The organism is Nonomuraea sp. B19D2, from assembly GCF_040137845.1.
Taxonomy (GTDB): domain Bacteria; phylum Actinomycetota; class Actinomycetes; order Streptosporangiales; family Streptosporangiaceae; genus Nonomuraea.
On sequence record NZ_JBEFAK010000053.1, the window covers coordinates 1 to 54,166 of the forward strand.

The 54,166-nt window shown below is 70.3% G+C and carries 61 protein-coding genes and 3 pseudogenes (1 of these 64 cut by a window edge); 40 read left to right on the forward strand and 24 right to left on the reverse strand.

Annotated features, from left to right (window positions below; all coding sequences use genetic code 11):
• Positions 1-225: 225 nt before the first annotated feature.
• Together ABN273_RS50105 and ABN273_RS50110 are read left to right on the forward strand one after the other, a co-directional pair.
• Positions 226-546: pseudogene (locus ABN273_RS50105) on the forward strand (transposase); the annotation flags it as partial.
• Between the two features lie 91 nt (positions 547-637).
• Positions 638-1,126, forward strand: coding sequence for a hypothetical protein (locus tag ABN273_RS50110; RefSeq protein WP_349456753.1), 489 nt, complete (start codon positions 638-640; stop codon positions 1,124-1,126).
• Here ABN273_RS50110 and ABN273_RS50115 read toward each other — a convergent pair.
• Both ABN273_RS50115 and ABN273_RS50120 read right to left on the reverse strand, forming a co-directional pair.
• Entirely contained in the window at positions 1,086-1,451 is a 366-nt protein-coding gene (locus ABN273_RS50115; protein ID WP_349456818.1) for a recombinase family protein, read from the reverse strand. The genes ABN273_RS50110 and ABN273_RS50115 overlap by 41 nt on opposite strands.
• Positions 1,452-1,469: 18 nt before the next feature.
• Entirely contained in the window at positions 1,470-4,721 is a 3,252-nt protein-coding gene (locus tag ABN273_RS50120; protein WP_349456754.1) for an efflux RND transporter permease subunit, read from the reverse strand.
• A 105-nt stretch (positions 4,722-4,826) separates the two neighbouring features.
• Between ABN273_RS50120 and ABN273_RS50125 the strand changes: the two genes are divergently transcribed.
• Positions 4,827-5,273 carry a MarR family winged helix-turn-helix transcriptional regulator gene (locus tag ABN273_RS50125; RefSeq protein WP_349456755.1) on the forward strand — a complete coding sequence of 149 codons (447 nt, stop codon included), beginning with the start codon at positions 4,827-4,829 and terminating at the stop codon, positions 5,271-5,273.
• A gap of 30 nt (positions 5,274-5,303) precedes the next feature.
• Here ABN273_RS50125 and ABN273_RS50130 read toward each other — a convergent pair.
• Positions 5,304-7,588, reverse strand: a pseudogene (locus ABN273_RS50130) (HelD family protein).
• Positions 7,589-7,867: 279 nt separating this feature from the next.
• Here ABN273_RS50130 and ABN273_RS50135 point away from each other — a divergent pair.
• From ABN273_RS50135 to ABN273_RS50155, 5 genes are all read left to right on the forward strand, one after another.
• Positions 7,868-8,401 carry a PadR family transcriptional regulator gene (locus tag ABN273_RS50135; protein ID WP_349456756.1) on the forward strand — a complete coding sequence of 178 codons (534 nt, stop codon included), beginning with the start codon at positions 7,868-7,870 and terminating at the stop codon, positions 8,399-8,401.
• Positions 8,398-9,135 (forward strand): ABC transporter ATP-binding protein, encoded by a 738-nt coding sequence (locus ABN273_RS50140; RefSeq protein WP_349456757.1) that lies wholly within the window; start codon positions 8,398-8,400, stop codon positions 9,133-9,135. The genes ABN273_RS50135 and ABN273_RS50140 overlap by 4 nt, the downstream gene beginning before the upstream one ends.
• 5 nt (positions 9,136-9,140) lie before the next feature.
• On the forward strand, positions 9,141-9,275 hold the full coding sequence (locus tag ABN273_RS50145; RefSeq protein WP_349456759.1) for a hypothetical protein: 135 nt from the start codon (positions 9,141-9,143) through the stop codon (positions 9,273-9,275).
• The gene (locus ABN273_RS50150) at positions 9,272-10,930 is read left to right on the forward strand and encodes an FtsX-like permease family protein (RefSeq protein WP_349456760.1); all 1,659 of its coding nucleotides are present in this window, start codon (positions 9,272-9,274) and stop codon (positions 10,928-10,930) included. Before ABN273_RS50145 ends, ABN273_RS50150 begins: the two co-directional genes overlap by 4 nt.
• Positions 10,931-11,127: 197 nt before the next feature.
• Positions 11,128-11,889: an SDR family NAD(P)-dependent oxidoreductase gene (locus ABN273_RS50155; RefSeq protein WP_349456761.1), complete on the forward strand. Its 762-nt coding sequence runs from the start codon at positions 11,128-11,130 to the stop codon at positions 11,887-11,889.
• A 116-nt stretch (positions 11,890-12,005) separates the two neighbouring features.
• Here ABN273_RS50155 and ABN273_RS50160 read toward each other — a convergent pair whose 3' ends face one another.
• Positions 12,006-12,476, reverse strand: a complete 471-nt coding sequence (locus ABN273_RS50160; RefSeq protein WP_349456762.1) for a pyridoxamine 5'-phosphate oxidase family protein — start codon at positions 12,474-12,476, stop codon at positions 12,006-12,008.
• Positions 12,477-12,576: 100 nt separating this feature from the next.
• Here ABN273_RS50160 and ABN273_RS50165 point away from each other — a divergent pair, with 100 nt between their 5' ends.
• Positions 12,577-13,116, forward strand: coding sequence for a dihydrofolate reductase family protein (locus ABN273_RS50165; RefSeq protein ID WP_349456763.1), 540 nt, complete (start codon positions 12,577-12,579; stop codon positions 13,114-13,116).
• 57 nt (positions 13,117-13,173) lie between these two features.
• Here the strand turns inward: ABN273_RS50165 and ABN273_RS50170 are convergent, their stop codons facing one another.
• A complete protein-coding gene (locus ABN273_RS50170; protein WP_349456764.1) occupies positions 13,174-13,743 on the reverse strand; it encodes a CGNR zinc finger domain-containing protein in 570 nt (189 codons plus the stop codon).
• Between the two features lie 63 nt (positions 13,744-13,806).
• On the opposite strand from ABN273_RS50170, the gene ABN273_RS50175 reads away from it, so the two are divergent.
• Positions 13,807-14,655: an SCO6745 family protein gene (locus tag ABN273_RS50175; RefSeq protein WP_502911281.1), complete on the forward strand. Its 849-nt coding sequence runs from the start codon at positions 13,807-13,809 to the stop codon at positions 14,653-14,655.
• A 58-nt stretch (positions 14,656-14,713) separates the two neighbouring features.
• On the opposite strand, the gene ABN273_RS50180 is transcribed toward ABN273_RS50175, so the two are convergent.
• Positions 14,714-15,055: a VOC family protein gene (locus tag ABN273_RS50180; RefSeq protein ID WP_349456767.1), complete on the reverse strand. Its 342-nt coding sequence runs from the start codon at positions 15,053-15,055 to the stop codon at positions 14,714-14,716.
• A 98-nt stretch (positions 15,056-15,153) separates the two neighbouring features.
• Here ABN273_RS50180 and ABN273_RS50185 point away from each other — a divergent pair, with 98 nt between their 5' ends.
• Both ABN273_RS50185 and ABN273_RS50190 read left to right on the forward strand, forming a co-directional pair.
• Positions 15,154-15,456, forward strand: coding sequence for an ArsR/SmtB family transcription factor (locus tag ABN273_RS50185; RefSeq protein ID WP_349456820.1), 303 nt, complete (start codon positions 15,154-15,156; stop codon positions 15,454-15,456).
• Positions 15,453-15,875 carry an SRPBCC domain-containing protein gene (locus tag ABN273_RS50190; RefSeq protein WP_349456768.1) on the forward strand — a complete coding sequence of 141 codons (423 nt, stop codon included), beginning with the start codon at positions 15,453-15,455 and terminating at the stop codon, positions 15,873-15,875. Before ABN273_RS50185 ends, ABN273_RS50190 begins: the two co-directional genes overlap by 4 nt.
• On the opposite strand, the gene ABN273_RS50195 is transcribed toward ABN273_RS50190, so the two are convergent.
• The 4 genes from ABN273_RS50195 to ABN273_RS50210 all read right to left on the reverse strand — a co-directional run bounded on the left by ABN273_RS50195 (position 15,872) and on the right by ABN273_RS50210 (position 18,469).
• Complete coding sequence (locus ABN273_RS50195; RefSeq protein WP_345002864.1) at positions 15,872-16,084, reverse strand: hypothetical protein; 213 nt, start codon at positions 16,082-16,084, stop codon at positions 15,872-15,874. The genes ABN273_RS50190 and ABN273_RS50195 overlap by 4 nt on opposite strands.
• Positions 16,085-16,087: 3 nt before the next feature.
• Positions 16,088-16,822, reverse strand: coding sequence for an alpha/beta fold hydrolase (locus ABN273_RS50200; protein WP_349456769.1), 735 nt, complete (start codon positions 16,820-16,822; stop codon positions 16,088-16,090).
• The gene (locus ABN273_RS50205; protein WP_349456770.1) at positions 16,819-17,430 is read right to left on the reverse strand and encodes a LysE family translocator; all 612 of its coding nucleotides are present in this window, start codon (positions 17,428-17,430) and stop codon (positions 16,819-16,821) included. Before ABN273_RS50205 ends, ABN273_RS50200 begins: the two co-directional genes overlap by 4 nt.
• A gap of 67 nt (positions 17,431-17,497) precedes the next feature.
• Complete coding sequence (locus ABN273_RS50210; protein WP_349456771.1) at positions 17,498-18,469, reverse strand: helix-turn-helix transcriptional regulator; 972 nt, start codon at positions 18,467-18,469, stop codon at positions 17,498-17,500.
• Positions 18,470-18,492: 23 nt separating this feature from the next.
• On the opposite strand from ABN273_RS50210, the gene ABN273_RS50215 reads away from it, so the two are divergent.
• Positions 18,493-19,266 (forward strand): DeoR/GlpR family DNA-binding transcription regulator, encoded by a 774-nt coding sequence (locus tag ABN273_RS50215; RefSeq protein ID WP_349456772.1) that lies wholly within the window; start codon positions 18,493-18,495, stop codon positions 19,264-19,266.
• Positions 19,263-20,474, forward strand: coding sequence for an MFS transporter (locus ABN273_RS50220; RefSeq protein ID WP_349456773.1), 1,212 nt, complete (start codon positions 19,263-19,265; stop codon positions 20,472-20,474). The genes ABN273_RS50215 and ABN273_RS50220 overlap by 4 nt, the downstream gene beginning before the upstream one ends.
• Positions 20,475-20,478: 4 nt before the next feature.
• Here the strand turns inward: ABN273_RS50220 and ABN273_RS50225 are convergent, their stop codons facing one another.
• Positions 20,479-20,850 (reverse strand): winged helix-turn-helix transcriptional regulator, encoded by a 372-nt coding sequence (locus ABN273_RS50225; RefSeq protein WP_349456774.1) that lies wholly within the window; start codon positions 20,848-20,850, stop codon positions 20,479-20,481.
• 76 nt (positions 20,851-20,926) lie between these two features.
• Here ABN273_RS50225 and ABN273_RS50230 point away from each other — a divergent pair, with 76 nt between their 5' ends.
• Entirely contained in the window at positions 20,927-21,763 is an 837-nt protein-coding gene (locus tag ABN273_RS50230) for an SDR family oxidoreductase (RefSeq protein ID WP_349456775.1), read from the forward strand.
• Positions 21,764-21,813: 50 nt separating this feature from the next.
• Here ABN273_RS50230 and ABN273_RS50235 read toward each other — a convergent pair whose 3' ends face one another.
• The 3 genes from ABN273_RS50235 to ABN273_RS50245 all read right to left on the reverse strand — a co-directional run bounded on the left by ABN273_RS50235 (position 21,814) and on the right by ABN273_RS50245 (position 24,206).
• Positions 21,814-22,578, reverse strand: coding sequence for a TSUP family transporter (locus ABN273_RS50235; RefSeq protein WP_349456776.1), 765 nt, complete (start codon positions 22,576-22,578; stop codon positions 21,814-21,816).
• A 445-nt stretch (positions 22,579-23,023) separates the two neighbouring features.
• Positions 23,024-23,641: an ATP-dependent Clp protease proteolytic subunit gene (locus ABN273_RS50240; RefSeq protein ID WP_349456777.1), complete on the reverse strand. Its 618-nt coding sequence runs from the start codon at positions 23,639-23,641 to the stop codon at positions 23,024-23,026.
• 1 nt (position 23,642) lies between these two features.
• Entirely contained in the window at positions 23,643-24,206 is a 564-nt protein-coding gene (locus ABN273_RS50245) for a ClpP family protease (protein ID WP_349456778.1), read from the reverse strand.
• 146 nt (positions 24,207-24,352) lie between these two features.
• On the opposite strand from ABN273_RS50245, the gene ABN273_RS50250 reads away from it, so the two are divergent.
• Complete coding sequence (locus tag ABN273_RS50250) at positions 24,353-25,663, forward strand: sensor histidine kinase (protein ID WP_349456779.1); 1,311 nt, start codon at positions 24,353-24,355, stop codon at positions 25,661-25,663.
• Complete coding sequence (locus tag ABN273_RS50255; protein WP_349456780.1) at positions 25,660-26,304, forward strand: response regulator transcription factor; 645 nt, start codon at positions 25,660-25,662, stop codon at positions 26,302-26,304. Before ABN273_RS50250 ends, ABN273_RS50255 begins: the two co-directional genes overlap by 4 nt.
• A 68-nt stretch (positions 26,305-26,372) precedes the next feature.
• Here the strand turns inward: ABN273_RS50255 and ABN273_RS50260 are convergent, their stop codons facing one another.
• Complete coding sequence (locus ABN273_RS50260) at positions 26,373-27,149, reverse strand: hypothetical protein (RefSeq protein WP_349456781.1); 777 nt, start codon at positions 27,147-27,149, stop codon at positions 26,373-26,375.
• Between the two features lie 55 nt (positions 27,150-27,204).
• On the opposite strand from ABN273_RS50260, the gene ABN273_RS50265 reads away from it, so the two are divergent.
• From ABN273_RS50265 to ABN273_RS50290, 6 genes are all read left to right on the forward strand, one after another.
• On the forward strand, positions 27,205-28,206 hold the full coding sequence (locus tag ABN273_RS50265; RefSeq protein WP_349456783.1) for an AAA family ATPase: 1,002 nt from the start codon (positions 27,205-27,207) through the stop codon (positions 28,204-28,206).
• The gene (locus tag ABN273_RS50270; protein ID WP_349456784.1) at positions 28,203-29,138 is read left to right on the forward strand and encodes a DUF58 domain-containing protein; all 936 of its coding nucleotides are present in this window, start codon (positions 28,203-28,205) and stop codon (positions 29,136-29,138) included. Before ABN273_RS50265 ends, ABN273_RS50270 begins: the two co-directional genes overlap by 4 nt.
• A gap of 64 nt (positions 29,139-29,202) precedes the next feature.
• Entirely contained in the window at positions 29,203-30,150 is a 948-nt protein-coding gene (locus ABN273_RS50275) for a VWA domain-containing protein (RefSeq protein WP_349456785.1), read from the forward strand.
• Positions 30,151-30,198: 48 nt separating this feature from the next.
• Positions 30,199-30,423: a hypothetical protein gene (locus tag ABN273_RS50280; RefSeq protein ID WP_349456786.1), complete on the forward strand. Its 225-nt coding sequence runs from the start codon at positions 30,199-30,201 to the stop codon at positions 30,421-30,423.
• An 18-nt stretch (positions 30,424-30,441) separates the two neighbouring features.
• Positions 30,442-31,077 carry an IS607 family transposase gene (locus tag ABN273_RS50285; RefSeq protein ID WP_349456787.1) on the forward strand — a complete coding sequence of 212 codons (636 nt, stop codon included), beginning with the start codon at positions 30,442-30,444 and terminating at the stop codon, positions 31,075-31,077.
• Positions 31,074-33,077, forward strand: coding sequence for a zinc ribbon domain-containing protein (locus tag ABN273_RS50290; RefSeq protein ID WP_349456788.1), 2,004 nt, complete (start codon positions 31,074-31,076; stop codon positions 33,075-33,077). The genes ABN273_RS50285 and ABN273_RS50290 overlap by 4 nt, the downstream gene beginning before the upstream one ends.
• Here ABN273_RS50290 and ABN273_RS60000 read toward each other — a convergent pair.
• Positions 33,070-33,204: an enolase C-terminal domain-like protein gene (locus ABN273_RS60000; protein WP_502911279.1), complete on the reverse strand. Its 135-nt coding sequence runs from the start codon at positions 33,202-33,204 to the stop codon at positions 33,070-33,072. The two genes, ABN273_RS50290 and ABN273_RS60000, sit on opposite strands and share 8 nt — an antisense overlap.
• Between ABN273_RS60000 and ABN273_RS50300 the strand changes: the two genes are divergently transcribed.
• The 6 genes and pseudogenes from ABN273_RS50300 to ABN273_RS50325 all read left to right on the forward strand — a co-directional run bounded on the left by ABN273_RS50300 (position 33,149) and on the right by ABN273_RS50325 (position 38,407).
• Positions 33,149-33,460 (forward strand): Beta-galactosidase C-terminal domain, encoded by a 312-nt coding sequence (locus ABN273_RS50300; RefSeq protein ID WP_502911282.1) that lies wholly within the window; start codon positions 33,149-33,151, stop codon positions 33,458-33,460. The two genes, ABN273_RS60000 and ABN273_RS50300, sit on opposite strands and share 56 nt — an antisense overlap.
• Positions 33,461-33,554: 94 nt before the next feature.
• Positions 33,555-34,145, forward strand: coding sequence for a class I SAM-dependent methyltransferase (locus ABN273_RS50305; protein ID WP_349456789.1), 591 nt, complete (start codon positions 33,555-33,557; stop codon positions 34,143-34,145).
• The gene (locus tag ABN273_RS50310; protein WP_349456790.1) at positions 34,142-34,681 is read left to right on the forward strand and encodes a TrmH family RNA methyltransferase; all 540 of its coding nucleotides are present in this window, start codon (positions 34,142-34,144) and stop codon (positions 34,679-34,681) included. Before ABN273_RS50305 ends, ABN273_RS50310 begins: the two co-directional genes overlap by 4 nt.
• A 38-nt stretch (positions 34,682-34,719) precedes the next feature.
• The gene (locus tag ABN273_RS50315; RefSeq protein WP_349456822.1) at positions 34,720-35,517 is read left to right on the forward strand and encodes a glycerophosphodiester phosphodiesterase family protein; all 798 of its coding nucleotides are present in this window, start codon (positions 34,720-34,722) and stop codon (positions 35,515-35,517) included.
• Between the two features lie 134 nt (positions 35,518-35,651).
• Entirely contained in the window at positions 35,652-37,085 is a 1,434-nt protein-coding gene (locus tag ABN273_RS50320) for an MFS transporter (RefSeq protein WP_349456791.1), read from the forward strand.
• A gap of 101 nt (positions 37,086-37,186) precedes the next feature.
• Positions 37,187-38,407 (forward strand): annotated as a pseudogene (locus tag ABN273_RS50325) (transposase).
• 488 nt (positions 38,408-38,895) lie between these two features.
• Here the strand turns inward: ABN273_RS50325 and ABN273_RS50330 are convergent.
• Entirely contained in the window at positions 38,896-39,375 is a 480-nt protein-coding gene (locus tag ABN273_RS50330; protein ID WP_349456792.1) for a winged helix-turn-helix transcriptional regulator, read from the reverse strand.
• Positions 39,376-39,408: 33 nt separating this feature from the next.
• On the opposite strand from ABN273_RS50330, the gene ABN273_RS50335 reads away from it, so the two are divergent.
• Positions 39,409-39,918 (forward strand): nuclear transport factor 2 family protein, encoded by a 510-nt coding sequence (locus ABN273_RS50335; protein WP_349456794.1) that lies wholly within the window; start codon positions 39,409-39,411, stop codon positions 39,916-39,918.
• A 322-nt stretch (positions 39,919-40,240) separates the two neighbouring features.
• On the opposite strand, the gene ABN273_RS50340 is transcribed toward ABN273_RS50335, so the two are convergent.
• From ABN273_RS50340 to ABN273_RS50350, 3 genes are all read right to left on the reverse strand, one after another.
• Complete coding sequence (locus ABN273_RS50340) at positions 40,241-40,588, reverse strand: DoxX family protein (protein ID WP_349456795.1); 348 nt, start codon at positions 40,586-40,588, stop codon at positions 40,241-40,243.
• A gap of 95 nt (positions 40,589-40,683) precedes the next feature.
• Entirely contained in the window at positions 40,684-41,568 is an 885-nt protein-coding gene (locus ABN273_RS50345) for an RNA polymerase sigma-70 factor (protein ID WP_349456823.1), read from the reverse strand.
• Between the two features lie 71 nt (positions 41,569-41,639).
• Positions 41,640-41,885: a hypothetical protein gene (locus ABN273_RS50350; RefSeq protein ID WP_349456796.1), complete on the reverse strand. Its 246-nt coding sequence runs from the start codon at positions 41,883-41,885 to the stop codon at positions 41,640-41,642.
• 395 nt (positions 41,886-42,280) lie between these two features.
• Between ABN273_RS50350 and ABN273_RS50355 the strand changes: the two genes are divergently transcribed.
• Positions 42,281-42,550: a hypothetical protein gene (locus tag ABN273_RS50355; RefSeq protein ID WP_349456797.1), complete on the forward strand. Its 270-nt coding sequence runs from the start codon at positions 42,281-42,283 to the stop codon at positions 42,548-42,550.
• A gap of 575 nt (positions 42,551-43,125) precedes the next feature.
• Here ABN273_RS50355 and ABN273_RS50360 read toward each other — a convergent pair.
• Together ABN273_RS50360 and ABN273_RS50365 are read right to left on the reverse strand one after the other, a co-directional pair.
• Entirely contained in the window at positions 43,126-44,565 is a 1,440-nt protein-coding gene (locus ABN273_RS50360; protein WP_349456798.1) for a dihydrolipoyl dehydrogenase family protein, read from the reverse strand.
• A gap of 1 nt (position 44,566) precedes the next feature.
• Positions 44,567-45,127 (reverse strand): hypothetical protein, encoded by a 561-nt coding sequence (locus ABN273_RS50365; RefSeq protein WP_349456799.1) that lies wholly within the window; start codon positions 45,125-45,127, stop codon positions 44,567-44,569.
• A 225-nt stretch (positions 45,128-45,352) separates the two neighbouring features.
• On the opposite strand from ABN273_RS50365, the gene ABN273_RS50370 reads away from it, so the two are divergent.
• Positions 45,353-45,961 (forward strand): TetR/AcrR family transcriptional regulator, encoded by a 609-nt coding sequence (locus tag ABN273_RS50370; RefSeq protein WP_349456800.1) that lies wholly within the window; start codon positions 45,353-45,355, stop codon positions 45,959-45,961.
• A 124-nt stretch (positions 45,962-46,085) separates the two neighbouring features.
• Here the strand turns inward: ABN273_RS50370 and ABN273_RS50375 are convergent, their stop codons facing one another.
• Positions 46,086-46,973, reverse strand: a complete 888-nt coding sequence (locus ABN273_RS50375) for a glycosyltransferase (protein ID WP_349456801.1) — start codon at positions 46,971-46,973, stop codon at positions 46,086-46,088.
• 98 nt (positions 46,974-47,071) lie between these two features.
• On the opposite strand from ABN273_RS50375, the gene ABN273_RS50380 reads away from it, so the two are divergent.
• The 3 genes from ABN273_RS50380 to ABN273_RS50390 all read left to right on the forward strand — a co-directional run bounded on the left by ABN273_RS50380 (position 47,072) and on the right by ABN273_RS50390 (position 49,564).
• On the forward strand, positions 47,072-47,533 hold the full coding sequence (locus ABN273_RS50380; RefSeq protein ID WP_349456802.1) for a GbsR/MarR family transcriptional regulator: 462 nt from the start codon (positions 47,072-47,074) through the stop codon (positions 47,531-47,533).
• A gap of 257 nt (positions 47,534-47,790) precedes the next feature.
• Positions 47,791-48,792 (forward strand): ABC transporter ATP-binding protein, encoded by a 1,002-nt coding sequence (locus ABN273_RS50385; RefSeq protein ID WP_349456803.1) that lies wholly within the window; start codon positions 47,791-47,793, stop codon positions 48,790-48,792.
• Positions 48,785-49,564: an ABC transporter permease gene (locus tag ABN273_RS50390; RefSeq protein WP_349456804.1), complete on the forward strand. Its 780-nt coding sequence runs from the start codon at positions 48,785-48,787 to the stop codon at positions 49,562-49,564. The genes ABN273_RS50385 and ABN273_RS50390 overlap by 8 nt, the downstream gene beginning before the upstream one ends.
• 642 nt (positions 49,565-50,206) lie before the next feature.
• Here the strand turns inward: ABN273_RS50390 and ABN273_RS50395 are convergent.
• The gene (locus tag ABN273_RS50395) at positions 50,207-50,401 is read right to left on the reverse strand and encodes a hypothetical protein (protein WP_349456805.1); all 195 of its coding nucleotides are present in this window, start codon (positions 50,399-50,401) and stop codon (positions 50,207-50,209) included.
• On the opposite strand from ABN273_RS50395, the gene ABN273_RS50400 reads away from it, so the two are divergent.
• The 5 genes from ABN273_RS50400 to ABN273_RS50420 all read left to right on the forward strand — a co-directional run.
• Positions 50,400-51,221: a Tn3 family transposase gene (locus tag ABN273_RS50400; protein WP_349456806.1), complete on the forward strand. Its 822-nt coding sequence runs from the start codon at positions 50,400-50,402 to the stop codon at positions 51,219-51,221. The genes ABN273_RS50395 and ABN273_RS50400 overlap by 2 nt on opposite strands.
• An 87-nt stretch (positions 51,222-51,308) precedes the next feature.
• Positions 51,309-51,626 (forward strand): hypothetical protein, encoded by a 318-nt coding sequence (locus tag ABN273_RS50405; RefSeq protein WP_349456807.1) that lies wholly within the window; start codon positions 51,309-51,311, stop codon positions 51,624-51,626.
• 57 nt (positions 51,627-51,683) lie between these two features.
• A complete protein-coding gene (locus ABN273_RS50410) occupies positions 51,684-52,745 on the forward strand; it encodes a tartrate dehydrogenase (protein WP_502911280.1) in 1,062 nt (353 codons plus the stop codon).
• Between the two features lie 184 nt (positions 52,746-52,929).
• A complete protein-coding gene (gene solA, locus ABN273_RS50415; protein WP_349456808.1) occupies positions 52,930-54,069 on the forward strand; it encodes an N-methyl-L-tryptophan oxidase in 1,140 nt (379 codons plus the stop codon).
• 2 nt (positions 54,070-54,071) lie between these two features.
• Positions 54,072-54,166: the 5' portion of a succinylglutamate desuccinylase/aspartoacylase family protein gene (locus ABN273_RS50420; RefSeq protein WP_349456809.1), read on the forward strand. 964 nt of this gene lie beyond the right edge of the window; 95 of the gene's 1,059 nt are visible here — the first part of the coding sequence; the start codon lies at positions 54,072-54,074; its stop codon lies beyond the right edge, outside the window.

Genomic DNA, 54,166 nt, shown 5'->3' on the forward strand with positions numbered 1-54,166 from the left:
GCGAGCGCGTCAAGAAGCCAGCCAAGAACACCTTCCCGACCAAGAAGCGTGACACTGCGCAGCCGGCCACCAAGGCCAGCTACAAGATCAAAATCTTGAGAAAGGCGCCTTCACCAGCGCAAATGCCTTAACTCACCGGCATTGCCTTGAGCTGGGATGATCGGACTTGTCTAAGGCCCCGTTCACGCCAGATCAGAAGGCACTTTCCGAGTGAACTCTACCGCTCTGCACCGCAAGATCACCGCGTCCGCCGACGGCCGCGGGCTGGTATCTCACGCCGGTGCTCTGCTGCTGTTGCAGACGCTGCGCATCACCGGGCTCAACAAAGCTCTGTCGCAGCGGCTGGAGCGGTGGCGGCCCACCCGCGCGATCCACGATCCCGCAAAGATCATCACCGACCTGGCCATCACCCTGGCACTCGGCGGAGATTGCCTGGCCGACATCGCGATCCTGCGCACCCAGCCCGACGCGTTCGGCCCCGTCGCCTCCGACCCCACGGTCTCGCGCCTGATCGACCGTCTCGCCACCGACCCTGACGTCAGGCTTGGCCGCCAGGTGCTCCCACATCCAATTGCCAGCAAAGCAGCGCTCTACTAAAACCCTGCGCAGAGCCCCATGATCGTGATATCGACCGAACATGCCCAAGGAATATGCCGCTCTGCTTGCCCAAGTGATTCCGGTGCTCGCCCTGGCTGTCGGGCTTGAGCTGCGATCCCTCACTGCTCGCTACGTACTGACTGGCCATGAACTGCTCTCAACGCTAGAAGAGAGCGATCGCATCCCGAGGATCATGACTCAGCGAATGGCTGAAACCCAAGGGCAACTCATGCTCGGCATTACGATCCTGTTCCTGTCGCTGACCCAGGTGGTGTTCGCTGTAGCGGAACTCAAGAGCCTGGAAACCGTGGCAGGTGCCGCTACCCCGCTACGCAACGGAGTTGGAATCGCGCTCATTGTTGGCATCTGCGCAGCCTTCACACTCCCAGCCCTCGAATCGCTCACCCGAGTGATCTTTACGACGAAGCCGAACTGGAAAACCCCAGGTAGGCGCGTCGCGTGCATCACCACAACAATGGCCGTTCTCTTCACAGGGATTGCCGTACTGCACCTGCTTTGGGATGTCTGAGCAACCTTCTCCAAGCGAGCCGGGAGCCGCGGGTGAACTTGCCGACCGCAGTGGTGGCGTCCACCTCTTCCGTGGCCGACACCAGCTCGCCGCCCGCGGTCTGCAATCGGGCGAGGTTGAGCTGATTGCCCATCCGGTTTCGGCCGGACCGGGAGTACTTCCACACGAGGAGCGCCTTGGCCCCGTCCGTCTCCACCGCAGCGATGGCCGCCACGATCGTCCGTTGGAGGTCCCTCCCGGACACATCGAGATCTTCGATCCAGCCGCTTGCCCGGCGGGAGATAGTAACCCCGCCGGGCTGTACGGGCGCTCGGCTGCGCCGGATCTCCCGGCGACCCGGTCGTCAGGAAGCCGGGGTGAGAACCTTCGCCTCGTGCTTCGGCTCGGCCGGCTTGCGCCGCATCCGCTCCTTGGCCCGCTCCACCATCGTGTAGAGCGTCGGCACGAGCACCAGGGTGAGCAGAGTCGAGGTGATCAGACCGCCGATCACCACGATGGCCAGCGGCTGCGAAATGAACCCACCCGAACCGGTCACCCCCAGCGCCATCGGCGTCAGCGCGCAGATCGTGGCCACCGCCGTCATCAGGATCGGCCGCAACCTGCGCCGGCCGCCCTCGATGACCGCCTCCACCACGCCCATGCCCTGCTCGCGATACTGGTTGATCAGGTCGATCAGCACGATCGCGTTCGTCACCACGATGCCGATCAGCATCAGCATGCCGATCAGCGCCGGCACGCCCATCGCCGTGTCGGTCGCCACCAGCAGCCCGATCGCGCCCGTCGCCGCGAACGGGATCGACACCAGCAGGATCAGCGGCTGCACGAAGCTGCGGAACGTCGCCACCATGATCAGGAAGACGATCGCGATCGCCGCCAGCATCGCCATCCCCAGATCGGAGAACGCATCCGCCTGGTCCGCCGACGCGCCGCCGATCTCGTAGGTGGCGCCCGAGGCCAGCGCCAGCCCGTCCAGCTTCGTCGTCAGCGCCTGCGTCACACTGCCCAGGTTCCCGGCGTCGGCCACCTTGCCCGACACCGTCGCCGAACGCTCACCGTCGATCCGCGTCACCTGCGTCGGCCCGGCCACCTCCCGCACGTCCGCCACCGACGACAGCTTCACCAGACCGGCCGCCGTCGCCAGCTTCAGATCCTTGATCGCCTTGATGTCGTCCGGCGCGTCCGCGCCACGCAGCACCAGGTCGCTGACGCGGCCGTCCAAGGTGATCTGGCCCAGCGGCGCGCCGCGGAACGCCTGCGCCACCGCCTGCCCCACCTGCGCCTCGCTCAGCCCGCGCTCGGCCGCCTCCTCCCGGTCCACCACGACCTCGACCCGCGGCGCGCTGGCCTCCAGGTTGGACGACACATCACGCAGCCCCGACACCTCGCCCATCGCGGTCTTGACCGTGTCGGCCGCCGCGCGCAGCGTCTCGGCGTCGGGCGCCTGCACGACCACGTCGATCGTGTCGGAGGAGAACCCGCCCCCGCCGGCGCCGCCCACCGTGACCTCGCCGACGCCCGACAGCTCGTCGATCCGCCGGCTCAGCTCCTGCTGCACCTTGTCCGCGTCGGCCCCCTCCTTGATCGTCACCGAGTACGACGCCCGGTCCGCGCCACCGCCGACCGCGCCGCCCTGCATGGCGTTGCCGCCACCCACGTTCACCTGGTACGTCTCCACGCCGTCGACGTCCTTCAGCACGCCCTCCACCTTCTGGGCGGCCTTGTCGGTCGTCGCCAGGTCCGCGCCGACCGGCATCTTCTGCGACAGGGAGATCGTGTTCTGGCCCGAGGAATCCAGGAAGTTCGTCTGCAAGCTGCCCGCCAGGCCCATCGTGGCGACGAACACCGCCACCCCGATCAGCACGGTCGTCAGCTTGAACCGAGTCGCGAACCGCAGCACCGGCAGGTAGGCCCGCTGCAACGGCGAGCGCAGCTCCTTGGCCTCGGCCTCCTCGCGCTGCTTGCGCGCCTGCTCCGGCGTCAGCTCCGGCGTCTTCAAGAACCAGTACGCCAGCACCGGCACCACCGTCAGCGACACCACCAGCGAGGCCAGCAGCGCCACCGCCACCGTCACCGAGAACGGGCCGAACAGCTCGCCCACCATGCCGCCCACGATCGCGATCGGCGCGAACACCGCCACCGTCGTCAACGTCGAGGCCGTCACCGCGCCCGACACCTCACGCACCGCCGCCAGGATCGCCTGCAGCCTGGCCTCGCCGTAGCCGAGATGCCGCTTGATGTTCTCCAGCACCACGATCGAGTCGTCCACCACCCGGCCCACCGCGATCGTCAGCGCGCCCAGCGTCAGCATGTTCAGCGAATAGTCGCCCGCCCACAGCGCGATCAGCGCGATCACCACCGACAGCGGGATCGACACCGCCGTTACCAGCGTCGAACGCACCGACAGCAGGAACACCAAGATGACCAGCACCGCGAACGCCAGCCCCAGCAGGCCTTCGGTCGTCAGGCTCCGGATCGACTCCTCCACGTACGGCGCCTGGTCGAACACCACCGACACCGCCGTGTCCGAGCCGTCGCCCAGCGCCTTGGTCAGGTCCGGCAGCTTCGCGCGGATGTCATGCGAGATCGACACCGCGTTGCCGTCCGGCACCATCGTCACCGACACACCCAGGCTCGACCGGCCGTCCGTACGGGTGATCGTCGTCGCGTCCGCCAGCCCCTGCTTGATCTCCGCGACGTCGCCCAGCTTGACCGGCTTGAGCGGCTTCGGCTTGACCTGCTGCTGTGCGAGCGCCGGCTGCCCCTGGCCCTGTGCCTGGGCGGGCCGCGCCGTCTGCCCGGTCTGCCCGGTCGGGGGCCGCGTCTGCGACTGGCCCGGCTGCTGGGTGGCGGCCGCCGGCTGCGCCGGAGTCAGATACAGGTCCTTCAGCTTGGCCACCGAGTCGACCCGCGCGCCCACCTGCACCGTCAAAGACTTGCTGTCAGAGGTCAGGGTGCCCGCCGGGATCGGCGTGCCGTTCGCCTTCAGCACGTCGGGGATCTGCGCGGCCGACACTCCGGCCGCCGCCATCTTCTTGGCGTCCGGCTCGATCGTCACGACCTCGTCGCGGGTGCCCGTGACCTGCGCCTCCCGTACGCCCTCCACGCCCTGCAGCTCCGGCACCACGATCCGGCGCAGCTTGTCGGCCATCGCCCGCTCGTCGCCGCCGTCGCCCACCGCCAGCACCACCACCGGGATGTCGTCGGTGTTGCCCGCCACCACCTGCGGATCCACCCCGTCCGGGAGGGTGACCCGGCTGATGGCCTGCTGCATCTTGTTCAGCGACGACTCGACGTCGGTGCCGTACTCGAAGGCCACCTGGATCTGCGCCAGGCCCTCCTTCGACGTCGAGGTCATCTGCTCCATCCCGGCCAGCCCCTGGAAGGAGTCCTCGATCGGCTTGGTGACCTGGTCCTCGACGATCTCCGGCGAGGCGCCGGGGAACGACGCGACCACGAAGGCGCCGGGAAAGCTCAAAGACGGCAGCAACTGCTGTTTCAACTGCGGAATCGTGAACGCGCCGAACGCGCTGAGCACGACCGCGACCAAAATCACAAGGCTGCGGTTGACCAGGCTCAACCGGGCGAATGCGGTCATAGGCGTCCCCTCCAAGAGTTCGCCCCAGACTAACACTTCGCCTTGTACGAATATTTAGACAGATTGAGCTTTCCTGATAACCTTCTCAGGAAGCGAGAGGTGAGTGTGAGCGACGAACGCGAAGACCTGATCCGCCGGATCACCGAAACACAGCGTGGCCTGGGACGACTGTTCGCCCAGCACCAGTCCCCCCTGTTCTCCTCCAACCTCACCATGCGACAACTCCACGTCGTCATGCTCCTGTCCCTCAACGGCTCCGCCTCAGGACAGGAGCTCGCCCACCACCTCGGCGTCGGCCTCGGCACCGTCACCGGCCTCGTCGACCGCCTCATCGCGCACGGCCTGGCCACGCGTCACGAGGACCCCCACGACCGCCGCGTCCGCCGCATCGAGCTCTCTCCGGCCGGCACCGCCCTGGTCGAGGAGCTGCAGAGCGCCGGCTTTGAGCACTTCCGCCGCATCCTCGACCACCTCGACACCGAGACCCTGCGCTCCCTCGACCACATCAGCCGCACCATGCGCGCCGTGGCCGACAAGCTCTACAACGACTGAGAGGCCCGGCGCTGGACGACGCCGGCGCCTTTACGTTGTAGATTCCTTAGCCAGCCGGGACAGCACCTCCGGCAAGTCCCCCTCGTGCACCACCGTCAGCCGCCGGGTCGCCCGCGTCACCGCCACGTACAGGTCCTGGCCGCCCATCGGCGACTGCGCCAGGATGCCCGCCGGATCCACCACCACGACCGCGTCGAACTCCAGCCCCTTGGCCTGCCCCACCGTCAGCGCCACCACCGGCGCGTCCAGATCCCCGCCAGGCAGCAGCGCGGACACCTCCGCGTGGCGGGCGTCGGAGGACACCACGCCCACCCGGCCCTCACCGATCGCGGCCAGCTCCGCCGCCACCAGGTCAGCAAGCCCGGACAACGGCAGGCGCACCGCGCGCGGCCGGGCGCCGCCCTCGCGCACCGACTCCGGCGGCTCCTGGTCCGGCGCGAAGGTCCGCAACACGTCCGCGGCCACCGCCATGATCTCCACCGGCGTGCGGTAGTTGACCAGCAGCCGCTCCTCGCGCCAGCGCCCCGCCAGATGCGGGTCCAGCACCTCGCCCCACGAGCGCGCGCCCGCCGCCGACCCCGTCTGCGCCAGGTCGCCCACCACGGTCAGCGACTTCGCCGGCACCCGCCGCATGATCATCTGCCAGGCCATCGGCGACAGCTCCTGCGCCTCGTCCACGATCACATGCCCGTACGCCCACGTCCGGTCCGCCGCCGCCCGGTCGGCCGTCGTCAGGCCCGGCCCGTCGTCGGCGTGCCGCTCGGCCAGCACGTCGGCTCGGTCGAAGATGCCTGCCTCCAGCACGCCGGTCGACTGCAGCACCTCCTGCGCGTACAGCTCCTGCGAAGCCTGCTCCTGCGCGGCGTTTCGCGCCGCCACCCGGCGGGCGGAGTCGTCCTCGCCCAGCAGCTCGGCCGCCTCGTCCAGCAGCGGCACGTCCCCGACCGTCCACCCGGCCTGCGCCGGGCGCAGCAGCTCCTGCCACTCCAGACCCGACGGCGCCACCGCCCACAGCGTGTCGAACGACGACAGCAGCTCGGAGATCAGCCGCTGCGGCGTCAGCTCCGGCCACAGCTCCTCCAGGGCCCGCCGCACCGCCGGCTCGCCCCACAGCCGCTGCGAGGCCAGCTCCACATCCAGCTCGTCCAGGTCGCCCTCCAGGTCGAGCGGCTGCGACAGCTCCGGCTCGCCCTCGATGACCAGCTCCTCGATGTGCAGCGACTCCTCCAGCGCCCGCGCCTCGGCCCTGGCCAGCTCCTTGAGCATCTCGGTGACGTACAGCTTGCGGGCCATGTTGTGCGGCAGCCGCACCGCCCGCGCCCGGTCGCGCAGCCGCATGCACGTCTCCCTCGGAACCCGCAGGTTCAGCCCGTCCAGCTCGACCACCAGGTCGCCCTGCGGCACCCCCTGGCGCAGCGCCAGCGCGCGGGCGACCACCTCGGCCATCCGGACGTCGCCCTTGACCACCGCCGCCGCCGGAGTGTCGGCCGCGCTCACCCGCACCCGGGGAACATCTCCCCGACCGTGGTCATGACGACCTGCGTCTCCCCCAGCGCCGGCAGCACCTGGCTGATGTAGCGCAGGAACATCGGGTTGGGGCCCACCACCAGCACGCCGCGCCGCTCGAGCGTGTCGCGGTGGGTGTAGAGCAGGTACGCCGCCCGGTGCAGCGCCGCCACCGTCTTGCCGGTGCCCGGCCCGCCCTGCACCACCAGCGCCCCCTGCAGCGAGGAGCGGATGACCCGGTCCTGCTCGGTCTGGATGGTGGCCACCACGTCACCCATCCGGCCCGTCCTGCCCCGCCGCAGCGCCGCCAGCAGCGCCGCCTCGCCCACGAGCGTGCGCCGGTCGCCGTCGCTCATCCGCTCCAGGTCGAACACCTCGTCGTCGATGCCGACCACCGTGCGGTCCTTCAGATGCAGGTGCCTGCGGCGCACCAGCCCGCCCGGATCGGTGGCCGTGGCCACGTAGAACGGCCGCGCGGCAGGGGCCCGCCAGTCGATCAGGACCGACTCGTGATGCTCGTCGCGCAGCCCGATCCTGCCGACGTACGTGCCGGCGCCCGAGGCGTCGTCGATGCGGCCGAAGCACAGGCCGCGCTCGACCGCGTTCAGCTGGGCCAGCCTCCTGGCCTGCTCCGCGGCCATCGCCTCGCGCTCGACCATCGCCTGACGGGTGCCGCCCGCCCTGGCGTACGCCTCGCGCATCGCCGCCTGCGCCCGTTCCCTGGCGATGTCGAGCCTGCCGTAAAGCCACGACACAGTGCTCTGTTCGCTGTCAAGGGCTTCCGCGAGACCATCTTGACGATTAGCCATTGGCTGGTATACTCCTAACCGGAAGGGGTGTGGAGCTCTCGTTTCTAAAATGGAGCATTCGAGCTTAACCCCGCGCAAGACCGCGCGCAAACGATCCGGCTCATCGGCGTGTTCGCACGCTGCCCCGAGATCAAGCCCATCTCTTCATGCACCCACGCCCGCGCCTTCGGCCAGCGGCGTCACGGGCCCACCTTCACCCCGCTCTCGATCGCCAGGCGTCCTACGTTTGACACCTTTTATGGCTAACCGCTATCTATTAGCTAACCGTTAGGGGGTGGAGTGCAAGACGCAGTGCTGGCGATGCTCGCCAAAGAACCCTCACACGGGTACGACCTACGCACCCGCCTGCGGGAGAGCCTCGGCCCACTCGGCGAGTCGATGAACCCCGGACAGATCTATGTGACATTGGCCCGGCTGGAAAAGGCCGGCCTCGTGGTCTGCGAGCCGGCGGCCGGCCTGCCCGAGCGGCCGGAGCGCAAGGTCTACGCGCTGACGCCGGCCGGGCAGCAACGGGTGACCGCCTGGCTGGCCGAGGTGGGCTGGCCGAAACCCGACCTGGCGGAGTTTCATCTCAAGCTCGTCGCGGCGGACGCGACCCGGCTGGCCGACCCGGTCGAACTCGTGGCGGCCCAGCGCCGTGAGCTGCTGCGCCGCTTGCGTGAGGTGCAGCAGGCGGCGCTGGCCGAGCCGGCGGGGTCGGGCGCCGGCCTGCTGCTGGAAGGGGTCGTGCTGCGGTTGCAGGCGGACCTGCGCTGGCTGGATGCCTGTGAACGGGCCTGGTCCAAGGTCGATCACGAAGTTGAGGGTGGATGAACGTGTCAAGTGCCGCGGTCCGGGCCTGCGACCTGATGAAGACGCATGGCCAGCACAGCCGGGTCCGCGCGGTGGACGAGGTCGACCTGGAGGTTCCCCAGGGACAGACGCTGGCGGTGATGGGGCCCAGCGGCTGCGGGAAATCCACTCTGCTGCACCTACTGGGTGGCCTGGAGCGGCCTACCGGCGGACAGGTGTGGGTGGCCGGGCGGCGCATCGACACGCTGAGCGAGCGAGCTCTGGCGCGCATGCGGCGCCGGTCGGTGGGATTCATCTTCCAGGCCTTCCATCTGGTGGAGGAGTTGTCGGCGGCCGAGAACGTCGAGCTGCCCGCGCTGCTGGCCGGGCGCTCGCGCCGCCAGGCCAGGCGGCACGCCGGCCTGCTGCTGGAACGGGTCGGGCTCGCCGGGCGCGCCCGGCACCTGCCGTCGCAACTGTCGGGAGGACAGCGTCAGCGGGTCGCCGTCGCTCGCGCGCTGGTCAACGACCCGCTGGTCGTCATGGCCGACGAGCCGACCGGCAACCTCGACACCGCGGCGACCCTCGATGTGCTGAGGATCTTCGAAGAGCTGCGTACGGCGGGACAGACGCTTGTGATCGTCACCCACGACGAGCGGGTCGCGGCCACCGCGGACCGGCTGATCTCGATGCGCGACGGGATGTTCGTCGACGACACCCGGCTGGCCGGCTCCCACACGCGCGGGCTCGGCGGGCTGATCGGGCTGGAGGGCTGAACGTCATGGGCGCCATCGTGCTCGTCGTGCGCCTGGTGCTGGCTGACGTGCGCCGGCACCAGGTCCAAGCCGTGCTGCTCCTGCTCGCGGTCACCGTGGCCACCGCCAGATGGCACTGGGCCTGTCCCTGCGCGGCGTGAGCGACGCGCTGTACGAGCAGACCCGCGCGGCCACCGCCGGGCCGGACGTGGTGGCGCTCTCCGGCGACACGGGCCCCGCCGTGACCTCGGCCCTGGCCTCGCTGGCGGACGCCCCAGAAGTGATCGCCCACCATGGCCCCTATCGCATCGTCTACGCCGACCTCACCACGCGCGATTCCACCTCGTCCCCAGTGGTGGTGCACGGCTTCGCCGAGAAGCCCGGCACGGTCAACCGGCCGCTGGTGACCTCGGGCCATTGGGTACGCTCCGGCGGCACGGTCCTCGAACGCGGCTTCGCCACCGCGCTGGGCGCCGGCGTCGGCGACCGCGTCACCATCGCCGGCCGGTCGTACCCCGTCGTCGGGATCGCCGTCACCGCGGCCACCTCCGTCTACCCCGGGGCGGCCCAGATCGGCCCCGGCGGCGGCCCCAGCGACTACACCGGACTGGCCTGGATGACCCGATCAGATGCCCGGACACTGGCGTCGTCCCAAGACCTCCCGGTGACCTTGGCCCTGGACCTGAAGCTGCGCGACCCCGCCGCGGCCGACGCATTCATCGACGCCCGCGACCTGTCCACCGTAAGGATCGCCTTCCACTCCTGGCAGTTCGGAGCCCAGCGGGACATGGCCATCCTCAGGGTCAGCCAGCCGATCCTGGTCGTCGGCAGCTGGCTGCTCAGCTTCCTGGCCATCACCGGAGTGGCGGCGCTGGCCGCCGGACGCGCCGTCGAGCAGACGCGCCGGGCCGGGCTGCTCAAGGCCGTCGGCGCCGCCCCGGGTCTGATCGCCGCCGTCCTGCTCACCGAGTATCTGGCGCTGGCGCTGGCCGGCGACGCGCTGGGGCTGCTGATCGCCCGCCTGACCGTGCCCGCCGTCGCCAGCCCCACCGCCAGCCGGATCGGCGACGCGGCCGGGCCGACCGGCGCCACCATCGCCGCGACGACCGTCCTCGCCGTGGCGGTGGCGGTGCTGTCCTCGCTGCGTCCCACGCTGCGGGCCATGCGTACGGCGACCGTCACGGCGCTGACCGCCACCGCGCACCAGCCCCGTCACCGGCCCTGGCTCACCGCGCTGTCCGCGCTGCTGCCCACGCCGCTCCTGCTCGGGCTGCGGCTGACCGCCCGCCGGCCGGGCCGCGCCGCGCTGCAGGCGTGCTCCACCGCCACCACAGTGATCGCGATCGTCGCCCTGCTGACCCTCTACGTCCAGCCGGAGAGGGGCTACGGCCTGGGTGGCTCCTCCGCCCTGCCCAACCTGCGGGGCGAGCACGACCGCCGGCTGATGCTCGCCGTCACCGTCCTGCTGATCGCACTCGCCGTCGTGAACACCATCACGTTCACCTGGACCACTGCCGTGGAGGCCCGGGCGAACATGGCCATCGCACGCACGCTCGGCGCCACCCCAGGGCAGATCTCCGCGGGGCTGTCCACCGCACAGCTCCTGCCCAGCCTGCCCGGTGCCGTCATCGGCGTCCCGCTGGGCATCGGCCTGCTCTCGCTCTTCGCCGCCAGGAATGCGGTGGATCCCCCCTCCTCCTGGCTGCTCGGCGCCGTACTCGCGACCCTCCTGGCAACAGCGGCACTCACCGCCCTACCGGCACGCCTGGCAGCCCGACGGCCCGTGGCACAGACCCTCAGCGCCGAAACGGCCTGACAGACTCAGGCAGCACGATCGAGCACCACCTCTGCGGTCATGACGGCATGCCGGTCGGATTGTCGGCAGGCACACCGGCAACGGGCGGGGCGAGCTCGAGGGTCTCGACCCGGAGAGTGGTGGCTGACGGTCTTGGGGCTGTTGAGGAAACGGCCAGCCGGCGGGCCGCAGAGCCGGGAATGCTAGCTTGTTCGACCATGTCTGACTATCTGCGGGAGCTGTTCTCCCTCGACGGCCGGCGCGCCCTGGTGACCGGTGGAAGCTCCGGCATCGGGTACGCCATCGCCGAGGCGATCGGCCGGGCCGGGGCCGAGGTCGTGGTGGTGGCCCGCAGGGAGAGCGAGCTCGACAAGGCCGTCACCCGGCTGCGCGAGCACGGCGTCACCGCCTCCTGGATCAGCGCCGACCTCGCCGACCGCGACGACATCCAGCGCGTGTGCGCCACGGCCGGCGACATCGACATCCTCGTCAACGACGCCGGCAACAACATCCGAAAGCCCATGGCCGAGCTCACCGTCGACGACTACGAGCTCACCATCGCCGTCCACCTCACCGCCCCCTATCTCCTCGGCCAGCACTTCGGCCCGAAGATGGCCGCCCGCGGCTGGGGCCGCATCATCAATCTCGGCTCCCAGCAGTCCATCAGCGCCTTCGGCGACAGCGGCGCGTACGGCACCGCCAAGGCCGCCGTCCTCGGCCTGACCCGCTCTCAGGCGGAGGCCTGGTCGACCGGCGGCGTGTGCGTCAACACGATCATCCCCGGCTTCGTGCTGACCCCGCTCACCGAGCCCGCCCAGGCCATCCCCGGCCGCGTCGAAGCGCTCGCCGCCCGCCACATGGCCGGCCGCAACGGCGTGCCCGAGGACTTCGCGGGCGCGGCGGTGTTCCTGGCCAGTGACGCCTCCGCCTTTGTCACCGGCCAGATCCTCTTCGTGGACGGCGGCTTCTCCGTCCACTAGCGCCCACCACACGGGCCGCGACGGCGGGCCGGCGCCACGCTGTCCGTCTAGGCGCCTTCAGCCGGAGTTTGCAGGGGCGCGGGACGTGACTCAGCCGAGCGCCTTTACTTTGTAGATCACTCACGCCGGATCTCCCGCACCCCCACCCCCTCGCGCCAGGCGGTCATGACGATCTCGTCGCCGTCGATCCGGGTCCACACGACCTCCGTCAGCTCGATCCGGAACAGGTGCGACTCCGTGCCGGGCAGCCCGAACGACGCCAGCACCGCCGCATCGGTGACCTCCACGGCCCGCCCGGCCAGCTTCACGTCGCCCGCCCACGTCGACGGATCGGCCGCGTCGGGCTCCGGGGAGGCGACGTGGATCGCCAGGCGCGGATCCCGCCGCAGGTCCTGGGCCTTGACCGCCCGGGGCATGGACCCCGTCCACAGCTCGCCGTCCCTGAACATGGTCTCGATGCCGCTGACCCGGGGCGAGCCGTCCTTACGCAGGCTCGCCAGCACCCGGTGCCTGCACGTGTCCATCACCCGCCGCGCCACCCCGGCCAGCTCCGGCGCCTGCCCCTCGAACTCCTGCCATGAAGCCATGGCACACATCCTGACCGACGTCCCCGACAAAAACCCGCCAAGCCGTGCCTGCGCTCGCTATGTTTATAAACGAACGAACATTTATAAATGAGAGGCACACATGACCTGTCCGTTCAGCTGTTCGGTGTTCATCGGCACGAGCCTCGACGGGTTCATCGCGCGCGCGGACGGCGACCTGCACTGGCTCACCAGCCGGGGCGAGGCCGCCGGCGGCGACCTGGGCTACCAGGAGTTCATCGACGGCATCGACACGGTGGTGATGGGCCGCGGCACCTACGAGCCCGGACTCTCCTACGCCCCCTGGCCGCACGAGGACCGGTACGTGGCCGTGCTCAGCACCACGCTCGAGCAGGGCGCGGACCCGCGCGTCACCGTCTACCGCGACCTCGACCGGCTGCTGCACGCCCTGGCAGAGCGCGGCACCAAGAGCGTGTACGTCGACGGCGGCCAGGCCATCCGCGCCTTCCTGCGCGCCGGCCTGATCGACCGGATCACCATCACCACGGTCCCCGTGCTGCTGGGAACGGGGGTCCCCCTGTTCGGGCCGCTCGGCGGCGACGTGCCACTCGGCCACGTCTCGACCAAGGTGTTCGACGCGGGCGTCGTCCAGTCCACTTACAGGGTGATCCAGGCAGGGTGATCCAGGCAGGGTGATCCAGGCAGGGTGATCCAGGCAGGGTGATCCAGGCAGGGTGACTCAGGTGCGGCGGCGGGCGCGGTAGGCGCTGGCCTTTGCGCGGTTCTGGCAGGACAGGCCGCAGAACCTGCGCGAGGCGTTCCTGGTGACGTCCATGAAGACCAGCTCGCACCCGTCCGCCTCGCAGCTGCGCAGCCGCCGGCCCTGGCCGACGCCGATCACCATGGCCAGGGCCGTGGCGGCGTCGGCGGCCCAGGCGTCCACCAGGTCCGCCCCCGGCGCGTGGAAGGCCAGAACGGGCGGGTCGCCGTGCAGGTTGGGCACGGCCCCGTGACGCACCAGGGCCTCGTTCAGCGTGGCGACGTCGCCGGCGAACACCGAGTGCAGCTCGGCGGCCACGCCGGCGAGCCGGTCGGCGTCCGCGCCGGTCAGCGCGCGGCTGGGGGTCCAGCCCTGGCGGATGAACGCCTCCTCCAGCGCCACCCGCCGGTCGGCGGGCGGGTCCGCGGGACGGCCGTGAGCCCGGGCCACGTACAGCTCGTTGACCAGCAGGACGGCGAGCTCCACCCATCTGCCGACATAACTGTCTATTTGCGATTGACCAGTGATGCGCCAAGCCTCTATCGTCACTGGCATAGTTTATCTAGACAGTGAGGGATTGACGTGAGCGCATCGTCCAGGCTCGCCCGCCGCATGTGGCACCAGCTCGAGCCGATCCACGCGGTGCTGTACTTCTCGCCGCAGGCGTTCGAGGAGGCGGCCGCGCTCGGCTACGACGTGGAGTCCCGCTGGCCGAGCTATTTCGCCTACCGCACTGCGCCGCTCGGGCGGGCGGGCAGCCGGCTGGCCACGGCCGCGTACTACAGCTTCAGCCCGCGAATGATCGGCGAGCACGTGCCGGCCGTCTGGGAGGTCGCTTCCCCGAGCAAGGTGCTCGACGCGCGGCTCACCGCGGTCGACAGGACCTACCGCCACCTGCTGGGCGGCAAAGTGGCCGGGCCCGACGTGGCGGAGGCGGCGGAGCTGGCCAGGCGGGCCGCGGAGAGCGTGACGGTGGCCGGGCGGCCGTTCGCCGCGGCCAACCTGGACCTGCCCTGGCCCCACGAGCCGCACCTGGTGCTGTGGCAGGCCGCCACCGTGCTGCGCGAGCACCGCGGCGACGGCCACCTGGCGGCCCTGCTGTCCGCCGGACTGGACGGGTGCGAGGCGCTGGTGTCGTTCGCCGCGATCGGCGCCGCCCCGGCGGCCAACTTCGCCGGGCGCGGCTGGAGCGAACAGGAGTGGGACGCCGCCCGGGAACGGCTGGCCGCGCGTGGCCTGCTCGGCCCGGACGGGCAGGCCACCGAGCAGGGACGGGCGCTGCGCGACCAGGTGGAGCGGATGACCGACGAGCTGGCCGCCGAGCCGTGGCGGCTGCTCGGCGAGGAGCGCGCCGGGCGCCTGGCCCAGCTCGCCTCGCCGTTCCTCGGCGCGGTCTTCGAGGCCGGGCTGCTGCCGATGACCAGCACCCTCGGAATCGCCACCGTCAAGGCCCCCGACTAGCCCCTCCCCCAGCCCGCGGTCCTTGACGCCTCCGCCGGGGTCCCTCCAGCCGGCGAGATCAGCCGAAGCCCGGCGCGGGCTGCCAGATGCTGATCTGCGTTCCCTGGTCGTCGGTGCAGGTGCAGCCGCGCCCCGACTTGCTGTCGAACACCGCGCCGGTGCTGCCGCCCAGCTCCCGCACCCGCTCGACGGCCGCGTCGATGTCGGTGACGTGGTAGTAGAGGTTCGGTTGCGAGCAGGGCCCGTCGGAGACGAAGCCCATCGGCACGGCCGTGTTCGTGACGTGCAGGTAGGTCTCGTGCTCGCGCTTGAACTCCCAGCCGAACAGCGCCCCATAGAAGGCCGCCGCCCGCTCCAGGTCCGCCACGGACAGCGTGTAGTAACCCAGCTCGACACTCATGTACGCACCTCCGCAATAATTGCCGCTGTCGTTAAGGATTAACACCATAACGGAAGCAGGCAATAATTAACAGCAACGTTAACAATCTCGACGCCACGCTGGCCGCGCTCGCCGATCCCACCCGGCGCAAGGTCATCGACCTGCTGCGCGAAGGACCCCGACCGGCCGGCGAGCTGGCCCAGGCCGTGCAGATGAGCGCGCCCGCCCTCAGCAGGCACCTGCGCGTGCTGCGGGCGGGCGGTCTCGTACGCGCAGAAGCGGGCGGCGCCGACGCCCGGCTGCGCCTCTACACGCTGCGCCAGGAGCCCTTCGTCGCCCTGCAGGCCTGGCTGGACCAGGTGCAGGCGTTCTGGGCCGAGCAGCTCGGCTCGTTCAAGGACCACGTGGAGCGCGGCCGGTGAACTCCGTCCAGGCCAGCGTCACCGTGCCCGTCGATCCGGCGACCGCGTTCCGGATCTTCACCGACGAGATCGACCACTGGTACGTACGCGGCCGCCACAGCTGGGTCGACCCCGCCCGCGCGATCGGCATCCGCTTCCAGGACGGCTACCTGCGCGAGCTGTGGTCCGACGGCGGCCACGTCGACACCGGCAAGATCATCGCCTGGGAGCCGCCACACCGCCTCGTCTGGGCCGACCTGATCAACGACAGCGGCCGGATGGAGATCGAAGTGGCCTTCAGCCCGGTCGACGGCGGCACCGAGGTGCTGCTGGAGCACCGCGGCCTGGACACGCTGCCCCCGGACGTGGCCGGGCGCATCCGGCGCGGCTACTCCTGGAACATCGCGCTGCGCTGGTTCGCCGGCCAGTGGGCGGGCTAGCGGCGGCCGTACTTCTTGTGCACGGCCTGCTTGCTCACCCCGATCGCGTCGGCGATCTGCGCCCACGCCAGGCCCGCCACCCTGGCCCGCCGCACCTGGACCGCCTCCAGGCGCTCGATCTCACGGCGCAGCGCGGTGGTGGCGTGCAGCGCCAGCAGCGGATCGTCGTCCTGCGCCTGCCTCACGAGGGTCGCCAGGTCGTTCGTCATGCACTAAAGGTAATCCAGGAGCAGCCGGTTGATCTCCTCGGGACGTTCCATGGCCGGCAGGTGCCCCGCCCACTCCAGCTCCACCAGCCGCGCCCCGGGCAGCTCGCCGGCCAGGTGCCGGGCGCCGGCCAGGAAGTACGGCAGATCGTGCGCGCCCGCCACCACCAGCGCGGGAACGTCGATCTTCGCCGGCTCGACCTCCCCCTCGACCCGCTCGGGCTCGGGATCGGCGGCCAGCTGCACCTCGAACGCGTGCCGCTGCATCTCCACCAGCCGGTCCCAGGCCGCATCAGACGCCTCGGGCCCGAGCAGCGTCCGTGCGTTCAGCTCGGCCGCCCCCTGAACGTCTCCCAGCTCCAGCAGCCGCCTCTCCTCCTGCCAATACGCCCGCACGTCCACCGTGGGCTCCAGGGAGGAGACCGGGTTGAGCAGCACCAGCCGGTCGGCGAGCCCGGCCGCGGCCAGCTCCAGCGCGGCCTGGCACGCGCCCGACGAGGCCACCAGCGCCGCGCGGGTCACCTCCAGCTCGGCCAGCACCCGGGTCACGTCGCCCGCGTCACTGTAGGGGCCGTCCGAGTGGAAGGCGCTGCGCCCGTACCAGCGGAAGTCCACCGTGATCACCCGGAATCGGCCGGACAGGGCCGCCACCTGCGCGTCCCACATGCCGGAGTCGGCCGCCGACGAATGCAGCAGCACCACGGGCTCGCCCGTGCCCCGCTCAGCGTGCCAGATCGTCATCGCGACTCCACCACCAGACGCACGCCCAGCCCGATCAGCACCACGCCGGAGATCTGCTCCAGCCGCCGGCGCACCGCGGGCCTGCCCAGCCACGCCTTGGCCTTGGCGACCATCCAGATGAGCAGCCCGTACCAGAGCAGGTCCACCAGCACCCACATTACGGCCAGCGTCACGAGCGTCATCGGCACGTTCTGCCCCGGCGGGACGAACTGCGGCAGGAACGACATCGCGAACACCGCCGCCTTCGGGTTGGCCAGGCACGTCCCGACGCCCGCCAGGTACGGGCCGCGCCAGCCTGGCCGGACCGCCCCCTCGGGCTCCGGCGCGCCCTTGCGGGCCTGCCACAGCGCCTGCGCGCCCATCACCACCAGGACCACGGCGCCCACGACCCGCATGACGTCGTAGGCCAGCTGCGAGGCCACCAGCAGCGCCGACAGGCCGAACGCGGCGGCCAGCCCCCACAGCAGGATCCCGGTCTCGTTGCCCAATGTGGCGGCCAGGCCGGAACCGCGGCCCGCGCGCAGCGTCTGGCGCAGGATGATGGCCGTGCTGACGCCCGGCACCATGGCGATCAGGACGCACGCGCCCACGAAAGCTAGAAGATACATGCGCGCATGTTCGCAGAACTGCCTGCGAATTTCGCGTCATTTATCCGCACATCGCGCGGGAACGGCGTCAGCCGTACATCTTGTGCAGTTCCGCGACCGCCTCGCACATCAGCGCCCGCAGCTCCGGCGGCCCGAGCACCTCGACGGCGGCCCCCATCCGCAGCAGCAGCCAGCGCGCGTGCGTGATCGACTCGATGGGCACCGTGAGCGTCAGCCAGCCCTCCTGGTCAGGCTCCCCCGCGGCGGCCAGCGCGGCGCCCACGACGTCGGCGCCCATCGTGTACGCCAGCAGGTCGCCCTGCCCGGGGGCCAGCTTGATGACGGCCTCGGCGGTGTACATCCGCTCGCGGAACTCCTTGGCGTAATCCTGCCAGAACCCGCCCAGGTCGAACCCCTCGGGCCGGGCGAACCGGCCGGGCAGCGTCTCCAGCGTCAGGATCCGCGCCACCCGGTACGTGCGGGGGCTGCCGCCCTGCGGCGCGGCCACCATGTACCAGGAACCGCCCTTGAGCACCAGCCCGTACGGGTGCACCACCCGGTCGATCTCCTGCTGCCCCCAGCGCCGGTACGTCATGTGCAGCGGCCGCTGGTCCCACACCGCCTCGGCCACCTCGCTCAGATGCGGCACGTCGTCGGCCGAGCGATACCAGCTCGGCACGTCCAGCAGGAACCGCTCGCGCATCCGCGAGGCGTGCGAGCGCGGCTCGGGCGGCAGCGCGGCCAGCAGCTTCAGCTCGGCGGTGGCCGCCACCTCGGCCAGCCCCAGCTCGGCCGCCGGCCCGGGCAGCCCGGCCAGGAACAGCGACGAGGCCTCCTCGGCGGTCAGCCCGTTCAGGCGGGTGCGGTAGCCGTCGAGCAGCTGGTAGCCGCCCGCCGGCCCGCGGTCGGCGTAGACGGGCACGCCGGCCGCCGACAGCGCCTCGACGTCGCGGTAGACCGTGCGGACCGACACCTCCAGCTCCGCGGCCAGCTCCGGCGCGGTCATGCGGCCGCGCGTCTGCAGGAGTAGGAGGAGCGAGAGCAGGCGGCTGGCACGCATGCACCCCATTGTATTGCGCACATATGTCATGTTTGTATGAACACGTGGAACGTTTGCGAGCCATCATGAACGCCTTGCGCACCAACGACAGCGTCTCGGTCGCCGAGCTGGCCGCCGAGCACGGCGTCTCGGAGATGACCATCAGGCGCGACCTGGACGAGCTGGCCCAGCAGGGAGTGGTGCGCCGGGTCAGGGGCGGGGCGCTGTCGCTGCTGCTGCGCGGCGAGGAGCCGCCGTTCGGCGTGCGCGAGCGGGAGGCGGTGGAGGCCAAGCAGCGCATCGGCGCGGAGGTGGCCGCCCTGATCGCCGACGGGGAGGCGGTGGTGCTGGACGGCGGCACGACCGCCCTGGAGGTGGCCCGCGCCCTGCACGACCGCCGCCTGACCGTGCTGCCGCTGGCCCTGCAGTCGGTGTCGCTGCTGTCCTCCGCGCCGCGCGTGCGGCTGGTGCTGCCCGGCGGCGAGGTACGCCAGGGCGAGCTGAACTTCATGGGCCCGCTGACCGAGAGCTCGTTGACGGCGCTGCGGTTCGACACGGCGGTGATCGGCTGCTGCGGGCTGTCGGCCGAGCACGGGCTGACCGCGCACGACCTGCCGGAGGTGGCGGTCAAGCAGGCGGCCATCGCCTCGGCGCGGCGGGTGATCGTGGCGTGTGACTCCGGCAAGTTCGCGCGTACGGCGTTCGGCGCGGTGTGCCCGATCTCGCGGCTGGACGTGGTGGTGACGGACTCCGGCATACCGGGCGAGGAGCGCGACGCCCTGGTGGCGGCCGGGGTGACGGTCAGGGAGGCGGCGTGAGACCCGCGCCCGGAGACCGGCGGGGCGGACGATTCGCGGGGCGCGCCCTCCTGCGGGAACGCACGGCGGTCTACCTGCTCTTCTTACTGGCCGGCACGGCCACGGGCACCTGGACGGCCCGCATCCCCGCCGTCAAGGAGCACCTCGGGCTGGGAGACGGCCAGTTCAGCCTCGCCCTGCTGGCCATCGCGGGCGGGGCGATGGCCGGGATGACCGCGGTGGGCCGGCTGGTCGACCGTCTGGGCAGCAGCCGCGTCATGATCCCGGCCGCCCTCCTGCAGGGCGTCGTGCTCGTGCCGCCCGCCTACGCTGCGCACCTGTGGGCGCTGGCGGGGGCCCTGCTGGTGTTCGGGATCGTGCACGGCATCCTCGACGTGGCCATGAACGCCAACGCCGTGGAGGTCGAGCGGGCCCACGGGCGGCCGATCATGTCGTCGTTCCACGCCGTCTACAGCATCGGCGGGTTCGCGGGCGCCACGGCGGGCGGCCTGTTCGCGCACCTCGACCTGTCGGCCGCGGCCACGTTCGTGTCGGTGGGCGTGGTGGTCGTGCTGCTGGCCATCTGGGCCGCCCGCTGGGCCCTGCGCTCGCTCCCGTCCCCCGCTGAGGACCCGGCCTCAGCCTCCGGCCCAGGCTCGGCTGAGCGGCCCAAGGGGATCGTGTTCCTCGGCGTGCTGGCGTTCTGCTGCCTGGTGGGCGAGGGCGCCTCGGCCGACTGGAGCTCGGTCTACCTGCGCGAGGACCTGGCCGCCTCGCCGGGGCTCGCGGCCGCGGGGTATGCCGCGTTCTCCATCATGATGACGGCGGGGCGGCTGGCGGGCGACCGGCTGGCGGCCAGGTTCGGCGCGGTGCCGCTGGTGCGCTGCTGCGGGCTGCTGGCCGCCGCGGGTCTGGGGCTGGCGCTGCTGGGCGGGCATCCGGCGGCGGGGGTGATCGGGTTCGGCTGCTTCGGGGCCGGGCTGTCGTGCATCGTGCCGCAGGTGTTCTCGGCCGCCGGCCACCGCGATCCCGCCTTCGCGGGCCGGGCGCTGGCGCGGGTGGCCTCCATCGGATACCTGGGCATGCTGTCCGGGCCGGTGTTCATCGGGGCCGTGGCCGAACTGACCGGCCTGCCCCTGGCGCTGGCCATCCCGGCCGTGCTGGCCGCCTTCGTCGCCCTGACCGCCACAGCGCTGCGCACCCGCGCGCCCGAGACGGCCTCCCGCTGAACGGTCAGCGCGAGGCGTACCCCTCCCGGGCGGACACGACCTCGGGCATGCGCTCCTCCACCCACTCCAGGAGGGGGATCAGGCGCTCGGCGGCCTCGCGGCCCAGCGCGGTGAGGCTGTATTCGACCCGGGGCGGGATCGAGGTCTCGGCCACGCGCAGCACCATGCCGTCGCGTTCGAGGGCGTGCAGCGTCTGGGACAACATCTTCTCGCTCACCCCGTCGACGCGGCGGCGCAGCGCGTTGAAGCGGTAGGGCCCTTCGTGCAGGGCCACCAGCGCCAGGATCGCCCAGCGGCCGGTGAGGGTCTCCAGCACCGTGCGCGAGGTGCACCTGCGCGAAAAGACGTCTGCCACCAGCTCATCGAACTCCTCCATGGAGACAGCTTACGCCTTTGGGTGTACTTTCTGATAGAAACCACTAACCAACAGAAAGTACTGAGGGAGAGTAACCATGATCGTGGTAACCGGAGCGAGCGGGCACCTGGGCCGGCTGGTGATCGAGGAGCTCAAGAAGCGGGTCCCCGCCGCAGAGATCGTCGCGGCCGCGCGTACTCCGGAGAAGGCCGCCGACCTCGGCGTCGAAGTCCGCGAGGCCGACTACGACCGGCACGAGACGCTCGAGGCCGCTGTGCGGGGCGCCGCCAAGGTGCTGCTCATCTCCGGCATAGAGCCCCAGCGGGTGCGGCAGCACGCGGCCGTCGTGGACGCGGCGAAGCAGGCCGGGGCCGCGCTCGTCTACACCAGCGCGCCCAAGGCCGACACCACCGAGGCCGCCCTGGCCGCCGACCACCGGGCGACCGAGGAGTACATCAAGGCGTCCGGGGTGACGTACACGATCCTGCGCAACAGCTGGTACAACGAGGTCTACGAGCAGTCGATCAGCACGGCGCCCCAGCTCGGCGCCGTGTACGGCGCCGCCGGCGACGGCCGGATCGCCTCCGCCTCCCGCGCCGACTACGCCGCCGCCGCGGCCACCGTGCTGACCGGCGAGGGCCACGACGGCCAGGTGTACGAGCTGTCCGGCGACACCACCTGGACCCTCGCCGACCTGGCCACCGAGATCTCCAAGGCCACCGGCAAGGAGGTCGCCTACCGGAACCTGCCGAAGGACGAGTACGCGGGCGTCCTGGCCGGCGCCGGCCTCCCGGCCCCGTTCGCCGAAGTCATGGCCGACGTGGACGTCAACATCTCCCGCGGCTGGCTCGCCCACACCCCCGGCACGCTGCGCGAGCTCATCGGCCGCCCCACCCAGCCGATCGGCGACTACGTCCGCGCCCTGCTCGCCTGAACCGATCGCTCAGGGGGCGCCCCACTTGCCGCGGAGGCGCCCCTTTTCCTTCAGCCGCCGAACTGCTGCCACCCCAGCCGGGCGACCAGGGCCACCACGACGCACAGCAGGACGATCCGCACGAAGGCGGCACCGCGCTTGAGCGCCATCCGCGCGCCGAGCTGGGCCCCGGCCACGTTGCACACGGCCATGCCGAGCCCGAGCGCCCAGTTCAGGTGCCCCTGGACCCCGAACACCACCAGCGCCCCGAGGTTCGTCCCGACATTGATGATCTTGGCGGAGGCGGAGGCCGAGACGAAGTCGAGCCCCAGGATGGTGGTGAAGGCGATGATCAGGAACGTTCCCGTACCGGGTCCCACGATGCCGTCGTAGAAGGCGATCCCGACCCCCGCCGTCGCCACGGCGGCGAACACCCTGGCGTCGGTACGCAGATGAGGCACCGGCACGGCCCCGAGCGCGGGCCGCAACGTCACGAACGCCCCCACGCCCAGGAGCACCACCATGACGACGGGCCGCAACACCTCGGCCGAGATCGCCGCCGCGGCCCACGCCCCCAACCCGGCGCTCACCACGGCCAGTCCCGCGCCCGGGAAGGCCACCTGCCGATCGACCTTGGTCGATCGGGCGTAGGCGACGGCGGCGGACGCGGTCCCGAAGACCGAGGACAGCTTGTTGGTGGCCATCGCCTCGACGGTCGGTATTCCGGTCATCATGATGGCGGGAAGCTGCAACAGCCCGCCGCCGCCCACGACGGCGTCGACCCACCCCGCCCCTGCCGCTGCGGCCAGCAACACCAGGACCTGCTCCAGCGGCACGCTACTCCCCCGTTTTCCCCCAAGAAACGCCAAGAGTGTACAAGGTGTGCTTTGACTGGTTCTTCGCCGCCTCCTTCCCACGGATCACCGAAACACGGGTGACGTGGGCACAGGCTGGTATCGCAACGACTTTTTTCTGTTTCTGCACAGCGGATGGAGCCGATGCTCGTCACGGACCGAGCCGCAGGCGCTGACCAGGCCGAACACGAAGCAAGAGGACGCGCCGCCTCGCCGTCACGGTCATCGGGTTCGTCGCCTACGTCATGATCGACGGCGGGCGCGCCCCGCTGGACGTGGCGTCGGCGATCGCGGTGTACACGGTGGCTGCAGGAGCACCGGCGGCTCGTGCTGACGTAAGGCAGGCGTGAGGAGCCCTCACCCGGGCGTGCGGGTCCGGGCGAGGGCTCCGGTGAGGGCCCGGGGAAACGGAGGGCCGGGCGGCGGGTCAGCGGGCGGCGGTCAGGGTGCGCTTTCTGGAGGCGTAGACGTCGTCCACCAGCCCATACGTGCGCGCCTGCTCCGCCGTGAAGATCCGGTCCCGTTCGATGTCCTTCCTGATCTCCAGGAGCCCCCGCCCCGTGTGCCGGGAGAGGATCTCCTCCTGCTGGTCGCGCATCCGCAGGATCTCCCTGGCGTGGATCTCCAGGTCGCTCCCCTGACCGCGCCCGCCCTCCGCGTGCGGCTCGTGCAGCAGGACGCGGGCGTGCGGCAGCGCGGCGCGCTTGCCGGGCGCGCCCGCCGCCAGCAGGACCGCCGCCGCCGAGGCGGCCTCGCCGATGCAGACCGTCTGAATCTCCGGCCGGACGAACTGCATCGTGTCGTAGATGGCCGCCATCGCCGTGAACGACCCGCCAGGGGAGTTGATGTAGATGTTGATGTCCCGGTCCGGATCGAGCGACTCGAGCGTGAGCAGCTGAGCCATCACGTCGTTGGCCACGACGTCGTCGATGGGTGCGCCGACGAAGATGATCCGGTCCTCGAAGAGCTTGGTGTACGGGGTCATCTCCTTGACCCCGTACGAGGTGCGCTCCGTGAACGAGGGCAGCACGTAACGGCCGCTCATATCAGTTCATCCCTTCTGCGATGTGGTCGACGAAGCCGTACTCCAGCGCCTCCTGGGCGGTGAACCAGCGGTCGCGGTCGGAGTCGGCCTGGATGCGCTCCAGCGGCTGGCCCGTGTGGTGGGCGATGATCTCGGCCATCCGGCGCTTGGTGTAGAGCATGTTGTCGGCCTGGATCTGGATGTCGCTGGCCGAGCCGCCGATGCCGCCGAGCGGCTGGTGCATGACGACACGGGCGTTGGGCAGGGCGTAACGCTTGCCCTTCGCGCCCGCCGTCAGCAGCACCTGCCCCATGGACGCGGCGAACCCCATCGCCACCGTCACCACGTCACACGGAATGAACTGCATCATGTCGTAGAGCGCCATCCCAGCGGTCACGGACCCGCCCGGCGAATTGATGTAAAGCGTTATGTCGCGCCCGGGGTCTTCGGCCGCCAGCAATAGGAGCTCCCCGCAGAGCCGGTTGCAAATGTCGTCGTCCACCTCCTGGCCGAGAACGACGATGCGCTCCTTCAGCAGGCGCTGGCTGAGCTGGTCAGGCCAGGTCGCGCGCTGGGTCTCCGTCATGACCGGTCCGCCTTTCTGTGCTGTGTATTTCTGGGAAAAACGCTAGACCCGGCGGCCGGGAATTCTGCGATTATTTCGCTGGGGGCGCATTTCTCTAAGGGCGCATTCCACCCAGAGCGAATAACCATCGACATACAATCGCGGATGTGAGAAGGAAACTGCCCCGCCGGTGGGCGTGCCTCATCCTGGGCGGCGCGCTGCTGATGCCGTACATGATGGTCGGGGTCCTGGTCTCGGCCCAGTGGCAGGGACAGAACGCCAACCTGCTGCTGCCCGTCCAGATCGGGGTGTTCGTGGCGGTGTTGCCGGTGGTGGCCGTGACCGGGCTGTTCCTGCCCGTTCGCGGGCTCGAGGTGAACGCGGCGCAGGGCCTGCTCGGGGCGCACGTCGAGACCCCGCCCAGGCAGGCGGGCCGCTCCTGGCAGGAGCGCCGCCGCACCGCCGCCTGGTTCACCCTGCACCTGGCGATCGGCGGCCTGGTCAGCGGCTGCACGCTGGCGATCGTGCCGTTCACGCTGGTCACGCTCGCGCTGCCGGTCGCCGGGCGGGCGACGCCCGTCCTCGGGGTCGCGGTCGAGCCGGGATGGCCGACCGTGCCGTGGGTGGCGGGCGGGCTGGCGCTGCTCGCGGCGCTGGTCGCGGTGGCGGCGGGCACGGGCGAGCTCCTGGCCAGGCTGGCTCCCGTCCTGCTCGGCCCCACCCCGGCCGAGCGCCTTGCCGCCGCCGAGGAGCACGCCCGTACGCTCGCCGAGCGCAACCGGCTGGCCCGCGAGTTGCACGACTCGGTCGGCCACGCGCTGAGCGTCGTCACCCTGCAGGCCGCGGCCGCGGGCCGGGTCCTCGACCGCGACCCCCGGACGGCGAGGACCGCCCTGGCCGCCATCGAACAGTCGGCCCGCGCCGCCCTGGAGGACCTCGACCACGTCCTGGGCCTGCTACGAGAGGAAGAGCCGGCCACCGAGTCCCAGGGCCGCTACGCCCCCGGGGGCGCCGTCCTGCGTTCCCTGCCGACAGGAGCCTCAGCCGAAGGGCGGGAGGGCTGCGATCCAGCCGAGCGGAGCGCGCCCGATCGGGGCGGCCAGATTGCGCCGCAGGCCACGCTGGCCGATCTGGACGAGCTGGTGGCCGCCTCGGGTGCGCAGGTGCGGCAGGAGGTGGGCGACCTGTCCGCCGTGCCCGCCGTGGTCTCCCGGGAGGCCTACCGCATCGTCCAGGAGGCGCTCACCAACGCCATCAAGCACGGCCGCGGCCCCGTACACCTGACCGCCGCCGTACAGGGCGACGACCTGCGGCTCGAGGTCACCAACCCCCGGGGCGGGAACGGCGCCCGCTCCGGAGGCAGGGGCGTGACCGGCATGCGTGAGCGCGTCCGGCTACTCCGCGGCGAGCTGGAGGCGGGGCCTACCGAGGCCGGATGGAGGGTCTCGGTACGCCTGCCGCTACGGTCGAGCCCATGACGCTCAAAGTCGTGATCGCCGACGACGAGGACCTCATCCGTGCCGGCCTGCGGATCATCATCGACGCCGAGCCGGACCTGACCGTGGTCGGCGAGGCCGCCGACGGCGCCGCCGTCGTGCCCGTGGTGCGCCGCGAACGGCCCGACGTCGTCCTCATGGACGTACGCATGCCCGCACTCGACGGCATCCAGGCCACCGAGCGCCTCCTGGCCCTCGACGACCCGCCCAAGGTGCTCGTGGTGACCACGTTCGAGAACGACGACCACGTCTACGACGCGCTGCGCGCCGGGGCCAGCGGTTTCCTGCTCAAGCGGGCCAGACCGGACGACCTCGTGCGGGCCGTCAGGCTGGTCGCCGCGGGCGAGTCGTTGCTGTTCCCCGCCGCGATCCGGGCGCTGGCCGGGCGCCGCCCCCAGAGCCCGGCGCGACTGCCCGGGATCGACCGGCTGACCGGCCGCGAGGGCGACGTCCTGCGCCTGATGACCAAGGGCCTGTCCAACAACGAGATCGCCGCCGAGCTGGTCGTCAGCCAGGAGACGGTCAAGACGCACGTCGGCAACGTGCTGGCCAAGCTGGGCGCCCGCGACCGTACCCAGGCCGTGATCGCCGCCTACGAGTCCGGTTTCGTCTCACCCGGCTGAAACCCCGGGCTGGGGGCCGCTTTGGGGAGTGGAAGGGCCGCGCGGAATCACGTCACGTGAGGCTCGGATCAATGAAAGAGCGGAGACCCCTCGCCCGCGTCGTCGCCGGGCGTCTGCCCGGGTGTGACCTGCCCGCTCTGCGACGGCGACGGGGACGGGGACTGCGAGGGCCGCGGCTCGGGGCTCGCCGGCGTGGGCGGCGGCGTCGGTATGAACACCGTCGGCGGCAGCTGCCTGGGCTGCGGCTCGCTGTCGCGCCTGCCCAGCAGGAGCAGCAGCAGGATCGCCGTCACCAGCAGCACCAGCAGCACCAGCGCGAGCGCGGCCATCAGCACCCGCTTGCGGGTCTCGGTCAGCGGCCTGCGCCGCCGCGCCGGCCCGGGCAGGGCGGGCGCGCGGTCGGTCAGCCAGTACGGCACGAAATCGGGCCCATGAGCATGCCCGATGAGCGTCCCGCCCACCATGACCGGCTCCAGGAAACGTTCCGCCCCCGGCCGGCCCGGCACGTACGGCACCGCCACCCACGGCGCGTGCCCGGCGTCGAAGCCGAGCACCTCGGGCGTGCCGTCCAGCACCGCGCCCCGCGACCGGCCGGAACGTACGAACCAGCCGCGCATCCCGGACCGCTCGCCGCCGGCCTCCTTGACCGCGGTCACGAACCTGTCGCGCGCCGCCGCGTCGAACGCGGCCCCTCTGGTCAGCACGGCCAGCGACACCGCGCGCCCGTCGGGTCCCTGCCCGAGGTACACGAAGCCGGCCGGAGCCGTGTGCAAGCGGGCCTGGACCACGTATGGACCCAGCCGGGGCGGATCGCCGTACTGCAGGGGACTTGCCACGTTTGCCATGAAAGCACAGACGTGGCGTCGTGCACGTTTGCGGCGCGTTTGGTGGAATGGCGTCATGAGCGTCGCCGAAGAGTTGCCAGGCGGAAACGACGTGGGGCTGCTGCGTCAAAGTCTCGACGAGATCCGGCGTGTCATCGTCGGCCAGGACCACATGGTCGAAAGGCTCATCGTGGCCCTGCTGGCCCGCGGGCACTGCCTGCTCGAAGGAGTCCCAGGCGTCGCCAAGACCCTCGCTGCCGCCACCCTGGCCACTGTCGTGGGCGGCACGTTCGCCCGGATCCAGTTCACCCCCGACCTCGTGCCGAGCGACATCATCGGCACCCGCGTCTACCACCCGTCCAACGAGAAGTTCGATGTCGAGCTCGGCCCCGTGTTCGTCAACTTCCTGCTGGCCGACGAGATCAACCGCGCCCCCGCCAAGGTCCAGTCCGCGCTGCTGGAGGTCATGGCCGAGCGGCAGGTCACCCTCGCCGGCGTCACCCACCCGCTGCCCAAGCCGTTCATCGTGCTCGCCACCCAGAACCCGATCGAGTCCGAGGGCGTCTACCCGCTGCCCGAGGTGCAGCGCGACCGCTTCCTGTTCCGGGTACGGGTGCCGCATCCCAGCGCGCACGAGGAGCTGGAGATCCTCCAGCGGATGAGCGTCACCCCGCCGGTCCCCGAGCGGGTGCTCGACCCGGACAGGCTGCTGAGCCTGCAGGAGGCGGCCGAGCAGGTCTCGGTGCACCAGCTCGTCGCCGACTACGTGGTACGGCTGGTCATGTCCACCCGCAATCCCGCCGAGTACGGCCTGGCCGACCTCGCCGAGACCATCGAGATCGGCGTCAGCCCGCGGGCCACCCTGGGCCTGGTCGCGGCCGGTCGGGCATTGGCCCTGCTGCGCGGCCGCGACTACCTGCTGCCCGACGACGTGCGCGACGTGGCCGTGGACGTCATGTCGCACCGGCTGATGCTCACCTTCGACGCCCTGGCCGACGGCGTCGATCCCGAACAGGTCGTCAGGCAGATCCTGCACGCCGTGCCCCCGCCCCTCGTCGTCTGGAACCAGAACCGTTGAGCACGACAGCGGAGCAGGCACTACGGCGGCTGGAGCTCACGGTCACCCGGCGGCTGGACGGGCTGCTGCACGGCGCCCACCAGGGGCTGCTGCCGGGACCGGGCAGCGAGGCCGGCGACAGCCGTGTCTACGTGCCCGGCGAGGACGACGTGCGCCGCATGGACTGGAACGTCACCGCCCGTACGACGGTCCCCCACGTACGCGACCTGATCGCCGACCGCGAGCTGGAGACGTGGGCGCTGGCCGACCTGTCGCCCAGCATGGACTTCGGCACCGCCGACACCGACAAGCGCGACCTGGTGGTGGCGGCCGTCGGCGCGATCGGGTTCCTGTCGAGCAGGATGGGCGACCGCTTCGGCGCGCTGGTGCTGCACGACGAGTACGTGCACCGCATGCCCGCCCGGACCGGCCGCCCCGCCCTCTACGGGCTGCTGCACTCGCTCATGGACGCCCCGCGTGGCCGGGTCGTGCCCGACCCTCCCGACCTGGCCGAGGGCATCGAGGTGCTGTCGGCCAGCCGCAGGCGGCGCGGCGTGCGGCTGATCGTCTCCGACTTCCTCGACGCCCACCCCGACCTGGACCCCGACGCCGAACGCCCCTGGGAGCGGCCCATCAGACGCCTGGCGGCCCGCCACCAGGTGCTGGCCGTTGAGGTGATCGACCCGCGCGAGCTTGAGCTGCCCGACGTGGGCCGGGTAGCGTTCACCGACCCCGAGACCGGGAACGTACGCGAAGTGCATCTTTCACCCAAAGTTCGGCAAGCATACGCGGAGGCGGCCGCCCTGCAGCGTGAGGGCACCCGCGTGGCGCTGCGCCGCGCCGGCATCGCACACCTGGTGCTGCGCACCGACCGGGACTGGGTGTTCGACGTGGCGCAGTTCGTCCTGCGCCAGCGCCGCATGAGCCACCTCGCACACAGGAGACCCACGTGACCGAGCGAAGCGAGGGAACAATCAGACACAGCACGTTGGTCGCAAGGCCGACGAAGGAGGCCTTGTGACATTCCTCGCCCCCGGCTGGCTCTGGTTGTTCCTGCTGGTGGGGCTTCTGGTGGCCGGGTACATCGCGTCGATGTTCGCCCGCCGCCGTTACACCGTGCGCTTCACGAACCTGGCCCTGCTCAACCTGGTCGCCCCGGCCGGGCCCGGCTGGCGCCGCCACGTCGCACCGGCGCTGTTCCTGGCCATGATGGCGCTCCTGGTCGTCGGCGCGGCCAAACCCGCCGACCAGGTACGCGTGCCGCGCGACCGCGCCACCATCATGATCGCGCTGGACGTGTCGCTGTCCATGGACGCCGACGACGTCCAGCCCAACCGCATCAGCGCCGCCAAGGCCGCCGCGCAGGCGTTCGTCAGGGAGCTGCCCGACCGCTTCAACGTCGGCGTGGTGTCCTTCGCCCGCTCCGCCAACGTCGTCATCTCGCCCACCACCGACCACCAGGCCGTGGTCACCGCCCTCGGCAATCTCACCACCCGCCCGGGCACCGCGATCGGCGAGGCGGTCTTCAACTCGCTCGACTCGCTGCGCTCGTTCGACCAGCAGGCCGCCACGGACCCGCCGCCGGCCGCGATCGTGCTGCTCTCCGACGGCGACAACACCTCGGGCAGGTCAGTGAACGAGGCCATCGACGCGGCCCAGCAGGCCCGCGTGCCGGTCTCCACGATCGCGTACGGCACCCAGGAGGGCACCGTCAACATCGACGGCCGGCCGGTGAACGTGCCGGTCAACAAGCAGACCCTGCAGTCGCTGTCCGACGGCACCAGCGGCCGGGCCTACGCCGCCGAGTCCGGCAGCGAGCTGCGCGAGGTCTACGAGCAGATCGGCACCTCCCTCGGCTACAAGCTGGTCAACCAGGAGATCACCCAGTGGTTCATCGTGGCCGCGATCGTGGCCGGGCTGCTGGTGGCGGGGGCGGCGGTGCTGTTCGGGTCCAGAATCCCCTGACCCGGCATCGGAGTGCGTGAGTCACCATTCGGCGAAGGAACCGTCGCTGTGCCGCAGGAGCGGTGGGCGCCAGGCGTGGCCCTGCTCTGCGGCGGATCGCACCGCGTCCTCGTCGACGTCGACGCCGAGACCGGGTCCGCTGGGGCGTTCGATGTGACCGTCCACGAACCTGAACACCTGCGGGTCCACGAGGTAGTCGAGCAGCTCGCTGCCGCCGCCGTACTCGATGCCCAGGGTGTGAACGACTTTCGTATTCGCTATGAAAGCCTATAGTTCTGCTATGATCTCTATATGGCGCTGTTGAGGTTGGCGGCGGCGGCCAAGCGTCTGGGCGTGCACCCGACGACGCTGCGTCTGTGGGCCGACCAGGGCCAGATTCGGTTCGTATGGGTGGGCAGGTCTCAGCCCGAGCGCCGATTCGAAGAAGCGGACCTGGACGCCTTCGCTGGTGTCGCGGCAGCTCCGGTCCGGGAGCGGGTCGAGGTCGCGTACGTACGCGTATCGGATACGGCAGGGCAGGAGAGCTCGCTGGCCGCGCAGGAAGACGAACTGCGGCGCACCAGTCAGACCGGCATCGTGAAGGTCTACAAAGACAGGGCCTCGGGATTGCGGGAGAACCGCCCTGGCCTGAACAAACTGCTGACCGATGCGACGGCGGGGAAGTTCACCGTGGTGCGCGTCACCCATCAAGACCGGCTGGCACGGTTCGGGGTGGCCTGGATCACCGCGCTGCTGGCCCGCGATGGGATTAGCGTGGAGGTGCTACACGGCAAGGGCAGCGCTGGCGGCAAGGAGGAACTGCTGGCCGACTTCATGTCCCTGATCGCGACGTTCGCCGGTCGCATGTACGGCATCCGCTCCCGCGAGGCACGCAAACGACTGTTGGCACACGCCGATACGCGCCTCGAAACCAGGGGCAGTGCATGAGTAAACTCACTGCGACCGCGACCTGCACCGCCCATGGTGCAATCGTGGACAACACCGGCCAGGTCGTCCCTCAGTCACTGCTGGCCCAGCGGGTCGCCTGGCTGGCGGGCCTGGCGCGGGACCTGACCGCCGATCTGGTCGTCGCCCGGTGGAATGCGGTGGATCTGGATGTGCTGGCCTGTGGGGTCGGGCCGGACGGGCGCGCGTTGCCGGCGAAGGGCTGGATGGCTGTGCGGCGGCTGGGCTGGGGCACGACCCCCGCCCCGGGCGTGCACGTCTGCGACCGGGTAATGCGGTGCGCCCATGAGCAGGCCGCCCGCAGCTTACGGCTGGCGCTGCACCGCCGCGCCCAGGTAGAGGCGATCGTGGCGACCTGGCCGCAGAATCCACGGGCCCGCACTGAAGCCGAATGGCAGGCGCTGCGCGCTGTGCTGCCGGACGGGGTGACGGCGGCACAGGTCCGCAACCGGACCAGGCAGATCGCCGCCTACCTCGATGAGCATGAGGCGTTCCCGGCCGATCTGACCGACGTGGAGCAGCCCCCGGACGTCGCGGCACAGATCGTGCTGGCCGCCGCCGACCGGCAACTGGTCGCCCTGCAGCGCACCGGCGACCACGGCACCCGGCTGCGGGTGCGGCTGCCCCTGGTGGAATCGCCCGCCTCCGCCAAGGAGTGGGCCTGGCACCTACTGCCGATCACCCTGCCACCGACCGTCCCGCCGGAGGCGGCGCTGTGTACCCCCACCCTGCGGGTGAGAAAGGGCCGGGTGCGCGTCGACCTGCCGTTCCAGATCCCGATCAGCTTCGCGCCCGCCACCGGCCATAGGGTCGGAGTGGGGTTCGACTGGGGCTGCAACAGCCTGCTCACCGGCGTGACCGCACGTCTGACCGGCAACGGCCGGGTGATCTCGGATGGCCGGCCACTCATCTACGACGCCACCGGCGTCTGCGCCAAGCTGCACCGGCTGCGGTCCGAGCGTGAGCAACTGGCCGCCAAGCACCGGCACCAGGAAAAGCTCCTAGCCGGCGTGACCGTCGCCGATCCCCGCTTCCCAGGGTTGATGCGGGCCTACGTGAGCATCGGTGTGGAACACGAGCGGTTGTGCGCCCGCATCCGGAATCTGAACCGTGCCCTGGCCTGGTCGGCGGCCCGCTGGGCGGTCGACCAGGCGATCGCGGCCGGGGCGACGGTCATCTACCTGGAAGACCTGACCACCCTGGAAGCGCGCGGACGCCGAGGACGGGCCAACGCGCGCCTGTCCGGGCAGGTGCGCGGGCAGATCGCCGAGGCGATCCGGCACCTGGCGGCCAAGCACACCATCGCCGTGGTCACCGTCCCAGCCCGCGGCACCTCCAAATATTGTCCCCGCTGCGGAGACGGCACCTCGCTCCTCCAGCACTGCCCCGCCCCCGACCGGCTCACCGAGCAGGGCTGGAGATGGGCGTACTGCTCGGCCTGCGGGCTGTCCTGTGATCGGGACTGGGCCGCGGCCGAACGCATCCTCGCCCGCGGCCTGCTCGGCCAGAACGCCACCCGCACCCACCGCGCCACCGGCGCCCGCACCATCGCCAAGGTCGTGGAAGGCAACGTGGCCCGCGCCCGCCGAACCCGCAGGCCCACCCGGGCCGCCCGGCGCGCCCGCCGCACCCGAACCGACCTGCACCCCCGACCAGAGGCACGGGACAGATCCAAGATGCGTCCCACCCCGAAACGGCCGACCCGCACCGCGAACAACTCGGCAGAACATGCGCTGACCTCCAGCCGTGTGCCCGACCGGCGCACGGTGCCCGCCCCATTCCCCCTGGGGAGTGGACAGCGTCCGGCGGGCCAAGCACCCCAGGCGACCCACCCACCAGCGGGACGTACAGGGCTTGCACGCGATCCTCACCACCGGACCGGCTTCCACCGCGTCGCAGCCACCCCCGTACTCGCCCTGGGAGAGTACGGGGACGGCCCGCCACGACCACGCCCGCCCGATTTGCCGGAAATATTCAGGTAAATACAGAGAATCGCAGACGCTCTGCTCCTGGATTCGGTGTCGCCAGGTCGATCTGCAGGCTCGCGGCCAGGGTGATCGGCCCGAGTGGGCAGTGTGGCGCCACCGCCACGTCGTACGCCTCGGCCATCGCCGCGATCCGCCGTACTTGCGGTAAAGTCCACGCCGCGCCCGCCGGAGTCGAGGTCGCGGAACGCCGCACCGACGACCACCGCTTCCTGTTCCTCCTCAACCACGGTCAGGACAAGGCGACCGTACGGCTCGACAGGTCAGGAACCGAGCTGCTGACAGGACACGTTCTCGACGCCGGCCACGAGCTCGTCCTCGAGCCCGCCGGCGTCGCGATCGTGAAAGCACCCTCCACCGCGGCCGGCACGACCCCCTAGCGATCATCCGCCGTACCCGCTCCGGCAGCGAGCCGGGCGCCGGGGACGCCCGCGTGGGCTGAGGTCACGGGACGGTCCGGTAACGTTTTGCGATGTGGCCCACTACTTCTCCGAGCAGCCGAAGACCGCGAGCAGACCGGGATCCGTCGACCTGGTCCTGCCCGATCTGCACCTGCGGCTGGAGACCGACAGCGGCGTCTTCTCGCCGGAGCGGGTCGACGTGGGCACGCGCATCCTGCTGGAGACCGTTCCGCCGCCTCCGCAGGCGGGCGACCTGCTCGACCTGGGCTGCGGGTACGGTCCGATCGCGCTGACCATGGCCTCGCGGGCGCCCGAGGCGACGGTGTGGGCCGTCGATGTGAACCGGCGCAGCCTGGAGCTGACCGCTCGGAACGCCGAAGCCGCCCGCCTTTACAAAGTAAGGTCAGTGCATGTCGATGAAGTGCCAGATGATGTGAAATTTCGGGCAATCTGGTCTAATCCTGCGATCCGAATAGGGAAGCAGGCTCTGCACGAGATGCTCACCAGGTGGCTGACGAGGCTCACCCCCGACGGCGTGGCCTACCTGGTCGTCCAGAAACACCTCGGCTCGGACTCCCTGCAGCGCTGGCTCGGCGAGCAGGGCTGGCAGGTCTCGCGCGAGGCCAGCCGGGCCGCCTACCGCATCCTGAAGGTGACCCGATGAGAAGGCAACTGCGCCCCACCGACGTCAAGCGGCTCAACCGCACCTGGCGCAGGAACACCGGAAACCGCCTCGGCCTGATCATCGAATCGGTCACGGGGCCGTTCAACATCGGCTCCATCTTCCGCAGCGCGGCCGCGTTCGGCGTGGACGAGATCTGGCTCGCGGGCAACGCCACCCCGCCCACCAACCCCAAGGCGGGCAAGACCGCGCTCGGCACGGAACGCCTGGTCAACTGGCACGAGCCGATCCCGGCCGCCGACGCGGTCAAGGCCGCCAAGGAGGAGGGCTACGCGGTGCTGGCCATCGAGCTGACCGCGGAGGCCGTGCCGCTGCACCGCGCCGACCTGGCCCGCGACGTGTGCCTGGTGGTCGGCAGCGAGGACCACGGCTGCTCCCCCGCCCTGCTCGAGGCCGTGGACGGCGTCTGCTACATCCCGCAGGTGGGGCGGGTGGGCTCGTTCAACGTGGCGGTGGCGGCGGCCATCGCGCTGGCCGAGACCCGCCGCCAGGAGTGGGAGAATCTCCCCGAACCGTAACCGAACCGTTCACCCACGGAAGGCATACTCAGGACGTGCTGAGCCGTCGATTCGCCTTTCTCGACCATCCGGGCCCGCTGGCCTTCGCCCATCGCGGAGGCGCCGCCGAGAGCGCGGAGAACTCCGTCGCGGCCTTCGAACGGGCGGTCGCGCTCGGCTACACCTACCTGGAGACCGACGCGCACGCCACCGCCGACGGCGTGCTGGTCGCCTTCCACGACCACACGCTCGACCGCGTGACCGGCCACCGGGGCCGCATCTCGGAGCTGCCCTACCGGGCGGTCAGGCAGGCCCGCATCGGCGGGGTCCACGAGATCCCGCTGCTTGAGGACCTGCTGGGCACCTGGCCGGAGATCCGGTTCAACATCGACGTCAAGGAGGCGGCCGCCATCGCCCCGCTCGCCGAGGCGGTCCGGCGCACCAACGCCTATGACCGGATCTGCCTGACCTCCTTCTCCGACGAGCGCCTGGTGCTGGCCAGGGCGGCGCTGGGCCGGGAGGTGTGCTCGGCGCTCGGCCCGCGCGGCGTCGCCGCGCTGCGGGCCGCCGCCTCCACCTCCGGCTACGGCCGCCTGCTGGCCGGCCTGTCACGCTCCGGCGTCCCCTGCGCGCAGGTGCCGGTGGGCTTCCGCGGCCTGCGCGTGGCCACACGACGCCTGGTGCGTACGGCGCACGCCATCGGCATGCAGGTGCACGTGTGGACCGTCAACGACCCCGCCCGCATGGAGCGCCTGCTCGACCTGGGCGTGGACGGCATCATGACCGACAACGTCACGGCCCTGCGCGGCGTGCTGGAGCGCCGCGGCCAGTGGCACCCCGGCAGCCTGGCCGCGTAAAAGCACCCCCGACCCGGCAGCCTGGCCACGTACGAGCACCCCGCCCCGGCAGCCGGGCCGCGTCAGAGCACCCCGATCCCCGTCCACAAGCCCGTAGGCCGGCCCCTCCCGGCCGATAGGAGCGATCCGACGCCATGCCCCTACCCGCACCCCCCGCGGCCCTCGACGACTCCCCCGCAGCGCGCAGGCGCGAGCAGCGCGGCTGGTACCTCTACGACTGGGCCAACTCCGCCTTCTACACCACGATCATCTCGGTCTTCCTCGGCCCGTACCTCATCCCGGTCGCCAAGACCGCGGCCTGCGCCAAGGACTTCCCGACGGTCGCTTCCGACACGTGCGTGGCCGACTTCGACCAGCTGGCCGCCGCCAACCCGGGCCTGGGGTACGTCGACGTGCTGGGCGCCGACATCAGGCCGGCCGCGTTCTTCGGGCTGACGCTGACGATCGCGGTGCTGCTGCAGATCGTCGCGCTGCCCGTGGTGGGCGCGCTGGCCGATCACACCGGCCGCAAGCGGGAGCTGCTCGGCGGCTTCGCCTACGTCGGGGCGCTGGCCACGATGGGCCTGTACTTCGTCGAGGGCGACCGCTACATGCTGGGCGGGGTGCTGTTCATCCTGGCCAACCTCGCGTACGGCTCTTCGGTCGTGGTCTACGACTCGTTCCTGCCGCAGATCTCCTCCCCTGAGGAGCGCGACGGGGTGTCCTCGCGCGGCTGGGCCATCGGCTACCTCGGCGGCGGCCTGCTGCTGGCGCTCAATCTCGTGCTCTACCTGCAGCACGAGAGCCTGGGCCTGGGCGAGGGCATGGCGGTGCGCATCAGCATGATGTCCGCGGGCCTGTGGTGGGCGATCTTCACGATCATCCCGCTGCTGCGGCTGCGCAACCGGCCCGTACCCGTCCACGAGAGCACGGCGCTGCGCTCGGTCGGCGGCAGCTTCCGCCAGCTCGGCCGCACCCTGGCCGAGCTGCGCCGCTATCCGCTGACGCTGCTGTTCCTGGTGGCGTACCTGGTCTACAACGACGGCGTGCAGACGGTCATCGGCAACAGCGCCGCCTTCGCCTCCGAGGCGCTGAAGCTGGACAAGACGGTGCAGATCACCGCCATCCTCATGGTGCAGTTCGTGGCGTTCTTCGGGGCGCTGCTGCTGGGGTGGCTGGCCCGCAGCTTCGGGACCAAGCGCACCGTCCTGGCGAGCCTGGTGCTGTGGACGGCGATCGTGGTGGCGGCGATGTTCGTGGCGGAGGGGCAGGAGCTGCAGTTCTACCTGATGGCGTTCGCGATCGCGATCGTGCTGGGCGGCACTCAGGCGCTGTCGCGCTCGCTGTTCTCGCAGGTGATCCCGAAGGGGCGGGAGGCGGAGTACTTCAGCCTGCTGCAGATCAGCGACAAGGGGTCGGCGTTCATCGGCTCCCTGACGGTCACGATCGCGCTGCAGCTGACCAACAGCTACCGCATCGCCATCGTCTCCATGATCATTTTCTTCGTCATCGGCTTCGTCCTGCTGGCCCTGACCAACCTTCCCAAGGCCATCCGCGCGGCGGGCAACGAGGTCCCCGCCCGCCTCTGAGTGACACCGTTGGCGAAGTAGATCAAACAGAAGCGGCCCCGTGATCACCTCTGTGATCATGGGGCCGTTGTTGTCGTTCTTGCTCGCAGATGGAGTTGTGGGTGTCGCTGCGTTCGACTGGTTCAGATCAGATCCCGGCAGCCACCCTGATCGTAGCTCGGGCAGCCTTCCCGAAGGCCTGGCGATCCGTATCCGGGATGCGTTGGGTGTCCTGTTCGAGGACGAGACCTTCGCTGCGGCGTTCTCCAGCCACGGCCGCCCGGCGCTGTCCCCCGCTCGGCTGGCGCTGGTATCGATCCTGCAGTTCGGCGAGGGACTGTCCGACCGGCAGGCGGCCGAGGCGGTGCGAGCGCGGATCGACTGGAAGTATGCGCTCGGGTTGGAGCTGACCGACGCCGGCTTCGACTACTCGGTGCTCAGCGAGTTCCGGAATCGCTTGATCGCAGGGTCGCTTGAACAGAACCTGCTGGACACGCTCTTGGAGCGTGCCGTGACCGCCGGGCTACTTCGAGCCGGCGGTCGGCAGCGAACCGACTCCACCCACGTGCTCATGGCCATGCGCACGATGAACCGGCTGGAGCAGGTGCATGAAACGATGCGGGCCGCACTCAACGCGCTGGCCGCCGCAGCCCCAGACTGGCTGCTGGCCCAGGCCGAACCCGGATGGTTCGAGCGCTACGAGATCGGCGCCGACGGGAACGGCATCCTGCGCGCGGTGTACTCGCAGGCCGCTCCTGGCTGGCTGCGCGACATCCCCGCGATGCAGGCCTGCGCCACGTATGGATCCAGCAGTACGTCACCATCGACGATCAACTGCGCTGGCGAACCCCTGATGAGCAGCCGCCAGGCACGCTCCGCCAGATCTCGCCCTACGACGGCGACGCCCGAGCCGGAACCAAGCGCGACTCGCACTGGGACGGCTACAAGGTGCACCTCACCGAGACCTGCGACGCCGACGCCCCGCATTTGATCACTAACGTGATCACGGCGCCGTCGCCTGCCAGCGATTACGAGGCCACCAGCCTGGTTCAGGAGGCGCTGGCCTCGCGTGAGCTGACGCCGGCGGTGCATCTGGCCGACAAAGCACCGACGAATGGCAGCGGCGCCATGCCCACAGGGCAGGCGTGGAGGGCACCATCGCCCAAGGTGTCAAAGGCCTTGGCCTGCGGCGGTCCCGCTATCGCGGGACCGCCAAGACCCATCTCCAGCACATACTCATCACCGCTGCGATGAACCTCACCAGAATCGACGCCTGGCTGACCGGAGCGCCTCTGGCCCCGACCCGCACGTCGCATTTCGCCGCTCTGCGTCCAGCAGCATGACAAGAAGATGTTTTCGATCCTGGGGTTGCAGATCAATCGAAATGTTGGAGTGCACCTCTGGTGACCAGCCTGGCGCGAGTGATGCGATCTGTTGCGATATGCCCCGTCAAACGCTGGGCTCGCGGACGGCCACCTTGGAGACCTGCCTCCGACGATACGCATCAGCTGGACGACGTGTAGACCCAGGAACCCCGCTTGAGCCTCGCACATTTCCTGCATGTCACCCTCTGACACAAGGAGAACCATGAACTTAGGCGTCCCGGAACTCATCCAGCTGCTGGTGATCGGCGGCGTGGTGTTCCTCGTCGTGCGGCTGGCAACCCGCCGCCAAAAGTAGCGGCGCTCGAACAAAGAACTTCTGTACTGGCCTGCTTGGCGACGCCGTCACCAGGCACGAGCCCGCCAGTAGCCATAATGGCCCCATGATCGCTTTGGTGATCACGGGGCCGCTTCTATGTTATGTACTTCGCCAACAGTGTCCCTCTGAGTCAGGAGGGGGCCGCGAGGAGCATGGTGCCCGGGCCCTGGGCCGCGCCCGGGCCCCCCACGGCCGTCACCGTGTCGGCCGTGGCCTCCCCGCCGCAGTGCGGGCAGGTGACCACCGGGGTGAAGCGCTCGCCGCAGGAGTGCACCAGGAGCGCGGGCGGGCCGCCCGGCGGCGTGGACCAGCGATCCCCCCAGGCCATCAACGTCAGCAGCGCCGGCACGATGTCACGGCCCGCCTCGGCGAGGACGTACTCGTAACGCAACGGACGCTCCTGGTACGGCCGCTTCTCCACCACCCCGGCCGCGACCAGGTGCTCCAGCCGGCGGGTCAGCAGGTTGCGCGAGATCCCCAGGTCCTCCACCAGATCGTCGAACCTGCGCAGCCCCAGGAACAGGTCGCGCAGGATCAGCGGCGTCCACGACTCGCCGACCACGCCGACGGCCTGGGCGATGGAGCAGTGCATCTCACCGAACCTGTTCATGCACCCAGGATAGTGGGTTGATAAAGTGAACTCATGACAGTTCACATTCAGGACTCACCTGCCAGGGCCTTCCGCGAGGCCGGCGAGGCGCACGACGTCGACGCCCTCGTCGCCACGCTCGCCGACGACGTGGTCTTCCGCTCGCCACTCAGCGCCACGGCCCGTTTCGCGGGCAAGGAGCAGGTGCGGGAGCTGTTCTCGGTCGCGTTCGGCGTTCTGTCCGAGCTGCGCTACCAGAACGACATCGGCGACGATCGCCGGCGGGCCCTGACCGCGACCGCCCGGCTGGGCCGCCAGGAGATCCACGAGGCGAGCCTGGTCGAGGTGGGCGAGAACGGCCTGATCAAGGAGATCACCATGTGGATCCGCCCCCTGCCCGGACTGACGGCGATGATGGCCGCGCTCGGCCCCGGCCTCGCCCGGGCCACCGGCAAGCCGGGCCTTCCCTGGCTGGTGGGCGCCGCCGTCAAGCCGCTGGCGGCGATGACCCGCCTCGGCGACAGGACCCTGGTCCCCCTCCTGACCCGCCGACGCCCTCGCTAGCCCCGGTACAGGCGCCGTCAACACCGGTCTTCGGGACCATCGTCATGACGGGATTATGACTGGCCCCGAGGAGACTCACGCCGAGGGCCCCCACGAATAGCGCACAAACGAGATCACCTGCGAACGCCGGGAAGGGGGACGTTCATCGCGACAACCGCGGGGATCATGTCGGCGGGAAGTATCACCGGATCGGCGTTGGCGAGCAGGGGGCGACCATGAGAGAGACCACCACGATGCCCGGCAGCGCCGCCGTCTTCCGCTGAACGTCGATCGCCCGGCGATCTACGCCGGCGCCGTCGAAGCATGCCTCCGCTCGGCAGACTCAGCGGCACGTCAGGTTGACGGCCAGGGCGGCCACCGCCGCGCAGAAGAAGAGGGTCCAGGGGGCGAAGTGGCGGTCCCTGGCCCGCAGGTGTGCTGCGAACGCGCCGAGGAAGTACAGCACGAGGCCGCTGGCGGCGAGCGTGCCCAGGATGGGTACGGCGATTCCGGCCAGCAACCCCAGCGCCCCGGTGGCCAGCAGCACCCCCAACGGGCGCATCCAGGACCGGGGCACGCCCAACGTGTCCGCCTGGCTCTTCGGGTAGTCGTGGCCGATGAGGTTGGCGATGGCTGCCATGCCGTTGAGCGTCGCAGCAAGGAGCGTGATCGTGAGATAGACGGCAAACATCGAGGTTTTCCCTTTCCATGAGAACGATCGACTGGTTGATCGCCTCACGGACGAGACGGCTGCCCAAGGAGTGACGGATCAGCGTGTGATCTGTGTTACAGCGCGACGCCGGTCAGCTTCTCCGGATTGCTGACCACGTGGATCAGCTCGATCGTCCCCTTCACCAGGTGGAAGGTGACCGCCAGCACCGGTGTGCGCCCCGAGTGGATGATGATCCCCGGGCCGTCGTTGACCTGGAATACCTGCGCCCGCGAGCCGTGCGGCCGGTGCGCCGACAGGATGAAGACGGCGCGGGCCACACGCTCGCGGCCGTGGATGGCCGTGCGAGGGGCGCGGGTGAATCCGCCACCGTCGCTCACCATGGTCACATCCGGCGCCAAAACCTCCATCAGGGCCTTCAGGTCGCCGCCGAGACAAGCCGCCAGAAACCGCTCGGTGGCCTGCCGCCTGGTCGCCTGATCGGTGTCATAGCGGCGGTGCCGCGTCTCCACCGCCTTCCTGGCGCGGAGCGCTATCTGGCGCACCGTCGCATGTTTGCGCCCGACGAAGTGCGCTATCTCGTGGTGGCCGTATCCGAAGGCCTCGCTGAGCACGAATACCGCGCGTTCCACCGGGGAGAGCGTCTCGAGCACCAGCAGCATCGCGGTCGACACCGACTCCTTGAGCAGCACGTTCTGCGCGGCATCCGGATCAGTCAGAATCGGCTCGGGCAGCCACGATCCCACATAGGACTCCCGCCGCACACGCGCGCTGCGCAGCCGGTCGATCGCCAGCCGGGTGGCCACCCGGACCAGATAGCCTTCGGCGTCCGCAACGGTCGCCACATCGACGCGGCTCCAGCGCAACCACGTGTCCTGCACCACGTCTTCGGCTTCGGTGACGCTGCCGAGCACCCGGTAGGCCACAGCGTGCAGCAGACTGCGGTGCTCGGCGAACGCCCGCTCGATTGCCGGCTGGTGTACCTCTGGGCGGTCGTGCATCACAGTCCTTCCTGTGCCGCGCCCTCATCTGGACGTCTTGGAGCCGGCCGTCGGCGAGTTCTTACCAGCGGTCATGTGCTGCGTCTGCCCGGCCGATCGCCCGGGCGGCCGAGTTCATCATCGCCCGTGTCGCGGCGTCGTGCAGCAACAGCAGTGGGGCGTAGTAGAGCGTGCGGTGCCAGCCCTTGGTACACGTAACCGCGGCCGTCACGTGTACCAAGGGCTGGCGTGACGCCGACCGTGACGGCGAAGCGCAGGTGCCGGTAATCGGTGTCGATGACCGGCACGCCGTAGATCATCCGGCTGACCTCCGGCATCGCCGGATCTCCGGGCGGGAGTCGCAGCGCTCTCGCGGCGAGCTCACGCACCGCGAACAACCCTTGACCCATGCCGGAAGAGCGGGGATAGAGAAGATCTCCCGCGCCCACCCGGGCAGGGCTACTCGCTGCGTGTCACCGCCCTGCTGACACCCCACCACACCATGCTGGAGCAGTGCGCCGCTCTCACCGGGGACGGCTCACATCGGCCGGGCGCACGGCGTACCGGGTGTATGCAGACCGGATCGCCACGGCCACGCGGACACCCTGGCCTGACGTCGGGCAGCCGCTTCCGCAAAGGTGGGTCCGTCGCAGAGATTACTGAGAGTTACCTTTCCTCCGGTGACGTCAACCCGAGCGGTGCTTCATATCCGATACACATCAGTATCGGGAGCGTGATCTCGGCGAATCCGCGACTGTCCGGGTTCGACCCCGCGGTGTCCTATATCAGGGTCGAGGTCGGGGGTTGCCCCACACCGGCTCATGCCGGACGTACGGGCTCCCTGGTCGTGGTCGGCTTCGCTTGTACGTTCATCCCAGATGGGAGCAACAACAACGGTGCCGAGATGCTGCTGGGCTGCTTGACCGCCTTCGTGCTCTTCATGGCCTCGCTCGGCCTCATCGTCTGCGCCGCCATGTTCGAGACGGGCTCGGCGGACAGATAGCAGCCCGCCAGGGGAGCGTCGTTCGATCGTCCGGCCCGGCCGCTCGTACCGGCCCCAGGTGCCGGCCAGCGTCTGGGGCTGGCGCCCCGGCGTAGTCGACCACCTCGCCGGGGAACTCCGACCGGCCGCGCAAGACCTGTGCGATGCGCCGCCAAACCGTGCGTCGGCCTGTCTTCCAGGGTGTCGCCGTCGGACGACGGGCCGGCGGGTGCGAACGAAAAGTCGCGCTAGTGAGCTGGACGGGAGCGGCTTGGCGTGACATTCCGTTCCGGCTCCGTCTGGACGATGCCGACGTCCCGGTGTTCAGCTTTCCCGGCGGATCCTCACCGCGAAGACCCCTCGGTTCGCATCGAATGCGGCGTCCTGCCGACCGTCCAGTGCGGGCGAGCCAGTGTGATCGGGTGCCGATTCTGAGGCCCCGAAAGGTGGCAAACCCAAGTACATCGAGGTCAAGCAATACGAGGCGACCGACGGCGGTCCGCTCTACTGAGTGCCCGCGTCACAGCCTGACGGGTCGCCATGATCATGCGGTTTCGGTTGAGCAGCCGCGACAGGAACAGCACGCGGCCCGGCGGTCAGCGGCCGTACGCCTCCAGCAGCCGCAGCCACACCTCGCTGACCGTGGGGAACGACGGAACCGCGTGCCACAGCCGGTCCAGCGGAACCTCGCCGACGACCGCGATCGTCGCGGCGTGCAGCAGTTCTGCGACATCCGGACCCACGAGCGTGAAGCCGACAATCACTTTCCTGTCCTCGTCGACGACCATGCGGGCGTGCCCCCGGTATCCGTCGGCATGCAGGGCGGATCCGGCCACCGCGCCCAGGTCGTAATCGACCACGCGGATCCGTATCCCGGCGGCCTCGGCAGCGGCCGCGGTCGGCCCTACCGACGCGATCTCCGGTTCGGCGAAGACCACCTGGGGCACCGCGCGCTCGTCGGCCGTGACCACGTGCCGGCCCCAGCGGCCGTCCTCGACCTCTTCGCCCTTCGCCCGCGCCACGATGACGTCGCCGACCGCGCGGGCCTGGTATTTGCCCTGGTGGGTCAGCAGCACTCGCCGGTTGACGTCACCGGCGGCGTACAGCCATCCGTCACCGATCGGCGTTCCGTCCTCCCCGACCACGCGCAGCGTGTCGTCCACCGTGAGCCAGGCGCCCGGCGTCAGGCCGACTGCGCCGAGACCGATGTCCTGGGTGTTCGGTGTCCGGCCGATCGCCACCAGAACCTCGTCGGCCTCGACCTGCTCGTCGTCGGTCATCGTGATGTGCACTGTTCCGGCCTGGTCGCGGTGCACCGATGCGGCTTCCGCGCCGGGGCGTACCGACACGCCGGCCTCCCGCAACGACTCGGTGACCCGCTCGCCGGCGAACGGCTCGGCCTGCGGCAGCACACCGTCACGGGCCAGCATCGTCACCGAGGAGCCCAGGGCGGCGAAGGCGGTGGCCATCTCCGACGCCACCACGCCACCACCGATGATCGCGAGCCGGCGGGGGACCGTGCTTGCGGCGGCCGCCTCCCGGCTGGTCCACGGCGCGGCGTCGCGCAAACCGGGAACGTCCGGCAGCAGCGCGCCGCTTCCGGTCGCGATGACCACCGCATGCCGGGCCGTCAAGGTGATCGGGACGCCGTCGTCGCCGGTCACCTCGACCACGTTGGCGGACACGATCCGGCCCTGACCACGGTGCAGAGTGATCCCGGCCGAATCGAGCCAGCCGACCTGACCGTCATCCTTCCAGCGCGAGGCGAAGGAATCCCGGCGGTCCAGCACCGCGGCCGCGTCGAGACCGCCGGTCACCGCCTCGCGCGCTCCCGGCATCTGACGCGCCGCCCGCAACGCCGCCGCGCTGCGCAGCAATGCCTTGGTCGGCATGCAGGCCCAGTAGGAGCATTCCCCACCGACGAGCTCGCGCTCGACGACAGCGGCGCTCAGCCCACCCCGCACCACCCGGTCGGCGACGTTCTCCCCGACCGGGCCGGCCCCGATGACGACGACGTCGTAAGTGCTGCCGTCCATGTCAGTTTCCCTTCGCGGCGCGGCCGAGGCGGATGGCCGAGATGAGGAAGAAGATGCCGCCGGGGATGGCGTAGCCGGCCGCGTTGATCAGCGTCGGGTTGGCCGCGGAGGCACCGAGGATGAACGACGCGCCGGCGAGGACGGAGATGCCGCCGCTGATGATCATCGGCCACTGGCCGCCCATCTTGCGGCGGGTGACCCCCACGATCAGCTGGACCAGCCCGGCCACGACCGCCCAAGCGCCCCACACGCGCAGCACCGCCGGGATACCGGACGTGCAGGCGATGGCCACGCCGATGGCGATGATCAGGCTGACCGCGATGTTCACGTACAGCAGGGCAGGTGATCCGGTGGTGCGCGAGGCGCGGGCGTCGATGATGGCGGCGGCCACGTCGAACAGCGGGTAGAGCACGAGCAGAGTGACCGCGAGCGGACCCAGGTTCGCGGCGGTCGTGAACATCACGAGTGCCCAGACGATGGCGAACGCGAACCGGACGAAGTACAGCCGCCGCAGCGCGGACGCGGTCCCGGAAATGCCGGGCGAAGCAGCGATGGAGCTCATGGTGATCCTTTCAGAGTTTGAGTGACGAGGAGACTGCCTTGCTCGTTCCGGGAAGGCACTCCCGGCGCACGGGCGCTGCTGACTGCCATGCTCGCGGCAGATGCTCGATCGGAATCCGGGCCGGCTTCACGAAGGATCTGCAAGACAGAACGTTCTATCTCGCATAGCCTGCAATCTACAGTGCAAACTGTCAAGACCGAACGTTCTACCTACTAAGGTGGTCTCATGCGCAGCGAATCCGAAGGCCGGCCGTCCGAAGCGCGGTCCCGGCTGCTCAACACGGCCACCCGGCTCTTCTACGCGGAGGGCATCCACGCCGTCGGCATCGATCGCATCGTCGCCGAAGCGCAGGTGACACGGGCCACCCTCTACCGGCACTTCCCCGGCAAGGAAGACCTCGTCCTCGCCTACCTGAACGAGGTCGACCGAGCCATGCTGGGTCAGGCGGACGAGGCCATCGCCGCCGGCCTACCGGCCGCCGACACCATCCTCGCCCTCAGCAAGTCCATCGCCCAAAGCATCCAGTCCCCCGGCTTCCGGGGATGCGCCTTCCTCAACGCTGCCGCCGAGCATCCCGACCCGGAGTCCCCAGTGCACAAGGCCGTGCTCGCCCACCGCCAATGGTTCCTGGAAACCGTCACGGAACTGCTGGCCAAGATCCAGGAGACCGGCGCCGAGTCCGCCGCCCGCCACTTCGTGATGATGCGCGACGGCGCCATGGCCGCCGGCTGCCTGTTCGACCCGGTGCTGATCTGCGAGACCTTCCTGCACGGAGTCGAGAGGCTCCTGCAGGTTTATGCCGCCACCGACTACAGCAGACCGGCGGGCGCCTGAAGCCGCAGGCCTCCGCTCTGGAATGCAGCGGTCGAGCCCTTGCCGGCCCCGCTCCTTGTCGATGGCGCTCTCGGCTCTGCCGATCAGCTCGGTGGTCATCAGCAGATCCAGCAGGTCTAGGCAGTCATCGAGCGACTTGCCCTCCAGATAGACGACCGTGGCCAGCAACGTCGCCAGCTGACAGGACGGGCCGTGCCGGCGCAACGGGGTCGCCGTAGCGGTCATCCCGTACCGGGCCAGATCCACCATCCGCCGATGCGGCACCCCCGGCGGCAGCTCCATCGCCCCCAGACCGACGCTGAGGATCTCCCCAGCCCGCTCCAACGCCCTTTCCATGTTCCGGCCCGAGGGCACCGACGTGCCCTTGCGCCACCGCTCCAGATCCGAGGCCCGCGCCCCCTCCGGCACCTCCAGGGTCGTCGGCGATGCCGCCGAACGAGCGCAGCATCAGCTTGATCGGCAGATAGGAGGCCTGGTTCAGCGCCTTGGGCAGCGGCAGCGGCAGCATCGGGTTGCGGAACGCGGCCGTCGGCACCCAGACGGGCTGGAGTACGGCCGGCACCGCAGGCACGCCGAGTCTCTCGGCCAAATGCTGGGCTGGGATGCCGGGTGCGTGCACGACCAGGTCGGCCCCATGCTCGGCAACGGTGGCCATGTCGTCGAACACGGCGGCCATGAGCGGTTTGCTGCGGCGCATCACCTGCAGGGCGATCTTCGTGCCGCGCAGGCCGCGGTAGTTGGTCTCGATGGCCTGCCGGATGTCCGGGTCATCGATGAGCGTGTTCGGCCCGTCGTGCAGCGGGGCGAAGGCGATGCCGTGCGGGTCGGCGAGACCGGCCATCGCGGCCGGAGCGCCCAGGACCGGCTCATGGCCGGCCCGCTTGAGCGCCAACGCGAGGGCGGCGTACGGCTGCACGTCGCCGCGGGTGCCGTGGGTGAGGACGAGGACCTTGATCGGCGTTCCTTGTCCAGAGGGGACGTCTTCGCTCGCCGACCAGACTTCCCGGCACACCGTCGACCCGTGACAGGCCGAATATGAGCAATATAGCTAAAGTTCGGAAATTTCTGAAGGCTTCGATGTCCGGCTATCCTGTTCGATGGAGGTGGCAGGTGAGCGAGAAGGAGCGGTGGCAGGCCGCGGAACGGCTGGCGCTGGTGCTGACCGAGGGCGGGCTGCAGCGCATGTCGGCGCGGGCCCTGGCGGTATTCCTGTTCACCGACGCCGAGACGGTCACCATGGGCGACATCGCCGACCGCCTCGGCGTCAGCGCGGGCTCGGTGTCCGGCGCGGTCAAGGCGCTGCTGTCGGTCGGCCTGATCGAACGCCTGCCCGCGCCGGGCAGCCGCCGCGAGCACTACCGGCTGCGCGACGACGCCTGGTCCACCCTGTTCTCCACCCAGAACACGGTGGTCCGCGTCATGTTGCAGGCCGCCGAGACCGGGATCGCCACCACCGCCTCCGGCGACCCGGCCCACGAACGGCTGACGCGGATGCGCGACTTCTATGAGTTCCTGCTGGGTGAACTGCCCGGCCTGCTACGCCGCTGGCAAGAGCAGCACTCACCCCGCTGAGCATGCCACTCACCCACACCGACACCCGATCGATCGCCGGTGACCAGGCCCGCGCTACGTCATCGAGGACCGCGGTGCAAGAGGGGCGCGAAGCGCCCTGTCCGGCACAAGCCGACAGGGATAGTCTGGTCACCAGGTGAGCCGGGAAGCCTGGTCGGCGCGTCCACTCCACGTCGAGACAAGGCGGTGCCCATGCGCCCCCGAAACCCGCTCACTCAGGACCTGCTGGCGCCCCGGCTGAGCATGCGTCCCCTGCTATGACCGCGCCTCTGATCCGCGAGGCGGCGACGCCGGTGATCGAGATCGTCCACCTCAGCAAGCGCTATCGCGACGTGGCGGCCGTCGACGACGTCACCCTGCGCGTGGAACAGGGGCAGATCTACGCCCTGCTGGGCCTCAACGGCGCCGGCAAGACCACCCTGATCCGCATGCTGCTGGGCATGATCGCCCCCACCGCCGGGACGGTGCACGTGCTGGGCACCGACGTGTCGGCCGGCGACCGCTCCCCCTGGGCCCGGACCGGCTACCTGGTGGAGGCCGCCACCGCCTACCCCGAACTGACCGTCCGCGAGAACCTCGAAGTGGTCCGCCGGCTGCGCCGCCTGCCCGGCACCGCCGACGACATCATCGAACGGCTGACACTGGCCCCGTACGCCGACCGCCGCGCCCGCGCGCTCTCGCTGGGCAACCTGCAGCGCCTGGCCCTGGCCAAGGCCCTCATCCACGCCCCCGGCCTGCTCATCCTCGACGAACCGGTCAACGGCCTGGACCCTGCCGGCGTCGCCGAGATCCGCGGCCTGCTCGCCGACCTGGCCCACCGGCACGGCACCACCGTACTGATGTCCAGCCACCTGCTGGCCGAGGTCGCCCGCCTGGCCACCCGCATCGCCATCCTCCACCACGGCCGCCTCATCGGCGAGCACGACGCCAACCACCTCGACCAGAACCGCAGCCGCCACCTGCGCCTGACCACTCGCGACGACCACGCCGCCGCGGTGGTGCTGCGCGCGCACGGCTACCACCCCGCACCCGCCGCGCCGGCCGGGCTGCTGCTCACCGACTCCCGCGCCCTCGCCCGGCCGGACCAGGTCGCCACCGTGCTCGTGCACGGCGGAGCACCGCCCACCGAACTGCACCTGGAGGAAGAAGACCTGGAAACCTACTTCCTGCGCACGATCGGACAAGCCGCACCCGCCACCCAGCCCGACCTCGCCGAAGGGCCTGGCCAGTTCGCCGAGGAGGGGCGGCGGGATGCGTGAGGCGTGGTGGGCCGAACTACTCAAGGTGCGGCGCAGCCGCCTGCCCTGGATCACCGCGCTGGCCTTCACCGTCGCCGCGCTGGTGTGCGGCATGTTCATGTTCATTCTCGCCGATCCCGCCCGTGCCCGGGCATTGGGGCTGCTCGGCGGCAAGGCCCAACTGTCGGGCGCCAGCGCCGACTGGCCCGGCTATCTCGCCCTGCTCTCCCAGGCTGTCGCGGTGGGCGGGCTGGGCGTCTACGGGGTGATCGCCATCTGGCTGTTCGGCCGCGAGTTCAGCGACCACACCGCCACCGACCTGCTCGCCCTGCCCACCTCCCGCACCGCCGTCGTGGTCGCCAAATTCACCGTCGCCGCCCTCTGGGCGCTGCTGCTGGCCCTCCTGCTGGCCGGGCTCGGACTGCTCATCGGAGCCCTGCTCGCCCTGCCCGCCTGGTCGGTCCCGGCCGCCACGGCAGGTGTCGGGCGCATCCTGGTCGCGGCCGCGCTCGCAGCGCTGACCACCACACCGCTGGCCCTGGCCGCCAGCATCGGCCGCGGCTACCTGGCCGCCGTCGGCGTCCTGTTCGGCATCATCTTCACCTCTCAGGTCATCGCCGCCCTCGGCTACGGGGCCGTTTTCCCCTGGTCAGTGCCCGGCTTGTACGCCGGCATCGCCGGGGCGGGCCAGGACCCGCCGGGCCCGCTAGGCCTGCTGCTGGTGACGGCCACCGCAGCCGCCGGCGCCGCGGCGACCGCCGCCTGGTGGAACCGAGCCGACCACAACCGATGACCCGTCCCCGGGTCATCCGCCCGAAACGGCCGCACCACCGCCGAGCGCCAGCCGCTTGCCTACGTCCGGCCGCACCTCCCCATACGGCAGCACGTGCTGTCAGCCCGCGCCGATCCACCGACGTGCGCAGATCGGACCATTCCTGATCAGCGAAAACGTCTTGAAGCATGAGGGTGTAGATGTAGACCAAGGCCGCCTGCAAGATCCGAAGACATAGCACGGGAGAATTCAGTGCGCAAGACTGCTGCCTGCCCGCCCCATCCATCTGCGCGTCTACGCTCGGCCGTCCGCGCGAACCTCGATCTGGGCGTCCACGTCTCCACGGAGGCGCTCCCGGTGATCGTAAGGGTGGGGTAATCATCGTCGGTCTCATCGTCGGAGGGGTGATGGCCTACCTCGGCACGGACGCGACGTTCTTCACCACCCATTTCAAGATCAAGTTTTGCTGAGGTCAGTTTCTGATCGCTGGCGTTCGGGGACGGCGCGTCGCCCAGCTCCGGCGCCTGTCCCGAAAGCCGTCCTGAAATTCAAGCGCAGACTCAAGATCTTTGGGACTGGTGTCGGTTTCCGAAGTCGTCTGCGCTGTTGTCCGAACTCCCGAGCGCGGGTGGGCTCCTCGGTCCCCCGCTGCCCGAGCGGCCGCTACGGGAGACGCCAGCCCAACTCGACGAACTGGCTCACCCAGGTTCTGAACCGATCGTCATCCTGCTTTCGCCCCGCCCAGAGCACGTCCAGGTCCTCCGGTGGCCCAAGCCCGAAGTTCTGGTCCAACCAAGCGAGGAACTCATGGCGGCCTTCGCTGTGCTCCTCGACGCTTTCAATCGAACGCGGGTCCATGGTGGTGCACTCCCAGACCCTGCGCGCCTCGGCCTCGGAGGTGCACGCGATGATCGAGGGCGCGGTCCGGCACGGCACCACCATGAATGTCGAGGGCAACTATGTCGACTCCCACGGCCAGACCGAAATCGGGTTCGGCGTGACCCGGCTCTTGGGGTTCGACCTGCTGCCGCGCATCAAGCGCATCAACAAGGTCAAGCTGTACCGGGTGGAGAGCGGTGAGAGCGACCTACACCCGCGGTTGACGCCGGCGATGACCCGGCCGATCAAGTGGGAGGTGATCGAGCAGAACTACGACCAGATGATCAAATACGCCACCGCGATCAAGCAGGGCACCGCCTCCACCGAGGCCATCTTGCGCCGCTTCACCGAGTCCGCCTCCCACCCGACCTACCAGGCCATGCTGGAGGTCGGCCGCGCGCAGAAAACCATCTTCGTGGCCCGCTACCTGCGCCTGCGCGAGCTGCAGCGGGAGATCCAGGAAGGGCTCAACGTGGTGGAGTCCTCCAACGGCGCAAACTCGGTGATCTTCTACGGCAAGGGCGGCGACATCTCCACCAACCGGCGCGAGGAACTGGAGATGAGCGTGTTGTGCCTGCGCATCCTGCAGGCCGCGCTCGTGTACATCAACACCTTGATGCTGCAAGACGTCCTCGCCGAACCGGAGTGGGCCAAACTGCTCAACCCCTCCGACCGGCGCGGGCTGACTCCGCTGTTCTGGCAGCACGTCCAGCCCTACGGCGAGGTACGGCTGGACGTCGCCAAGCGTCTGCCGTTGGGCGGTGGCTCGGGCGCTTTGCAGCCGGGGGGACCGGAGTAGTTCACGATTGTGTCGTTGTCCGATGCGCGCGAACCGGCAGGCCGTTGAGCAGCTCGACGACGACGTCCTGTCGCGGGCTGGCGCACGATGAGCCCGAAGCAGCGGGGCACGGCCGGGCGGCCCTATGTGGACGACCTGCGCGAGCACGGTGTCGAGTTCACTGGCGCGGCCAAGACGGAACATCGGGTGTCGGTGCTGCCGATGGTGCTGGAGGGGATGGGGCCGGCGGTAGTGAACTCCTGGCGGCGGACGGCGGAGCGGGCGGGCGCCCTGGTGCTCAGTCTGGAACCGAACGCCGCTGCGCATCGCGCTGATCAGCCGCCGCGGCCCGCTGTCCCCGGCGGTGATGGCCTTTTGTACGGAGCACTGACGGAACCGCGGGTGCCTTATAAGGCTCCCTTATAAGGCACATCGGGATTGTGTCTTGGACGCGCTGCCCGTGCCGCTGCTGCAATCGGTTGTATGACGATCCAGAACCACCGCGTCGCCCTCATCCCCGGTGACGGCATCGGGACCGAGGTCCTGCCGCCCGCCCGGCGAGTCCTGGACGCCGTCGGCCGCCGCCACGGAATCGGCTTCTCCTACACCTCCTACGACTGGTCCTGCGAGCGCTACGTGCGCGAGGGCTCGATGATGCCCGAGGACGGCCTGGACCGGCTGCGCGAGGCGGACGCGATCCTGTTGGGCGCCGTCGGCTACCCGGGGGTGCCGGACCACGTCTCGCTGTGGGGGTTGCTGATCCCGATCCGCCGCACCTTCCGCCAGTACGTCAACCTGCGGCCGATCCGGGTCTTCGAGGGCGTGGACAGCCCGCTGCGCAGCGCCGCCGCGGGCGAGGTCGATCTTGTCGTGGTGCGGGAGAACGTCGAGGGCGAGTACAGCGAGATCGGCGGACGGCTGAACCAGGGCACGCGCGAGGAACTGGCCGTCCAGGAAGCGGTGTTCACCCGGGTAGGGGTCACTCGGATCGCCGACTACGCGTTCTCGCTCGCCGCCCGCCGCCGCGGCAAGCTCACCTCCGCCACCAAGTCCAACGGCATCATCCACACCATGCCGTTCTGGGACGAGATGATCGCCGAGCGGGCCGCCGCGCACCCCGGTGTCACCTGGGACCAGGAGCACATCGACGCGCTGGCCGCGAAGTTCGTCCTCGACCCCGCCCGCTTCGACGTGGTCGTCGCCTCCAACCTCTTCGGCGACATCCTCAGCGACCTCGCCGCCGCGGTGGCCGGCTCGATCGGCATCGCCCCGTCCGCGAACCTCAACCCCGAGCGGACGTACCCGTCGATGTTCGAGCCGGTGCACGGCTCCGCGCCCGACATCGCCGGCCAGAACATCGCCAACCCACTGGGCGCGATCGGCTCGGCGGCCCTGATGCTGGACCACCTCGGCCACCCCGAGGCCGCCCGGGACATCAACAACGCCATCACCGCCGTCCTGGCCAAGTCGGATGTGCGAACCCGCGACCTGGGCGGTACGGCGACGACCGACGAGTTCACCGAGAAGCTGCTGGAACTTCTCTGACCGTCCCTGCCCTTCGAAAACCGCAGCCGCATACACCGCCGTACCGGTATCCCGAGCCGGAAGACAACGGGCGGCTGTGAGCCGTGGGCCCCTCAGGGCCCGGCTCCCGCCCGAACCACCTCGAATCGAACAGCCTCACGTCGAGGGCACAGCACGCGCCCCGGCGATACGAAAGGAAAGTCCTGTGTCAGCTGAGAGGAAGCGCGTCGCCGTCGTCGGCGTCGGAACGATGGGCAGCCAGGCCGCCTGGCGGCTGGCGGCCCGCGGAGCCGAGGTCGTCGGATACGACCGGTTCGCCCCCGGCCACGACCGCAGTGCCGCCGGCGGTGAGACCCGGATCTTCCGCAGCGCGCACTTCGAGGACTCCCGCTACGTCCCGCTCCTCAAGCACGCCGACGCCCTGTGGGAGCAGCTCCAGCAGGAGACTGGCCGTGAGCTGCGCCGTCTGACCGGGTGCCTGCTGATGGGGCGAACCGCGCACCACCAGATGGCCACCGTCCTGCAGTCCATCACCGAGCACGACCTCGACCACGAGGTGCTGGACGCGGAGTCCCTGGCGAAACGCTTCCCGCAGTACCGCCTTGAGGACGGCGACGCCGCCGTGCTCGACCGCCGCGCCGGCTTCATCCGCCCGGAGCTGACCATCCAGACCGCCGCCCGCCGCGCGGAGGAGCTGGGCGCAGTGATCCACCGCTACACCACGGTCCGCGAGATCGTGCCCGTCGCGAACGGTGTCGAGATCCGCACCGACGTCGGCAGCGAGCGCTTCGACACCGCCGTCGTCACCGTCGGACCCTGGGTCAACGACCTGCTGCCCGACCTGCCGTGGGAAGTGGAAGTCCGCCGCGTCGTCAGCGCCTGGTACGTGCCGACCGCCCCCGACGCCTGGTTCGGCGAGGAGCGCCCGGCCTTCATCCGCACGGCACCCACCCACTGGTACGGCCTGCCCTCCCCGGACGGCGTCTCGGTCAAGCTCGGCCTGAACCGCGTGCTGCACCGGCTCGTCGGCGACCCGAACCAGCTGGACCGGACTGTGCAGCCGGAGGAGCTGGAGATCTTCAGCGAGTTGATCGGCCGGTACATGCCTGACCTGCACCCGGACCCGACCCGTCTGTCCGCCTACATGGAGGGCTACACCGAAAGTTCCCGCCCGCTGGTCGGTCCGCTGCCCGGCGCCGAGAACGTCGTCCTCCTCTCGGGATTCTCCGGCCACGGCTTCAAGCTCTCGCCCGCCTTCGGCGACATCGCGGCCGACCTGGCGCTGGACGGCGCCTCGTCCCAGCCCATCGACTTCATCTCCACCGTCGGCCGTACGGAGGCATGACCATGGACGACACCACCCTCTCCGTCGGCCCTCTGGAGGCCCGGCCCGGCACGAAGGTGCGCGGCAGCGTCCGCGCCGACCTGGGCACACTCACCGT

Excerpts from the sequence above, each read along its gene's own strand:
- ABN273_RS50360 (WP_349456798.1), bottom strand. The coding sequence starts at position 44,565 with ATGGACGGCAGCACTTACGACGTCGTCGTCATCGGGGCCGGCCCGGTC.
- ABN273_RS50110 (WP_349456753.1), top strand. The coding sequence starts at position 638 with ATGCCCAAGGAATATGCCGCTCTGCTTGCCCAAGTGATTCCGGTGCTC.
- ABN273_RS50205 (WP_349456770.1), bottom strand. The coding sequence starts at position 17,430 with ATGTATCTTCTAGCTTTCGTGGGCGCGTGCGTCCTGATCGCCATGGTG.
- ABN273_RS50370 (WP_349456800.1), top strand. The coding sequence starts at position 45,353 with ATGCGCAGCGAATCCGAAGGCCGGCCGTCCGAAGCGCGGTCCCGGCTG.
- ABN273_RS50405 (WP_349456807.1), top strand. The coding sequence starts at position 51,309 with ATGAGCCCGAAGCAGCGGGGCACGGCCGGGCGGCCCTATGTGGACGAC.
- ABN273_RS50385 (WP_349456803.1), top strand. The coding sequence starts at position 47,791 with ATGACCGCGCCTCTGATCCGCGAGGCGGCGACGCCGGTGATCGAGATC.
- ABN273_RS50345 (WP_349456823.1), bottom strand. The coding sequence starts at position 41,568 with ATGCACGACCGCCCAGAGGTACACCAGCCGGCAATCGAGCGGGCGTTC.
- ABN273_RS50215 (WP_349456772.1), top strand. The coding sequence starts at position 18,493 with ATGTCATGTTTGTATGAACACGTGGAACGTTTGCGAGCCATCATGAAC.
- ABN273_RS50330 (WP_349456792.1), bottom strand. The coding sequence starts at position 39,375 with ATGAACAGGTTCGGTGAGATGCACTGCTCCATCGCCCAGGCCGTCGGC.
- ABN273_RS50155 (WP_349456761.1), top strand. The coding sequence starts at position 11,128 with ATGTCTGACTATCTGCGGGAGCTGTTCTCCCTCGACGGCCGGCGCGCC.
- ABN273_RS50240 (WP_349456777.1), bottom strand. The coding sequence starts at position 23,641 with ATGAGCGGCCGTTACGTGCTGCCCTCGTTCACGGAGCGCACCTCGTAC.
- ABN273_RS50245 (WP_349456778.1), bottom strand. The coding sequence starts at position 24,206 with ATGACGGAGACCCAGCGCGCGACCTGGCCTGACCAGCTCAGCCAGCGC.
- ABN273_RS50290 (WP_349456788.1), top strand. The coding sequence starts at position 31,074 with ATGAGTAAACTCACTGCGACCGCGACCTGCACCGCCCATGGTGCAATC.
- ABN273_RS50175 (WP_502911281.1), top strand. The coding sequence starts at position 13,807 with ATGTGGCACCAGCTCGAGCCGATCCACGCGGTGCTGTACTTCTCGCCG.
- ABN273_RS50365 (WP_349456799.1), bottom strand. The coding sequence starts at position 45,127 with ATGAGCTCCATCGCTGCTTCGCCCGGCATTTCCGGGACCGCGTCCGCG.
- ABN273_RS50395 (WP_349456805.1), bottom strand. The coding sequence starts at position 50,401 with ATGGACCCGCGTTCGATTGAAAGCGTCGAGGAGCACAGCGAAGGCCGC.
- ABN273_RS50265 (WP_349456783.1), top strand. The coding sequence starts at position 27,205 with ATGAGCGTCGCCGAAGAGTTGCCAGGCGGAAACGACGTGGGGCTGCTG.
- ABN273_RS50255 (WP_349456780.1), top strand. The coding sequence starts at position 25,660 with ATGACGCTCAAAGTCGTGATCGCCGACGACGAGGACCTCATCCGTGCC.
- ABN273_RS50230 (WP_349456775.1), top strand. The coding sequence starts at position 20,927 with ATGATCGTGGTAACCGGAGCGAGCGGGCACCTGGGCCGGCTGGTGATC.
- ABN273_RS50140 (WP_349456757.1), top strand. The coding sequence starts at position 8,398 with ATGAACGTGTCAAGTGCCGCGGTCCGGGCCTGCGACCTGATGAAGACG.
- ABN273_RS50320 (WP_349456791.1), top strand. The coding sequence starts at position 35,652 with ATGCCCCTACCCGCACCCCCCGCGGCCCTCGACGACTCCCCCGCAGCG.
- ABN273_RS50210 (WP_349456771.1), bottom strand. The coding sequence starts at position 18,469 with ATGCGTGCCAGCCGCCTGCTCTCGCTCCTCCTACTCCTGCAGACGCGC.
- ABN273_RS60000 (WP_502911279.1), bottom strand. The coding sequence starts at position 33,204 with ATGGCCGAGGCGTACGACGTGGCGGTGGCGCCACACTGCCCACTCGGG.
- ABN273_RS50145 (WP_349456759.1), top strand. The coding sequence starts at position 9,141 with ATGGGCGCCATCGTGCTCGTCGTGCGCCTGGTGCTGGCTGACGTGCGC.
- ABN273_RS50160 (WP_349456762.1), bottom strand. The coding sequence starts at position 12,476 with ATGGCTTCATGGCAGGAGTTCGAGGGGCAGGCGCCGGAGCTGGCCGGG.
- ABN273_RS50285 (WP_349456787.1), top strand. The coding sequence starts at position 30,442 with ATGGCGCTGTTGAGGTTGGCGGCGGCGGCCAAGCGTCTGGGCGTGCAC.
- ABN273_RS50225 (WP_349456774.1), bottom strand. The coding sequence starts at position 20,850 with ATGGAGGAGTTCGATGAGCTGGTGGCAGACGTCTTTTCGCGCAGGTGC.
- ABN273_RS50260 (WP_349456781.1), bottom strand. The coding sequence starts at position 27,149 with ATGGCAAACGTGGCAAGTCCCCTGCAGTACGGCGATCCGCCCCGGCTG.
- ABN273_RS50410 (WP_502911280.1), top strand. The coding sequence starts at position 51,684 with ATGACGATCCAGAACCACCGCGTCGCCCTCATCCCCGGTGACGGCATC.
- ABN273_RS50200 (WP_349456769.1), bottom strand. The coding sequence starts at position 16,822 with ATGACGATCTGGCACGCTGAGCGGGGCACGGGCGAGCCCGTGGTGCTG.
- ABN273_RS50180 (WP_349456767.1), bottom strand. The coding sequence starts at position 15,055 with ATGAGTGTCGAGCTGGGTTACTACACGCTGTCCGTGGCGGACCTGGAG.
- ABN273_RS50120 (WP_349456754.1), bottom strand. The coding sequence starts at position 4,721 with ATGACCGCATTCGCCCGGTTGAGCCTGGTCAACCGCAGCCTTGTGATT.
- ABN273_RS50400 (WP_349456806.1), top strand. The coding sequence starts at position 50,400 with ATGGTGGTGCACTCCCAGACCCTGCGCGCCTCGGCCTCGGAGGTGCAC.
- ABN273_RS50340 (WP_349456795.1), bottom strand. The coding sequence starts at position 40,588 with ATGTTTGCCGTCTATCTCACGATCACGCTCCTTGCTGCGACGCTCAAC.
- ABN273_RS50195 (WP_345002864.1), bottom strand. The coding sequence starts at position 16,084 with ATGACGAACGACCTGGCGACCCTCGTGAGGCAGGCGCAGGACGACGAT.
- ABN273_RS50310 (WP_349456790.1), top strand. The coding sequence starts at position 34,142 with ATGAGAAGGCAACTGCGCCCCACCGACGTCAAGCGGCTCAACCGCACC.
- ABN273_RS50165 (WP_349456763.1), top strand. The coding sequence starts at position 12,577 with ATGACCTGTCCGTTCAGCTGTTCGGTGTTCATCGGCACGAGCCTCGAC.
- ABN273_RS50390 (WP_349456804.1), top strand. The coding sequence starts at position 48,785 with ATGCGTGAGGCGTGGTGGGCCGAACTACTCAAGGTGCGGCGCAGCCGC.
- ABN273_RS50350 (WP_349456796.1), bottom strand. The coding sequence starts at position 41,885 with ATGCCGGAGGTCAGCCGGATGATCTACGGCGTGCCGGTCATCGACACC.
- ABN273_RS50335 (WP_349456794.1), top strand. The coding sequence starts at position 39,409 with ATGACAGTTCACATTCAGGACTCACCTGCCAGGGCCTTCCGCGAGGCC.